Origin of the sequence: Microbacterium pygmaeum (genome assembly GCF_900100885.1) — a bacterium.
Taxonomy (GTDB): domain Bacteria; phylum Actinomycetota; class Actinomycetes; order Actinomycetales; family Microbacteriaceae; genus Microbacterium; species Microbacterium pygmaeum.
Genome location: NZ_LT629692.1, coordinates 2,332,884 through 2,389,690, shown reverse-complemented (window position 1 = coordinate 2,389,690; position 56,807 = coordinate 2,332,884). Strand labels below are relative to the sequence as shown.

The following is a 56,807-nucleotide window of genomic DNA, read 5'->3' as shown; positions in this document are numbered from 1 at the left end:
CCTCGGCCCGCGCGTCCTCGAGGGTCAGGTCGGGAAGGTTCTCGTCCACAGCGCCGGCATCGCTCACCCGGTCAGTCTAGAAGCCGGGTCCGACAGCCGTCAGGCGGGAACGGGCACCGCGGAGCGGGTGGTGTCGATCGTGAACTGGCCGAGCACCCGCGTCCCCTCGTAGAGCACCGCGGTCTGCCCGGGCGCGACGCCGTCCAGAGCGACGTCCGGCACGACGGTCACCATCTCGGACGAGACGGCCGCGCGCGCAGGCACCGGATCCGCGTGCGCGCGGATCTGCACATGGCAGGTGAAGACGGACTCCTGCGGTGCTCTTCCGGCCCAGGTGAAGCGGGATCCGGCGATCTCGGCGATCGCCAGGGCGTCCTTCGGGCCGACCACGACGGTGTTGGTGATCGGTCGCACCTCGAGGACGAATCGCGGCTTGCCGTCGGCAGCGGGAACACCCAGTGACAGCCCTCGCCGCTGTCCGACGGTGAACGCGTGCGCACCCTCGTGGGATCCGACGACGGCTCCGGCGCGGTCCACGATCTCGCCGGTCCGCGTGCCCACTCGATCGGCGAGCCAACCGCGGGTGTCGCCGTCCGGGATGAAGCAGATGTCGTGGCTGTCCGGCTTCTGGGCGACGGTGAGTCCGCGGGCCTCGGCCTCGGCGCGCACGAGCGCCTTGGTGGGGGTGTTCCCGAGCGGGAACATCGTATGCGCGAGCTGGGCCTCGGTGAGCACCCCGAGCACGTACGACTGATCCTTCGCCGCATCGCTGGCCCGGTGCAGCTCGAGGCCCCCCGATGCCCCGTCCCGCACGACCGCGTAGTGACCTGTGCAGACCGCATCGAAGCCGAGGTCGAGTGCCTTCTCCAGGACCGCCGCGAACTTGATCTTCTCGTTGCATCGCATACACGGGTTCGGTGTGCGGCCGGCGGAGTACTCGGCGATGAAGTCCTCGATGACGTCGTCGCGGAAACGCTCGGAGAAGTCCCAGACGTAGAACGGGATCCCGAGGCGGTCCGCCGCGCGCCGGGCGTCCATCGCATCCTCGATCGTGCAGCACCCGCGGCTGCCGGCACGCAGCGTGCCGCCGGCACGGGACAGCGCGAGGTGCACGCCCGTCACGTCGTGCCCGGCATCCACCGCGCGTGCCGCGGCGACGGCGGAGTCCACTCCCCCGCTCATGGCTGCAAGAACACGCATGATCCGATTCTACGAGCGGATGCCGGGGGCGAGCCTGGGAGGGCGGTGACCGACCTTGCGCGAAGACATGCCCGCGGTCCGAGCGCGCTCGTATGCTGCCGGGAGCGCGCGGAGCACCGCATCGACGTCCTCGTCGGTCGTGGTCGCCCCGAGGGTGAGGCGCAGCGCGCTTCGCGCCGCCTCGTCCCCGAGCCCCATCGCCGCGACGACATGGGACGGTTCGGGAACGCCCGCCTGGCAGGCCGAGCCCGTGGAGACCGCGATGCCCGCCATGTCCAGCAGCAGCAGGAGCGAGTCGCCCTGGGCGCCGGGGAAGATGAGGTGCAGGTGACCCGGCAGGCGCTCGGCGTCTCCCGCAGAGACGCGCACGTCGGGGATCAGCCGGCGTACGCCTGCTTCGAGCCGCCCGCGGAGTGCCGCCAGTCGTGCGGACTCGGCGTTCAGTTCGTCGAACGCGAGTTCGGCAGCCACGGCGAAGGCCGCCGCGCCCGCGGCGTCCTGCGTTCCGGAGCGCAGCCCGCGCTGCTGACCCCCGCCGTGCAGCAGCGGCTGCATCGTCGCCGACCGCGCGACGATCAGCGCGCCGACCCCGGCCGGCCCGCCGAGCTTGTGCGCGGCGATGCTCATCGCGACCAGGCCCGCCGACGAGGATCCCGACCTCTCCCGGAGCCGCCGGAACGAGAGCGGCACGTGACCGAACGCGCCCACAGCGTCCAGGTGCATCGGCACTGCAGCGGTCGCAGAGGCGGCCGCGGCGTCACGGACCGGCTGCACGGTGCCAACTTCATTGTTCGCGGCCAGGAGCGTCGCGACCGCGGCATCCGGATCCGCCAGCGCCGCGCGCCAGGTGTCCAGGTCCAGGCGCGCCGTCGCGTCCACGCCCACGGAACCGACTCTGGCACCCTCGTGCGCCGCCAGCCACCCCACCGTGTCCAGCGTGGCGTGGTGCTCGGCGCGGGGCAGGACGATCGTGGTGCGATCGTCGGCCTCGCGTCGGGAGCGGTACAGGCCGGTGATCGCGAGGTTCACCGATTCGGTACCCCCTGAGGTGAAGACCACTTCGACCGGGTCGCAGTCCACGACGGCGGCGAGGCGCTCACGCGATTCCTCGAGCAGCCGACGTGCGGACTGACCCGCGCTGTGGATGGATGAGGCGTTCCCCGAGGTCGCGCTGGCCCGCAGCCACGCTTCGCGAGCCTCGACGCGCAGCGGAGTCGTCGCGGCGTGATCGAGGTAGATGACCACTCGCGCCCTTCCCGTGTGATGGTACCGACTCCCAGCCTTACTACTGTAGATCGCATGATTCCGACCGAGACCCTCGCCGATCTCGCGTCCGCGCCGGGGCTGCTCAGCCGCGACCTGGACGACCTCGGCATCCGACTGCACGACGACGGCGGCACACTCCGCGTGTGGTCGGGAGAGGCGACCACGGTCGAGCTGGTCGTGTTCGACGACACCGATCTGGACTGGATCACCCACACGCTCCCTCTCGAACCGGTCGCGGGAGGCGTGTGGAGCGTGAGCACACCGCTTCTGCGTCCCGGCACCCGATACGCCGTGCGCGTCGACGGACCCCATGCTGAGCGCAACACCTTCAACCCCGGCACGCTGCTGGTCGAGCCGTACTCGCGCGGACTGATCAGCCGCGGGTTCGACGACTGGCGATCAGTGGTGGTCGAGGACGCATTCGACTGGGGCGGTGTGGCCAAGCCCGGGATCCGGATGGATCGGACCGTGATCTACGAGGGACACCTCAAAGGCCTCTCCAAACGGCACCCGCAGGTTCCGCCGGCACTGCACGGGACGTATGCCGGCCTCGCGCATCCGGCGATGATCGAGCACTTCCTGAGCCTGGGCGTCACCAGCATCCAGCTGCTTCCCATCCATGCCTTCGCGAGCGAGCCCCGGCTCCTCCAGCACGGTCTGGCGAACTACTGGGGCTACAACTCGGTGAACTTCTTCACCCCCCACGCGCCCTATGCGACCGAGGAGAGCAGGCGTCAGGGGCCTGAGGCGATCCTGCGCGAGTTCAAGGGCATGGTGAAGCTGCTGCACGCGGCTGGGCTGGAGGTGATCCTCGACGTCGTCTACAACCACACGGCCGAAGAGGGCATCGGCGGCCCCCGCACGAGCCTGCGCGGGATCGACAACGGCGCGTACTACCGGCAGCAGGACGACGGGGTCTACATCGACGTGACGGGGTGCGGCAACTCGGTGAACACGGCGCACGATGCCGCCGCCCGACTCGTGCTGGATTCGCTGCGGTACTGGTCGCAGGAGATGCAGATCGACGGCTTCCGATTCGACCTGGCAGCGACGCTCGGTCGCGATGCGGCGCACACCTTCGACCCGGATCACCCGCTGCTGCGTGCGATCGTGGACGATCCGGCGCTTGCGGACGTGAAGAAGATCGCCGAGCCGTGGGACGTCGGCATGGGCGGGTGGCAGACCGGCAACTTCGGCCCGGGGTGGCAGGAGTGGAACGATCGCTACCGCGACCGCGTCCGCAACTTCTGGCTCAGCGACGTCGACTACGCCAGGCGCGCGTCGGCCCCGCCCGTCGGCATCGGCGGGTTCGCGACGCGGCTGGCCGGCTCCGCCAACACCTTCAGCGCCGAGCGCGGGCCGCTGGCGAGCGTCAACTTCGTCACCGCGCACGACGGGTTCACCCTGCGCGATCTGGTCTCCTACGACGTCAAGCACAACATGGGCAACGCAGAGCAGAACCGCGACGGGGCGGATACGAACCGGTCCTTCAATCACGGCGCCGAGGGCCCGACCAGCGACGAGGGGATCCTCGCGACGCGCCGAAAGGCGATGCGGAACATCCTGGGCACCCTGCTGCTGTCGGCGGGAGTGCCGATGCTCACCGCCGGCGACGAGTTCGGTCGCACGCAGCGCGGCAACAACAACGCCTATTGCCACGATTCGCCGCTCACCTGGCTCTCCTGGGAGCATGCGCCTTGGCAGGAAGACCTGTTCGCGCATGTGCAGCGCCTGCTCTTCCTGCGCCGCGAGAACCCCGCGCTGCGGCCGAGCCACTTCGCGAAGCTGGACGAGCACACGCCCTCGGCCTCCGTCATGGAGTGGTACGACGCGCACGGCGAGACGATGTCCATCGATCGCTGGACCAACCCGGCCAACCGCACCCTGCAGTACGTGGCCACCTCGACGCCGGAGCATGAGGACGTCAACCGCGTTCTGCTGATGGTCCATGGCAACGAGCAGCCGGTCGATGTGACGCTGCCCGCCTTGGATGCGGCGACGCAGTTCGTCTCGCTGTGGTCGAGCGAGGACGAACGGCCGGGTGAGCGTGGCGACGTCTTCGATGCGGGCCAGGTCGTCCCGCTCGCCGGCACCTCGATGCGGCTGTTCGGCGTGCGATAGAGGTGGAAGCGGCAGAGTAGGTCACTTCCCGCGATCGCGCCACCGCCTGTATCGGGTTCCGCGGGAGCGGTAGGTTCAGAGCGTGGTTGAGCCGAAGACACCCCCCGCGCCCACGTCGCCTGCGTCGACGAAGAAATCCGGATCCGCCAAGACCGTGAAGACGAAGGCGGATGCCTCCGGGCCCGCGCTCTGGCGCAGTGCGGCGCCCCTCCCGGTCCGACCGATCGCCGCCTCAGCCGGAGCCCACCCGACCCGGACCGGCCGCATCCCGCTGGCGCAGCCGTTCCCATCCGTTCCGGACGGCGCGTTCCGTCCCAAGGCGGTCGTCGGCGAAGTTGTCCCGTTCCGCGTCACGGCATTCCGTGAGGGGCACGACCTGATCGGGGTGCACGTGCGCCTCACGTCTCCGTCGGGCGACGAGTCGCTGCACCGTCTGCATCCACTCCATGACGGCTTCGACCATTGGGAGGTCTCCGTCGTGCCGCTCGAGCAGGGTGTGTGGACATTCCGCTTCGAAGCGTTCGCCGACGAATTCGCCACGTGGGAGCACGCGGCCGACCTCAAGATCGAGGCGGGGGTCGACGCGCCGCTCATGCGCGAGATGGGCGCCCGGCTCTTCGAGCGCGCCGCCGCGGAGAAGGGCACGCCCGGACCCGACCGGAAGCGGCTCGAAGGCGCCGCCGCGGCCCTTCGAGACCCCCAGATCGCCGACGAGGCCGCCCTGACGATCGTGCGCGATCCCGAGCTGGCACGCTTCTTCCAGACCCGACCGCTGCGGAGCCTGGCCAGCGTGGGACCCGATCAGCAGCTGCTCGTCGAGCGCGAGCGGGCAGGTGTCGGCGCCTGGTACGAGTTCTTCCCGCGGTCCGAGGGTGCGAAGCTCCAGAAGGACGGTTCGATAAAGAGCGGGACGCTCCGAACCGCCACCAAGCGTCTGCCGGCGGTGGCGGCGATGGGCTTCGACGTCCTGTATCTGCCTCCGATCCACCCGATCGGAGCGACGAACCGCAAAGGTCGCAACAACACCCTGGACCCGGGCCCCAGCGACCCGGGCTCGCCGTGGGCGATCGGCGGCGCGGCGGGCGGACACGACGCCGTGCATCCGGACCTCGGCACGCTCGCGGACTTCCGTGCCTTCGTGCGCGCCGCCGCGGCGGAGGGCCTGGAGGTGGCGCTCGATTTCGCACTGCAGGCTGCGCCCGACCATCCCTGGGTGACGGAGCATCCGGAGTGGTTCACGACCCTCCCGGACGGTTCGATCGCCTTCGCGGAGAACCCGCCGAAGAAGTATCAGGACATCTACCCGATCAACTTCGACAACGACCCGGAGGGCATCTACGCTGAGGCGCTGCGCGTGATCCGCCACTGGATCGCGCAGGGGGTGAAGATCTTCCGCGTCGACAACCCGCATACCAAGCCCCTGGAATTCTGGGAGTGGCTGATCTCGACCGTCAACGCGCAAGAGCCCGATGTCATCTTCCTCGCCGAGGCGTTCACACGCCCCGCCGTCATGCGGGGCCTGGCCGCTGCCGGATTCCAGCAGAGCTACAGCTACTTCACCTGGCGCAACACGAAGGAGGAACTTGAGGAGTTCCTGACGTCGGTGTCATCCGAGACGGCGGACTTCATGCGGCCGAACCTTTTCGTGAACACGCCGGACATCCTGACCGAATACCTCCAGTACGGTGGTCGGCCGGGATACAAGATCCGCGCCGCGATCGCCGCAACCGGCGCGCCGACCTACGGCGTGTACGCGGGCTACGAGTTGTTCGAGAACGTCGCACGCCCCGGCTCGGAGGAGAACCTCGACAACGAGAAGTACGAGCTGAAACTGCGCGACTGGACGGCTTCAGAAGCAGCCGGCGATTCGCTGGCCCCGTACCTGACGCGCCTGAACGAGATCCGCCGCGCACACCCGGCATTGCGTCAGCTGCGGAACTTCCACGTGCAGTGGAGCGACGACGATGCGATCCTCGTGTTCGCCAAGCGCATCGATGCGGAGCTGTCCCCCACCGGGGTGGCCGACACGATCATCGTCGTCGCGAACGTCGACCCGCATTCGGTCCGTCAGAGCATGGTGCACCTCGACACGCGCCTGTGGAACGTCCCGCTCGGTGAGGCCTACCAGGTGGAGGATCTCATCACCGGGGAGCAGTGGACGTGGGCCGACCACAACTTCGTCCGACTCGACGCGTTCCACGAACCCGTCCACATCCTGCACGTGAAGGAAACACCATGACAGACCAGACCGGCACACGAATCGCCCCGGTTCCGGACGAAGTGCTGGATGCCGTCGCGGCAGGCTCGCACCATGACCCGCACTCCGTGCTCGGCATGCATCCCGGATCCGACCCGTCGGGAGCGGTGGAGTGGACCGTGCGCGCCCGTCGGCCGCTTGCCAAGAGCGTCACGGCGGTCTTCGCCGACGGCACCCGCGTCCCGCTCGAGCATGTGCGCGCGGGCATCTGGGAGGGGACGCGTTCCGGCGAGGCGGCCGGATACGAACTGGTGGCGAGCTATCCGGACGCCGCGGACTACGTCGCCGAGGACCCCTATCGCTTCACCCCGACCATCGGCGAGCTGGACCTGCATCTGATCGGCGAGGGCCGGCACGAGGAATTGTGGAACGTCCTCGGCGCCCATGTGCGCACGCACCAGGGGGTGCTGGGGACCTCGTTCACCGTCTGGGCGCCCAACGCCCGTCTGGTTCGGCTGGTCGGCGACTTCAACGGCTGGGACGGCACCGGTCACGCGATGCGCTCGATGGGCGGCACCGGCGTCTGGGAGCTGTTCGTGCCGGGCCTTGGCGCGGGAGCGATCTACAAGTTCGAGATCCTCTCCCGCCACGGGCAGTGGGTCGTCAAAGCCGACCCCATGGCGCGGTACGCGGAGATTCCGCCGGCGACCGCATCCGTGGTGACGGAATCGTCGTACGCGTGGTCGGACGACGCCTGGATGAAGGCGCGCGCCAAGTCGACGCCGGTCTCGCAGCCCATGTCGATCTACGAGGTGCACCTCGGCTCGTGGCGCACGGGACTGTCGTACCGGGAGGCGGCAGACGAGCTCATCGACTACGTGGGTGCGCAGGCCTTCACCCACATCGAGTTCCTCCCCCTCGCGGAGCATCCGTTCGGCGGATCATGGGGGTATCAGGTCACCGGCTACTATGCCCCGACCAGCCGGTTCGGCAATCCAGATGATCTGCGCTACCTGATCGACCGCCTCCACCAGGCCGGCATCGGCGTCATCATGGACTGGGTTCCCGGCCACTTCCCGAAGGATGCCTTCGCCCTGGCCCGTTTCGACGGCGATCCGCTCTACGAGCACCCGGATCCCCGGCGCGGTGAGCACCGCGACTGGGGCACGTACATCTTCGATTACGGCCGCAACGAGGTGCGCAACTTCCTGGTCGCCAACGCGCTCTACTGGTACCAGGAGTTCCACGTCGACGGGCTCCGCGTGGATGCGGTCGCCTCGATGCTCTACCTGGACTATTCCCGGGAAGCCGGCGACTGGCTGCCGAACATCCACGGCGGGCGGGAGAACCTGGAGGCGATCCGGTTCCTCCAGGAGGTCACCGCGACCGCCTACAAGCGCTACCCCGGCATCGCGATGATCGCCGAGGAATCGACGAGCTTCCCCGGTGTGACCGCGCCCACGAGCCAGGCGGGTCTGGGCTTCGGGTTCAAGTGGAACATGGGATGGATGAACGACACGCTGCAGTACATCGCGCGTGACCCGATGTACCGCTCGCACCACGAAGGAGAGCTCTCGTTCTCGTTCGTCTACGCGTTCAGCGAGAACTTCATCCTTCCGATCAGCCACGACGAGGTCGTGCACGGCAAAGGCAGCCTGTTCACCAGGATGCCCGGTGATCACTGGCAGAAGCTGGCCAACATGCGTGCCTTCCTCGCCTACATGTGGGGCCATCCCGGCAAGCAGCTGCTGTTCATGGGTCAGGAGTTCGGCCAGCTCTCGGAATGGGCCGAAGGCCGCGGCCTGGACTGGTGGATCCTCGACCAGCCCTCGCATGCACAGCTCCAGGAGTTCGTCGGAAACCTCAACCGCACCTACCGCGATCACTCCGCCCTGTGGGCGCGCGACTCCGACGGGGCGGCGTTCTCGCGTCTGGGTGCGCCCTCGTGGAATCCGAACGTCATCGCCTTCTCGCGTCGTGACTGGCACGGCAACACCGTGGTGGTCATCTGCAACTTCTCGGGCGAGCCCGTGCACAACTTCGCGATCGACCTTCCCGAGCCGGGAGTCTGGCACGAGATCCTCAACAGCGACGCCGAGGCCTACGGCGGGTCAGGCGTGGGCAACATGGGCGTCGTCCACGCGGATGACTCCGGGCGTACGACGATGGTTCTGCCGCCGCTGGGCGTGCTGTGGCTGCGTCACGACCCGCAGGCGCACATCCCCTCGCCCACCAGGGGCTAGAACAGCAGCGACGTCAGACGGCCGCGCGCGCGCAGGACGCGCGGGTCGGAGTCGCCGATCAGCGCGAACAGTTCGAGGAGCCTGGTCCGCACCGCGCCGCGCTCGTCGCCGGGCAGGACCGAGAACAGATCCAGGAGGCGGCCGAACGCGTCTTCGACGTGTCCTCCCGCCAGGTCCAGGTCGGCGACGGCGAACTGCGCCTCGACACCGGTGGGGTCGGCGGCGGCCGCTGCGCGAGCCTCCTGCGGATCGAGCCCCTGAACGCGCTGGAGCAGGCGCACCTGGCCGAGGCCGGCGTGCGCGTCGGCGTCCCGCGGGTTCTCCGCGATCGCCCGCTCGTACGCCGAGATGGCCCGCGCGTAGTCGCCGGCTTCGATCGCATCGAATGCTTCGGCGTGCAGCGGGGGGATCTCGGGCTCGGCGGGCACCGAGGCATCCTCACCCTCGTCGCCCGCCTCCAGCGCCAGCGTCCCGGTGACGCCGTTCTGCGCCGCCAGCTGCAGCAGCTGCGCGAACACCTCTCGCACCTGCTGCTCGGGAACGGCACCGGTGAACAGCGGCACGGGCTGACCGCCCAACAGGGCGAGGACCATGGGGATCGACTGCGCGCGGAAGGCCTGCGAGAGCTGTGGGTTGGCGTCGACATCGACCTTGGCCAGCAGGACGCGGCCCCCGAGTTCCAGGACGACCCGTTCCAGGATGGGGCTCAGCTGCTTGCACGGGCCGCACCACTCGGCCCACAGGTCGATGACGACCGGGACCGTGCGCGAGAGTTCGAGCACCTGCGGGAAGGTCTCATCGGTGACGTCGATGACCAGCGAGCTCACCGGGGTGTGGGCACCTGCGGGGCCACCGGGGCCCGCCGCACCGGCGGGGTGCCCTTCGCCGGGCTGCGGACGATTTCGCAGCGCGGAAAGGTCGACAGCGCCGCGGAGGGCGGCACCGGGGAGGGCATCGGTCACGGGATCACCTTCGCGTCGAGGATGTTGGAACTGTAGCCGAGGAGACGGATCTTCTCCGTCGAGCCCTGACCCGGCACATAGAAGAAGAGCTGGTCGCTGAACGTCGTCGTGAAGCCGGTCGCGGATTGCTCGACACCCGCCAGCGTCTTGACGGTCTGATTGGTCTCGAGCTTGATCACGGCATCGGCGTTGGTCGGCTTGACGGTGTCGACCTCGTCGACGCTGACGGCCACGATCGCGCCGCTTTCCAGCGTGGCAAGTGCCAGAGGATCGTACGCCCCCGCGACCGAGTCGAACGACAGGCTGCCGGTGGAGGCCGCGGTGGTGTTGAACTGGTCCAGGCGTTTCTGCCGGTCGGCGGCGATGCCCACGCGGAACTGGTCGCCCTCGGTGTCGAACTGACCGAAGTACGCGCTGTTCTCGCCGTTGTTGAGGATGTCGGCGTATGCGGTCGCGACCTGGTCCGGCGCCATGACGAGGAACGACGAATCGGGCGGCACCTGGGTCGCCCCGACGTAGGCGGGCGCAAGGTCGGGCATCTCGGTGGATGCCTCCAGGCTCGACAGGTACGAGAGCTTGTAGGGCGACCACGCGTCCTGCTGCGTGAGCAGCATGATGCTGGCGGTCTTGTCGGCCGTGTCATTGACGACCGCCATGACCGACCGCGGCCAGCCGTCGTACGCCTGGGGCAGCACGATCTCGATCGGCTGCGTCGGGATCTCCAACGGAGCCTTGTAGTCGGCGATCGTGCCGCGCAGCGTGTAGTTCGTGGTGCGCTCGGCCAGGACTGCGCCGTCCAGCCGGGAACCTGCCAGAGCGGGATCCAGCGCGGCATCGGCATCGGCGGCCGTGCTCGCGATCCGATCGATGATGCGCTCGGCCTGGGCCTCGGTGACTGCGGGCGCCTGCTGCCCCTCCGGCACGATCACGCTCGCCGAGGGGCTCGGCGTCGCGGTGGGTGCCAGCTGCGGCCATGCGTCGGCGGAGCATCCGGTGAACAGGAGTGCGGAGACGGCCACGGCGGGCACCACCGCGAATGCCCGTCGGCCGCCGGTCACGGACCGCCTGGTCGGGGCGCCTGAGCTGATCACGCCCTTGTCCGCGCTCTCGACGGACAGATCGATCGGCTCGGTCACCGGCAGCGGCAGCCCCTTTCGGCGCGGCCCCTTCGAGCGGCGCACGTGGCGGATGCCGAGGACGTAGAGCAGGAGGCCGATGGCCATGAGGATGCTGCCGCCGACGATCAGCGGTCCGGCCCACGGGGTCGAGTTGGCGATCGGCCAGGAGACCGTCACATCGCTCGGCGCGGCAGCGACGCCGTCGGTGGCGACCAGGACGCTCATCTCCTCGGGCAACTGGAGCGGGGCGATCAGCAGGTCCGTCTGCTGGAACTCGTCGAGCCACAGGTCCGAGCCGATCGGGCTGCGTGCCGCCTCGGCGTCGGTCGTCGCGGGGTCGGCCTCGGCAGCCGGCGAGTCGGCCGTCGCATCGTCTGCCGTCGCATCGGTGCCTTCGGTCTCCGGTTCCGCGGTGGGCTCAACGGATGCCGAGTCGATCTGACCGTCGGAGCCGAGGGAGATCTCGTTATAGGTCGTGTCTGAGAGCCATGCCCTCATGTCGGCGGTGCGTCCGTAGGCGGCGAAGATCTCGCCCTCTGCCTGCGCGCGCAGCGTCTGGGCTCCGGCGACGCTGTTGAGGACCGCGCCGTCGATCAGCAGGTAGGGCGCGTCCTCGGAGACCGACAGATCCGCCGTCTCGGTCGTGGGCCCCTGGAAGACGGTGCGCTGGGCGATCCCGGCTCCGATCATCAGCGCGGCGAGCACGAATGCCGCTACAGCCCATACGAAACGCACGAATACACCTCTCCTGGACCCGCGAATGTGGACTGCGGGCCGTCGACTCGACATTTCAGACTAGCGAAACCTGCCTGAATGTCGCCCGGGAGGTGCGCTTGCACGATCTGGAGGCCACCTATGCGTATCCTGACGAAGCAGCCGTACTCGCCCTCGCCGGGACAGTCAGGAGACACCGTGAAGGTGCACAACCCATTCCGCGTCGCCCTCGTGGCGACGCTCGGCGTCGGCGTCGGCCTGCTGCTGATCGGCAGCGTGCAGACGCTGTCCACCATCCTGCTGTACGTGGGGACGGCGCTGTTCCTGTCCCTGGGCCTTGAGCCCGTCGTCTCCTTCCTGGAGCGCCGGAAGCTCAAGCGATGGCTGGCCGTGCTGATCACGATCGTCGCGGTCCTGGCGATCTTTGCAGGCATCATCCTCCTGGTGCTGCCGATCATCACCTCGCAGATCGGTCAGCTCGTCGGTCAGATCGAGAAGCTGATCACCAGCGGCACGTCGATCGACGATGTCAAGGCGTGGTTGCAGGGCGTCTTCCCCAACCTCGACGTCGAAGCCGTCTTCACCTACATCGAGACCTGGCTCGGCACCCTCGATTTCGCCTCGATCGGCGGCGGTGTGATCGCGGTCGGCGCGACCGTCCTGTCCGGCATCGGCGGCGCCTTCATCATCCTGATCCTGACGATCTATTTCACGGCGTCCACCCCTAACCTGAAGAAGGCCGTCTACCAGCTCGTTCCGGCATCCAAGCGCACCCGCTTCATCGACCTCTCCGAGCAGATCACCGACTCCGTCGGCTACTACGTGATGGGCCAGGTGAGCATGGGCGTGATCAACGGCGTCCTCAGTGCGATCTTCCTCTCGATCATCGGGGCGCCGTTCCCCGCGGTGCTCGCCGTCGTCGCATTCTTCTTCTCGCTGATCCCGCTGGTGGGAACCCTGACCGGGTCGGCGATCATCGTCCTGACGTGTCTGATCCCGGGCCTCGGGTCGCCCACCACCGCGATCATCGCCGCCATCTACTACCTGATCTACATGCAGATCGAGGCGTACGTGATCTCGCCCAGGATCATGAACCGCGCTGTGTCCGTCCCTGGTGCAGTCGTGGTCATCGCCGCCCTCGCCGGCGGCTCGCTCCTCGGCCTGCTGGGTGCGCTGATCGCCATCCCCGTGGCAGCGTCGGTCCTCATCATCTACCGCCAGGTCGTGATCCCGCGCCAGAACGAGCGGTGACCCTCAGCCGGGCAGCGTCCCGTTCCACTCGACGGGGAGCGGGAGGGCGTCCGGGTTGACGGCTGCCACGATCTCGGTCAGCACACGGCGCGTCTGCGTCTCACCCACCCACAGGTGCTTGCCGCCTTCGACCGGGATCAGCACGGCTCCTGGCACACTCGAGAAGCGCTCGACCGCAGCATCCGGCCGGAGATAGTCGTCGAATTCGGGGATGAGGGCGATCAACGATCGGCCGTCGCCGGCCCACGCGGCGACCTCCTCGGGTGTCGCGCGGTGCAGGGGCGGAGACAGGAGGATCACCCCCTCCACGTCGTGATCCCGTCCGTACTTGAGGGCGATCTCGGTGCCGAAGGACCATCCCACCAGCCACGGGCGCGGAAGCTGTCGCTCGTGCACGAAATCCATCGCGGCCGCCAGATCGAAGGCCTCGTTGCGACCGCCGTCGAAGGCCCCCTCGCTCGTCCCGCGCTGCGACGAGGTGCCCCGCGTGTTGAACCGCAGGACGGCCAGGTCAGCCAGAGCCGGCAGTCGGGCGGCGGCCTTGCGGAGGATGTGCGAGTCCATGAAGCCGCCGGCGGTGGGAAGCGGATGCAGCGTCACGAGCGTCGCGACCGGGTCGCGGTCCTCGGGGGTCGCCAGCTCGCCCACGAGCGTCAGGTCATCGAGCGTGGTGAGCTCGATGTCCTCACGATGAGCCGGCAGCAGCAGGGGTCCGCGAATCTCCATGTCAGCCGATCCTCCAGCAGTGCGTGTGCCAATGTCGCCGCGCCGCCAGGTCGGCGTGGTCTCCGAGCACGCCGTCGGCGCGCCAGGCGACCAGGTGCGCGACGCCGGGCTCGACCGCGCGGCCGCAGCCGGGGCAGAGATAGGACTTGGTGGCCTGCGCCACGCCCACCGGCTGCACGATCCACTCCCCGCCACGCCGGGTCTCGGTGCGCTTCCAACCGGCGATCAGCCGCTCGAGCGAGCCGTCGTCCGCATCCTCGGACCGGCGGCGATTGGACCGCGGCATCTGCTCAGTACCAGCCGACGCTCTCGGAATGCCCCCACGCGCCGCACGGGCTGCCGTAGCGACCGCCGATGTAGCCCAGGCCCCAGGAGATCTGGGTCGCCGGGTTGGTCTCCCAGTCGCCCCCGGCCGACGCCATCTTGTTTCCGGGGAGAGCCTGGGGGATGCCGTACGCGCCGCTGCCGGCGTTGTACGCGTTCACGCGCCAGCCGGACTCGCGGTTCCAGAGCGCAACGAGGCACGCGAACTCGCCGTCTCCCCACCCGCGCGCGAGGACCATCTCGTAGGCGATCGCCTGCGCGGTGCCCGGATCGGGTGTGATGAACGGCGGAGCCCAGGACGAGGATTCGGAACCCGACTCCTCCGTCTGGGCGAGCGTCGGAGTCGGCGTGGGGGTCGGAGTCGGGGTGACGTACACCTCGTAGGTGCCGCGATCCAGCTGGAGGGCGGCGACCTCGCCCGCTGTCTCGGCCGAGACGAAGCTCTGCGTGTCCCTGAGCGTGCTCGTGTACAGCGAGATCGCCGGCCGCTCCTGAGCCTGCGCTTGGGAGAGCGCGACGCCGGTCGGTCCGATGTAGGCCGCAACGAACCCCACGGCCGCAACGGCCGCGAAGACGCCGAGCACGTGGCGCCGGCGCGACCAACGAGGGGCGGGTGCGACCGGGCGGGGGGCGGTCTTCGCCGGGATCGCGAGATCCGTCCGTGGTGTCCACGGGGCGGGTGTCATCTCGTTGCCGGAAGTCACAGTGAGGCGAGTCTACCCAGGCTCGCGCAGAGCCGCCATCCGCGCGACGACCGGCACCGGTCGATCACTTGACTGCGAGCATGACCTCGATCACGGCGTCCAGCACTGCGTCGACCTGGGACTCGCGATAGCCGCCGCGCTGCATCCGGAACGCGACCGAGCGCACCTGCTCCACCGAGATGGACTCGCCCGTCTCGAGGTAGCGCGCCAGCTTGTCCGAGACCATGTCGACCTCGTCGATGCGATAGCCGTAGCGCAGTGCGCTGACCACGTCGAACCGCTGGCCTTTGGGGCGCGACAGCCGATCCAGCACGGCCTGTGCCGTCTCACGGGTCTGTCCGACCCACGCGTGCACGCCGCCCGAGGTCACCGCGAGTTCCCGCTCGCGCGCTGCGAAGGCATCCTCGATGCGCCCCAGCGCAGCATCCACTGCACCGATGCTGTATCCGCGTCGGACCAGCGGGAAGGCCACTTGGCGCACCTCCGCGGAGGTCATCGGCTCTCCCCCGTACTCGAAGGCGCCGCGCGCACGGGCCAGGAAGGCGTCCACCGCCTTCTTCTCGTATCCCTTCACGGCGCCGCGGGTCTCGGCGAAGGTGATCGCGGGGGTATCGGGGGTGTGCGTCGTGTCCGTCGTCATCATGCCGCCAGAGGGTGGAAGAGGTAGTACAGCGCGAGCGCCGCCATTGCAGAGGGGAGGATGGAATCGAGGCGGTCCAGCACGCCGCCGTGTCCAGGCAGCCACGAGCTCATGTCCTTGATGCCGAGGTCGCGCTTGATCATGGATTCACCCAGATCGCCCGCGGTGGCCGTGCCGAGGATCACCGCGCCGAGGACCAGTCCGGTCCACCAGGGCAGCTCCAGCATGAACAGCGCCAGCAGGACACCGGCGGTGAGGGCGGCCAGCGCTGCGCCGGCGAAACCCTCCCAGGTCTTCTTGGGACTGATGCGAGGCGCCATCGGGTGCTTGCCGAAGGTGAGCCCAGCCGCGTACGCACCCGTGTCGGCGGCGACGACGATCACGATGAACGCGAGGACCCACCATTCGCCGCCGTCCTGACGCAGCAGGATCACGCACAGGCTGGCCAGGAACGGGACGTAGAGCTGGATGAGGCCCCCGATGAGCACATCGCCCAGCACGGCGCCGTACGTCCGGCCGTCCTTCGCGAACATCTGGCCGATCAGTCGCCAGACCACCACCACCGCAACCGCGACGAACACGGCGACCCAGTGCAGCCACAGTTCGACGAAGTAGCCGGAGAGCACGAGCGCCGAGCCGACCACGAGCTGCGGGACGACATCGACCTTGCGGCCCGCGCTGATCAGCGCGCGACTGAACTCGAACGTCCCCAGCACTGTGGCGGCGAGGGCGAAGACGAGGAACAGCCACTTCAGGAAGATCAGCGACACGATCAGCACCGCCCCGAGCGCAAGGCCGAGCAGGGTCGCGACGATCAGGTCGCGACCGGTGCGCTCCTTGATCCGCTCGTTGGCCTCCTCGAACTCGGCGCGCGCGTGCGCCACCTGGTTCTCGAACTCACTGCGCGCAGCACGGACGTGGGACCGCCGGGTCAGCGGCGGGTCCGACGGTGCGTCGTGTGCCGGCTGTTCGCCGGAGGAGTCGGTCATCGGCGGATCAGACCTCGAGGAGTTCTGCCTCTTTGCGCTTGAGCGCGTCGTCGATCGCGTCGACGTGAGCCCGCGTGATCGCGTCCAGCTCTTTCTCCGCGCGAGTCAGCTCGTCCTCGCCGAACTCGCTCTTGAGCTCATCGAGATCGTCCTTCGACTTGCGGCGGATTCCGCGCACGTGCACTTTCGCGTCCTCGCCCTTGGACCGCACGAGTTTGACGAACTCGCGCCGGCGCTCCTCGGTGAGATCTGGCAGGGTCACGCGGACGACGTTCCCGTCGTTCGTCGGGTTGGCACCGAGGTTCGGCATGTCGCGGACGGCCTGCTCGATCGCCTTCAGCGCCGACTTGTCGTACGGCGTGATCAGAAGCGTCCGCGCCTCGAGGTTGGCCAGCGACGCGAGCTGCGCGAGCGGCGTCGGAGTCCCGTAGTAGTCCACGAGCGTCTTCTGGAACAGCTGCGGGTTGGCGCGACCCGTGCGAACGGTGGCGAAGTCGTCCTTGGCCGCCTCCACAGCTCGATCCATGCGCGTTCCGGCCTCGGCCAAGACGTCCGCGATCATTGGAGCTCCCATCGGTAAGTGCAAGATCTCAGTCTATTGGGCGCGAGCCCGTTCCCACGCGGTTCCGCGCGGCGCCGCGCTCAGGCGGTGACGAGCGTGCCGATGGGCTCGCCCAACAGTGCGCGCGTGACGTTGCCGGCCGGCTCCATGCCGAACACGCGCATGTCCATGGCGTTGTCCATGCACAGGCTGAACGCCGTCGAGTCGACGACTTTGAGTCCGCGCTGGAGGGCGTCGAGATACGTGATGCGGTCGATCTTGGTCGCCGTCGGATCCTTGTGCGGGTCGGCCGTGTACACGCCGTCCACTCCGTTCTTGGCGACGAGCACCTCCTGCGCGCCGATCTCGAGGGCACGCTGTGCGGCGACCGTGTCGGTGGAGAAGTACGGGAGCCCCGCGCCGGCCCCGAAGATGACCACGCGACCTTTCTCCATGTGCCGCTCGGCCCGCCGCGGGATGTACGGCTCGGCGACCTGCGTCATCGAGATCGCGGACTGCACTCGCGTGGCCGCACCGGCCTGCTCGAGGAAGTCCTGGAGTGCGAGGGCGTTCATCACGGTGCCGAGCATGCCCATGTAATCGGCGCGGCCGCGGTCCATGCCCCGCTGGCTCAGTTCCGCACCGCGGAAGAAGTTGCCGCCGCCGACCACCACGGCGATCTCGACCCGGTCGACCGCCTCGGCGATCTCCCGGGCGATCTGGCTGACGATGTCGGGGTTCACTCCGAGCTGACCGCCTCCGAATGCTTCGCCGGAGAGCTTCAGGAGCACCCGTCTGGTACCTGTCGCCTCATCGATCACGTGTCATCCTCTCGTCGTTTCCAAAGTTATCGAAGGCATGAGAAAAGGCCCGCATCGAGATGATGCGGGCCTTTCCCGAGTATTACGCGCCGACCTTGAACCGGGCGAAACCGGTCAGAGTGAGTCCGGCGTTCTTGGCCACCTGCGCCACCGAAAGCTTGTTGTCGCGCGCGTAGTCCTGATCGAGCAGGGCGACCTGCTTGAAGAACGCGTTGACGCGGCCTTCGACGATCTTCGGCAGTGCGGCCTCGGGCTTGCCCTCGCCGCGGGAGATCTCCGTGACGATCTCACGCTCCTTGTCGACCTCGGCCTCGGGCACCTCGTCGCGCGACAGGTACGTCGGGTTCGCGAACGAGATGTGCTGGGCGAGCGAGCGCGCCGTTTCGGCGTCGTCTCCGGTGTAGGCCAGAACCACGCCGACCTGCGGGGGCAGGTCTTTGCTGGTCTTGTGCAGGTACACCTCGAACTTGTCGCCGGTCAGCGTGCGCACGCGGCGCAGTTCGACCTTTTCGCCGATGATGGCCGCCTCGTCGGAGATCAGCTGGTCGACCGTCTGGTCGCCGGCCGGAGCGGCCAGTGCGGCCTCCGCCGAGTCGGAGCCGGCCGCGCTCGCAGCGTCGGCGACCTTATCGGCCAGCGCGATGAAGCGGTCGTTCTTGGCGACGAAGTCGGTCTCGCACGCCAGCTCGATCAGCGTGACCTTGCCCTCGCCCTCGCGGGCGGTGACCAGTCCCTCGCTGGTGGAGCGGTCGGCGCGCTTGGCGTTGCCCTTCGCGCCCTTCAGGCGCAGGATCTCGACGGCCTTCTCGACGTCTCCGTCAGCCTCTTCGAGTGCCTTCTTGGTGTCGACCATGCCGGTGCCCAGCTGCTCGCGCAGCGCCTTGATGTCGGCGATCGTGAAGTTTGCCATTGTGCGGTGAATCCTTCGGGTGTGTCTGGTGGACGGATTACTTTGCGTCAGCGGCCTCGGCGGCCTCAACTGCCTCGACGCCCTGGCCCGCGGCATCCGCGATGGCCTCGTCGTGCAGTTCGGCGCCCGCGGCATCCGCCGCAGTCTCGGTGGCGGACTCGCCCTCGACGGCCTGCTCCGCCTCGACGGCCTCGGCCAGGTCGGTCGCGGCGATCGCCTCGTCGGCGACCTTCTCGGTCTCGGCGGAGGACTGAGCCGGCGCACCCGACTCCAGAAGCTCGCGCTCCCAGTCGGCCAGCGGCTCGGCTGCCTCAGCCGACTCGTCGGTCGGGTTGTGACGCTGGATGAGGCCCTCGGCGGCCGCGTCGGCGATGATGCGCGTCAGCAGGCCGACGGAGCGGATCGCGTCGTCATTGCCGGGGATCGGGTACTGGAACTCGTCCGGGTCGGCGTTCGTGTCGAGGATGCCGATGACCGGGATGCCGAGCTTCGTGGCCTCGTTGACGGCCAGGTGCTCGCGCTTGGCGTCGACGACCCAGATCGCCGACGGCGTCTTGGTCATGTTGCGGATGCCGCCGAGCGACTTGTGCAGCTTGTCGAGCTCGCGCTTCTTGAGCAGGAGCTCCTTCTTGGTGAAGCCGCTGTTCGCGGGGACCTCGTAGTCGAGCTCCTCGAGCTCCTTCATCCGGGCGAGGCGCTTGGAGATGGTCTGGAAGTTGGTCAGCAGACCACCGAGCCAGCGCTGGTTGACGTAGGGCTGGCCGACGCGCGTGGCCTGCTCCGCGAGGATCTCCTGCGCCTGCTTCTTGGTGCCGACGAAGAGGATCGTGCCGCCGTGGGCGACGGTCTCCTTGACGAACTCGTACGCCTTGTCGATGTACGTCAGCGACTGCTGCAGGTCGATGATATGGATGCCGCTGCGCTCGGTGAGGATGAAGCGCTTGACTTTCGGGTTCCACCGGCGGGTCTGGTGTCCGAAGTGCACGCCGCTGTCCAGCAGCTGGCGAATGGTGACGACGGCCATGGCCGTACTCCTGTTCTCGACGCACGAGTGCGTCGCTTGCGGTTGTGTATCGCCTGACCGTGTGGCCGGCGAGCCTGGTGCCCGGCTCACGCCCGCTGACAGAGTTGTGCCCTGAAAGACCGGTGGGAGTGGATGCCGCACGTTCGAGGACCTGGGGTCCTCGGTGTGCTGTGGGCACGCGGATTCACCTCGACGAGCGAGATGTCCTCCCAGTGTATCAGGTGGGCCCTCCTCCCCAGGCGCCTGCGCGACGGCAGCAGTCCGCCGATCAGCACGTTCTCGGGCAGGCGGATCGTGCGAGCGGGACACTGACCGGATGATGTTCGATCATCCGATTCCGGCGCGGGCCGCACTGGTCGCGCTGCTGGTCGCGCTGCTGGCGGCACTCGCGCCTGCTGGACCGCCCGCACGCGCCGACGACTCCGTCGCGCTGACCGACCTCGGCTGGGTGTGGCCGCTGGATCGGATGCGGATCGTCGCCCCCTTCGTCGCGCCCGCTCACCAGTACGAACCCGGTCACCGGGGCATCGACATCCGGCCGTTGGATGACGGCGAGGTCAGTCTTCGATCACCCGCGGATGGCATCATCGCGTTCGCAGGTCGGGTCGCCGATCGCAGCGTGGTCACGATCGATCACGGCGGGGGCCTGGTGACGACGCTGGAACCCGCGGAGGCGATCGCGGCCGTCGGGTCGGAGGTGCGCCGCGGTGACCTCGTGGCCACGGGCTCGATCGGCGGGCACGCCGCCCCAGGGGCCGTGCACTTCGGCGTCCGTTCGGACGGCCGGTACATCAACCCGATGCTGCTGCTGGGCGGTGTGCCTCGAGCCGTCCTCCTGCCGTGCTGCGAGGCCCTTCAGTCCTGACCGACCTCGTTGCCCCCGCCGCTGACCTCGACGGAACCGACCAGTTGCGCGTCGACGTCGTTGTCGTTGCCACTGATCATCACCGAGCCGATCTGGCCGGTGGCCGAGACCTCGTTGCGGTCGCCGCGGATCGACACGCCGCCGATCGTGCTCGCCGTGACCTCGTTGTCCTGTCCGCCGATCTCGAGCGTGCCCAGCACGCCGGCGTCGACCTCGATCCGATCCCCGCGGAGGATGAGTTCGCCGACCGCGGCGCCCGACAGGTCGACGTGCCGGTCGGCGCCGTTCACGGTGACGGACGGGCAGTCGCCGGTCAGGTCGGCCGCCCCTGCTTCGGCCGCGATCGTGACCGGCTGCCCGGCGCAGTCCTGCGTCGCGTCATCGGGCAGCCGGGTGCGACCATCGTCGGTGAGGGACGGGAAGGGCACCGGCGAGATCGCCTCATCGGCAGGCCCGGATGCCGGGATGTTGACGGTCAGGCATCCCGCCAGTGCCAGGGCGGTGGCGGTCAACGAGGCCGTCGCGAGGACCGACCTGGCGCTGCGTCGGAAGCTGCTCATCCAATCACGATAGGACGAGCGTGCCGATGGGCCCAGCGGTTGCGCACCCGCGCGCACGGCGCTAGTCCTCAGGCGCGCGGGTGCGCGAGCCGATAGGAAGCGGCGAGTCGTTCCGAGGAGACGTGGGTGTAGATCTGCGTGGTGCCCAGGCTCGCGTGGCCGAGCAACTCCTGCACGGCGCGGAGGTCTGCTCCCCCGTCGAGGAGATGCGTCGCCGCGGAGTGCCGGAGCGCGTGCGGGCCGACGGCGGCTGTTCCCATCGTCGGGCCCAGTGCTCGCACGACGACGTCGTACACCGCACGCGGGACGATGCGCGCGCCGCGCGCGCCGCAGAACAGTGCCCGTCCCGCGCTGTCGGGGGCGCTCGTGCGGGCGACGAGGGCGGGCCGCCCCCTCGTCAGGTACGCCTCGAGGGCGCGCAGGGCGGGAACGCCGAAGGGCACGACGCGCTCCTTGGACCCTTTGCCCATCACCCGGACGGTTGCGCGTTCGAGATCGAGGTCGTCCAGATCCAGGCCGCACAGCTCGGAGACGCGGATGCCTGCTCCGTAGAACGTCTCGAGCATCGCGCTGTCCCGCAGGACGATCGCGTCGCCGTCCCGTGCCCGGTCCGCCAGCGTGTCCAGCACCTCCCGGACGCCGTCCGCGGTGGCGACCTGAGGCAGCGAGCGGCCCCGTTTGGGCGCCACCAGCCTCAGACTGGGATCGGTCGGGACGAGGCCGGACTCGGTGGCCCAGGCGAAGAAGCCCCGGGCGGCAGCAGTTCGCCGAGCCAGGGTCGAGCGCGCATCACCGCGCTGGGTGGCCACCCACAGCCACTGCCGCAGCGCCTCCAGATCGATGTCCTCCAGCCTCGTGATCGGGGCCACGGCCAGAGCGAGGTCGCGGAGATCCGCCGCGTAAGCGCGGACGGTGGCGGGAGAGAGCCGGCGAACACGGGCGATCTCGTCGGCATACGCCGCGGCCGCCTCATCGATCTGCATCGTCCCAGCATGCACCGACCGTCCACCCGGCCGGTCGCTGACCCACGGCGTTCCGGTGAAACGGTCAGGGGCGTCGAGGAGCCGGAGCCCTCCGCCAACCGGCTTCGCCTCGGTGGACGACACCTTCGATCTCCAGGAGTCCCAGGATGGCGCTCGTATCGTCCGCGGACATCCCCGCACGTCGGGCGATGTCTTCCGTCCGTCGCCACGACTGCACGCTCATGGCGTCGGAGATCCTGGTGCTGTCGTCGGTGCGTCCGGTGCTGTCCGGCATGTCGAAGAGGGTCTGCGGGAGCCAGGACGTCGATCCGGTCGGGACGCCGAGCAGCTCCAGGACATCATCCGCGCTCGTGATGCACCGCGCGTCGAACTCGCGGAGAAGTCGGTGGCATCCTGCCGATGCGGCGCTGGTCACCGGACCCGGTACAGCCCCGATCGGGCGTCCGAGGGCGGCCGCGTGCCCGGCGGTGTTGAGCGAGCCGCTCCGCCAGCCCGCCTCCACGACGACGGTGGCCTCGGAGAGCGCCGCGATCAGCCTGTTCCGCTGCAGGAAGCGCCATCGCGTCGGCGCCGAGCCGGGCGGAACCTCGCTGGCGACGGCTCCCGTGGCCGCGATCCGGCCGATCAGGTCGGCGTGACCGGTCGGGTACGGGCGCTCCACGCCTCCGGCCAGCAACGCGGCGGTGACACCGCCCGCCGCCAGGGCGACGCGGTGAGCGACACCGTCGATGCCGTACGCGGCCCCCGAGACCACGATCACTCCGCGGGCCACCAGCTCCCCCGCCAGCTCCGCGGCCACGTGCTCGCCGTACGCCGTCGCCGCGCGCGCTCCGACGATGGCTGCGCGCGGTGACGGGAGCGAGAGGGCGCCAGGATCGCCGCGCACCCACAGGCACAACGGCGCATGCACGCCGAGGTCGGCCAGGGCGGCGGGCCACCGATCGTCCTCGGGTGTGAGCAGACGGATCCGGGCGATCCTGGCGACATCGAGATTGTCGAGGACGGCTCGTTGGTTCCACCGCGGCCTCCACCGGGCGACGGCGTCCTTCCACTGCTGCGCGGTCAGCTCGGCCGCGTTGCGGGCGGCTCCGTCCCGGCCACCGGTGACGACCTCGTGCAACGCCGTGGCGGGTCCGAGCGCGCCCACGATCCGACCGGCCACCCCGTCGCCCGGTTCCGCGAGGTGGCTCCAGGCGGCCGTCGCGAACACGTGCAGGGCGAGTTCGTCATTCAGAGCGTGCGCGACGAGGGGCGCCAGCGCCGTGCGGGCGATATCCGGCGCGGGGAGGATGTCGGTCATGTCGTGATTCCCTTCTTCATGAACAGCGCTCTGCCGATGTCGTGCACGGTCGGCGAGACCCGCCCGGCCAGGTCGCAGAGCGTCCACGCGACGCGCAGCACGCGGTCGTAGCCGCGGAGCGTCAGCGCACCGCGATGCAGGGCCACGTCGATCGGCCGGCGGACGACGGGGGCCAGTGCGAGCGGGCCCTCGCGCAGCCAGGGGCCGGACACCCTGGCGTTGACCGACCACTCGGTCTCCCGCAGGCGGAATGCGGCGCGAGCGCGTGCGTCCGCGACGCGCGCCGCCGCAGCATCCGTCGTCACCGCGTCCGCCCCGATCGACGCGGCGTGGGCGACCGAGACCCGCGTCAGACCGAGCTCGATGTCGACGCGGTCCAGCAGCGGCCCGGAGAGACGGCCGAGGTACCGCCGGATCGCCATGGGCGGACACACGCACGACGCCGCCCGCACGCCGTAGTTCCCGCAGGGGCAGGGATTGGTCGCGAGGATCAACTGGAAGCTGGCCGGGAAGCTGGCGGTGACACCGGCTCGGTGGATCGCGATCCGGCCCTTCTCCAGCGGCTGGCGGAGCGCATCGAGCACGCTGGGCGCGAACTCGCCGACCTCGTCGAGGAAGAGCACGCCGTGCGTGGCCCGGGCGATGGCGCCTGGGCGGACCACCCGGGATCCGCCGCCGACCAACGCGGCGATGCTCGCGCTGTGATGAGGCGATTCCAGCGGCGGGCGCCGGGTGAGGGTGTCGACCGGATCTCCGCACAGCGACCGGATCGAGGCGACCTCGAGCGCCGCCGCGTCATCCAGCGGCGGGAGGATGCCCGGCAGACGCGCGGCGAGCATCGTCTTCCCGGCGCCCGGCGGGCCGCTCATGAGCAGGTGGTGACCGCCTGCGGCAGCGGCGATCAGCGCCTCGACGGCGTCGCGCTGCCCGATGACCTCGGCGAGCTCCGGTATCGGCACGACCACCTCGACACCGCGCGGGAGCGGAACCGGGTCGAGGTCTCGGTCATCGATCCGTGCGCCGTGACGGCGCGCGACATCGCCCAGAGCGACCGCCCCGATCACCTCGATGCCCTCCACGAGTCGCGCCTCCGCCTCGTTCGCGTGCGGCACCACGACCCTGCGCATGCCCATCCGCGCCGCGGCCAGAACCGCCGGGAGCACGCCGGGTACCGGTCGCAGACGACCGTCGAGTCCGAGTTCGCCGATGTGCACCGTCTCGGCGATCGAGACCAGGTCGAGTGCGTTCTGAGTCGCGAGGGCTGCGATCGCGATCGCGACGTCGAACGACGAGCCGTGCTTGGGCAGGCTGGCGGGCGAGAGGTTCACGGTCAGACGTCTGCGCGGCAGTTCCAGCCCGCAGTTCGCGCTCGCATTGTGGATCCGCTGCACCGCCTCGCCCAGCGACTTGTCCGGCAGTCCGATGATGTGGAAGTCCGGCGTCTGATTCGACAGGTCCGCCTCGACCTCCACGAGGTCGCCCTCCAGGCCGGTGAGGGCGACCGCCCACGTCCGCGCCAGCGTCATCGGATGTCCTGGATGTGCTCGAGGCGGGCTCGTTCCGGCTGCGGGCCCGTGATGGCGATCACGTCCAGGCGCAGGCGTCGCCCCTGCGCCTCGTCGGGGTGGGCGGCGATCCAGGCGAACGCCAGGCGCCAGAGCCGGCTCCGTTTGCGGGCATCGACAGCCTCGAACGGATGCCCGAAGCCGTCACCGGCTCGCGTCTTGACCTCCACGATCACCAACGTCGACCCGTCGACGGCGACGATGTCGATCTCTCCTGCATGCACGCGCCAGTTGCGGTCGAGGATCAGGTACCCGCTCGACTCGAGGTGCCGCGCGGCGCGGTCCTCTCCCGCTTTGCCCAGAACGTCCTTCGCAGCCATGCCTGAATGCTCGCCCGCGCGGCTCGCCGCCGATGTCCGGCGGACGAGAACCGTGGAGCGCGCGGGTTCCGACCCGATTGTGGAGGAAGCCCTGCCCCGTCGGTCGCGATGCGACCGGGCACCGCGCCCGTCCTAAGATGAGAGCACCATGGATGACGAAGTCTTCGAGGACTACGACCGCGAGCTCGAGCTCGCCCTCTACCGCGAGTACCGCGACGTCGTTTCTCAGTTCCAGTACGTGATCGAGACCGAGCGCCGCTTCTACCTCGCGAACGAGGTCAACGTGGTGCGCCGCGACACCGAGCACGACTTCTACTTCGAACTGACGATGACCGATGTCTGGGTGTGGGACATCTATCGCGCGGATCGCTTCGTGAAGTCCGTCCGCGTGCTGACCTTCAAGGACGTCAACGTGGAGGAACTGTCACGCCGGGACTTCCACCTGCCCGAGGAACTGTCGCTCGACTCCTGATCGGTGCGCGCCGTTCAGAACAGCGTCGACGGTCCGGTGAGCGACCACGATGCCCGGTGGTGCGGGCTGATCCCGTGCTCGCGGATGGCGTCGCGATGCTCCGGACTCGCGTAGCCCTTGTTCCTGGCCCATTGGTATGCGGGCAGTTCGTCGTGAAGATCCGTCATCAGCGCGTCACGCGCGACTTTCGCGATGACCGATGCCGCGGCGGCGCTCGCGCAATCGCGATCGGCCTTGATCACGGGGCGGACCGTGAGTCCGGTCGCGCCGGCGGGCGTGATGTAGTCGTAGTTCCCGTCGAGGACCACGATCGCCTCTTCCGGCACGACGCCGTGGGCGCGCAGGTCCGCGAGCGCCCGGATGGTGGCAAGGCCCAGCGCCCGCATGATGCCGATCTCGTCGATCTCCACGGAGCTCGCCCACCCGACCGCACTGGCGGCGACCCACGAGACCGCGCGCGCCGCGACATCCGCTCTGCGCATCTCGGGGACCAGCTTGGAATCGCGCAGGCCCTGCGGAACCCGCTTGCGCGAACGCGGGGCATCGATCATCACCGCGCCGACGGCGACGGGTCCGGCCAACGAACCCCGCCCCACCTCGTCGCAGGCGATGAGGGTCGTGTGCTCGCGCAGCAGCCGCCGCTCGAGCGTCAGACGCGGCTCGGCGACCGTCATCTCGGAGCCGGCTCCACGTCGGGCACGCCCCCGAACGCCTCGTGATGGAAATCGAGCATCCCGAACCTGCTGAACGGCCACGTGATCAGGAATGCGCGGCCCACGACGTTGTCGATCGGGACGAACCCCTTCCCGGGCTGCTCCTGGTTGTACCGGGAGTCCTTCGAGTGGTAGCGGTTGTCGCCGAGCACCCAGAGACTGCCCTCCGGGACGACGACATCGAAGGCGTCGGCGGAGGCGGGGCTTCCCGGCGCGGGCAGTGCGAGGTAGTCGCTCTCGTCGATCGCCACGTCGTTGACGGTGATCTGGCCGAGGTCGTTGCAGCAGACGACATGATCGCCCGGCATCCCGATGAGGCGCTTGACGAGATGATCGTCGCTGTCCGGTGCAGACAGCCCGACCAGTGACAGCAGCCAGTCCACCCCCTCCACCAGCGGGGAGCGGGCGGGCGCGGTGCTGGGCGGCAGCCATCCGCCGGGATCGCGGAAGACGACGATGTCGCCTCGTCCGTATCCGCCGAAGCGCGGCGTGATCTCGTCCACGAGGATGCGGTCGTCGATGTGCAGAGTGTTCTGCATCGACCCCGACGGGATGTAGAACGAGCGCACCAGGAAGGTCTTGACCAGGAACGACACCAGCACCGCGATGAGGATGATCACGAGCACGTCGCGCAGGAAGCTCAGCCAGCCGCGGCGCCGCTCGCGCGGCCGCTCCGCCCTGGACCGCGGTGTGGGCACCGGCTCAGCGGAGGCCGTCTGCTCGGTCGTCATGGGGGTCCTTCACCGGGCTCTCCGGAAGTCGGTGTGCCGTCGCATCAAGGTTCGCACATCCCTTCCTGCGAAAACGACGAAACCCCGGACCATTCGGTCCGGGGTTCGACGCAGAAGCGCGTCAGTTGTCGCGCTTCTCCTTGATCTTGGCCTTCTTGCCGCGGAGGTTGCGCAGGTAGTAGAGCTTGGCGCGACGGACGTCACCGCGCGTGACGACCTCGATGTGGTCGATCACCGGGCTGTGAACGGGGAACGTGCGCTCCACGCCCACCTGGAAGCTGATCTTGCGGACCGTGAAGGTCTCGCGCACGCCGTCGCCGGAGCGACCGATGACGACGCCCTGGAACACCTGGATACGCGAGCGGTTGCCCTCGGTGATGTTCACGTGCACCTTGACGGTGTCACCGGGGTGGAAGACGGGGATGTCCGAACGCAGCGATGCCGCGTCGACGGAGTCGAGGATCTGCATGATCATGCTCTCTGCGGCCGCCACAGGTCGACCGCGGGTTGAGGAAGGAAAGTGATGTGCGCCCGAGGCCGCGGCCGGAACGTCCGACGGCGGGCTCCCCTGAGGCAGAGCCTTTCAGGGCACAAACATCCATTCTGCCATGGATGCCGCGCCCGCCCAAACCGGGCTCAGCCGGCCGGCGGTCGCTCGGTGATGACGATGACGTCGCGCTCGGACTGCGCCGCCTCGGGCGCCGGACCCTCAGCGGGCGCGGGAATGTAGCCCAGCCCCTGGGTGGTGCGCAGGAGGAGAGCCGACGGTCGCGCCTCACGCCACAGCTGCCACAGCTCCAGCCAGAACAGGGCGAGTCCGACGATCACCGTGACGACCATCGCCGGTGCCCACCACGCCTGGTTGAAGAAGCCGAGCGAGATGGTCAGCAGGTGCCAGACCGAGAAGCCCAGGACATCCCACCACGAGACCGCGCGCTCGGCACGGACTGTCCCCCGTGCGCGAACGAGGAGGGTGAGTACGAGCTGTCCGATGAACACGGACGGGATGGCGATCAACAGCACCCACAGGAACGCCCAGCCGCCAGCGTTGAAGACGCCCCAGCCCACCAGCAGCCACAACGGCAGCAGGAAGGCGGCCGGAATCAGCCAGACGAAGAACGCACGACGCACCCACATGCCTCGATGGTACGCCGGTCAGCTTGGCGTTAGGCGAGAATGGAGGGCGACGAAAGGACCCCCATGATCGAGTTGCGCACGCCCGCCGAGCTTGAGGCGATGCGGCCCGCCGGACGCTTCGTGGCCGAGACCCTGGCGACCCTGCGCGACGAGACGAAGGTCGGGACGAACCTGCTCGCGATCGACCGTCGGGCACACGATCTGATCCGTCGGGCCGGAGCGGAATCGTGCTACATCGACTATCACCCGTCGTTCGGGGCGAGCCCGTTCGGCAAGGTCATCTGCATCTCCGTGAACGACGCCGTCCTGCACGGCCTCCCCTTCGACTACGCCCTGCGGGACGGCGACCTGGTCACCCTCGACTTCGCCGTCTCGGTCGACGGATGGGTCGCCGACTCCGCGGTCTCCTTCGTCGTGGGCACCGCCCGCGATGAGGACCTGGCCCTGATCGACACGACCGAGCGGGCGCTGGATGCCGCGATCGCGGCCTCGACGGTGGGATCGAGGATCGGCGACATCTCCGCCGCCATCGCCGAGATCGCTCACGGAGACGGATACGACATCAACACCGACTTCGGCGGACACGGTGTCGGACGCACGATGCACGGCGACCCCCATGTCCCCAACGACGGCAAGCCCAATCGCGGCTACCCGCTGAAGGCTGGACTCGTGCTCGCCCTGGAGCCCTGGCTGCTGGAGACCACGGACGAACTGATCACCGACCCGGACGGGTGGACCCTGCGCAGCGCCGACGGCTCGCGCGGTGCGCATTCCGAGCACACCATCGCCATCACCGAGGACGGACCGATCGTCTTGACCGACCGGTCCTTCCTCGGCGTGCGCTGACCAGACCTATCGCACGGCGTCAGGGGCGCGCAGGACGACGGCCGAGCGGCCGGGTAGGAGCGCCGTCCGCTCGTCGACCCGCGCCGACACGTCCGTCGTGAGCAGCGCGACTGCACCGGCGGGAACCGGCAGCTGCACATGTGCCTCGGCGAAGTTCACCAGAACCTGGACGTCACCCCGCTGCATCCGGAACCACCGCGCGTCCTCGTCCGCCTCGGCGCTCACCGATCCGAAGCGCGGATCGGTGAACTCGGGGGTCGTGCGCCGTAGCCGCACCAGCCGGCGATAGAGCTCCAGCATCCGTCCGTGACGGTCGTCATGGATCTCCTCCCAGCGCAGCTTGGAGCGCAGGAACGTCTCCGGATCCTGCGGGTCCGGCACCACGGATTCGTCCCAGCCCATGGCTGTGAATTCGGCCAGGCGCCCTTCCGCCGTGGCACGACCCAGCTCGGGCTCCGGATGCGAGGTGAAGAACTGCCAGGGGGTGGATGCCGCCCACTCCTCGCCCATGAACAGCATCGGCGTGTAGGGGCTGAGCAGCGTCAGGACAGCCACGATCGCCAGCCCGCCCTCGTCGAGGGTTTGCGACAGGCGGTCGCCCGCGGCGCGGTTGCCGATCTGATCGTGATCCTGGCCGAAGGTGACCAGGCGCGAGGTGGGGATGCGCGGATCGATCGGATGCCCGTGCACAGCGCCCCGGAACGAGGACCAGGTCCCGTCGTGGAAGAAGCCCTTCGTCGCCACCTTCACCAGTGCAGAGAGCGGGGCGAAGTCGGCGTAGTAGCCGGTCGTCTCCCCCGTCGCGGCGACGTGCAGCGCGTGGTGGTAGTCATCGCTCCACTGCGCGGTCAGGCCGTAGCCGTCCGCCTCGCGTGCTGAGATCAGCTTCGCGTCGTTGAGGTCCGACTCGGCGATCAAGGTCAGCGGGCGGCCCACGTGCGCCGCGAGGCTGTCCGTTTCCTCCGCGATCTCCTGCAGGATGTGCACCGGCGCGGAGTCCTTCAGGGCGTGCACGGCATCGAGGCGGAGCCCGTCGACGTGATAGTCGTTCATCCACATCAGGGCGTTGTCGATGATGTACCGCCGCACGGCGGCTTCGTCCAGGTTCACCGAGGAGCCCCAGGTGTTGCGCTCGGCATCCCGCAGGTACGGACCGAACTCGGGCAGGTAGTTGCCGCTGGGGCCGAGGTGGTTGTAGACGACGTCCTGGATGACGGCGAGCCCTCGCGCATGGCAGGCGTCGACGAACCGCTGATAGGCCGCCGGCCCGCCGTACACCTCGTGTACCGCGTACCAGAGGACGCCGTCGTACCCCCAGTTGTGGACGCCGTTGAAGTCGTTGACCGGCAGCACCTCCACGAACGAGACGCCGAGGTCGACGAGGTGATCGAGACGCTCGATCGCGGAATCGAGCGTGCCTCCCGGAGTGAAGGTTCCGATGTGGAGCTCGTAGACGACCCCTCCCGCCAGGGGACGACCGGTCCACGAGTCATCGCTCCACGAGAAGCTCTGCGGGTCGAACCACGCCGAGGCCTCGTGCACGCCGCGCGGCTGCCGCCTGGACCGCGGGTCGGGCCGCAGGTCGTCGCCGTCGCCGAGGACGAACCCGTATTCATCGCCGTCGCCGAGGACGATGTTGCTCGTCCACCAGCCGTCGGCCGTCGCTGTCAGTTCGACGTCGGGCACGTCGGGACGACGCATCCGGACCCGTGACGTCCTCGGCGCCCACACCTCGATGCTCATGAGTCTGCTCCTGCCTCGCTGTCGGGTTCGTCGGATACCAGCAGCGCCACCGGGTAGGTCCCCAGCAGCTCGGTCAGCGGGATCATCGAGTCGGTGAATCGACGGCCGGTCAGTGCGTCGCGCGTCGGACCGCCGTGCCGCAGCAGGACCGTCTCACCCCATCCGCCGCGCGAGGCAAGACCGACCGGGAGGCGCGTGGCGACGGTGAGCGTGCCGCCGCGGTCGAAGGCCACCGCATGCGCGGACGCCTCTCCCACGACGCTCATCGGCGTGTAGCGGGTGAACAGGTCGGGGCGATCGCGACGCAGACGCAGGGCACGGGAGGTCACAAGCAGCTTCGCTGCTCCGCTCGCATCGATCGACGGGAGCTGTTCGCCCGCCGGAGCCGAATCGATGGCGGAGAGCATGCGCCGGCGCAGATCGAAGTCGACTTCCCTGCGATTGTCCGGGTCGACCAGCGACGTCTCCCACAGCTCGGATCCCTGATAGACGTCTGGAACACCCGGGCCCGTCAGTTGGAGGAGCTTGGCGGACAGCGCATTGGACCAGCCTGCGAGCGCGATCTCGTTGACGAACGCGGTGAGCCGCCGGTTCAGCTGCGCATCGTCGAAGATCGCGTCGATCGTCGCGTGCATCCGCTCCTCGAACGCGGCGTCGGGATCCCACCATCCCGTCGCCTCCGCCGCTTCCCGGGAGGCCTTCTCCGCGTAGGCGTGCAGTCGTTCGCGTGTGATCGGCCAGGCCCCGATGGCGGCCTGGTAGAGCAGGTCGTCGAAGCCGGCGTGCCCGCTGGTGGACCCTGCACGCAGGTCGGCGAGGAGGTCGGCCCAGCGCTCGGGGATCTCGGAGAGGACGTCCAGCCGCGCACGCACGTCCTCGCCGCGCTTGGTGTCATGGGTGGACAGCGTCGTCATCGCCGCCGGCCACTGCGCCTGCCGGCGCGACTGGGCGAGATGGAAATCGTCCACGGTCAGGGCGAAGACCGACGGGTCGCCTCCCACCTCGGTGAGCGAGCCCAACCGGTTGTAGCGGTAGAAGGCGGTGTCCTCGACGCCCTTGGCCATCACCGGCCCCGTCGTCTGCTGGAACCGCCGCGCGACGGCGTGGGCGGGGTCGGCCAGCACCGGTACGAGTGACGCGATGGCCGCGGCGAGGTCGGGGCGACGATCGGATGCCTCGGCCGCGGCGCGGTCGAGCTGTTCGCGCCCTGCGGGCAGGTAGGAGCGGTACACGGGGAAGCATGTGAGCAGCTCGGCCAGTGCGTCGCGCGCGACCGCGGGGTCGAGCCGCGTGAACCCCGCCCCGCCGGCCTCGGATTCCGGTGCGGCGCCGAGGTCCGGCAGCTCACGCACGAGCCGGGCGATCTCGGCGCCCTGGATGGTGTCGGCGATCATCCGCTTCGTGTCGTGGATGACGTCGGAGTAGTCGCGGGGGCCCGAAGGCCGCACGACGGCATCCAGCTCGTTCAGCACGCCCTCCCCCGCAGGGTCGATCAGCAGTCGGTCGAATTCGGCGAGCGCGTCGTAGCCGGTCGTGCCGTCGGTCTCCCACCACGCCGGCAGGTCCTCACCGTGCTCGAGGATCTTCTCCACGAGCACATACGCCCCGCCCGTCGCATCCGCGAGCCGCGCCAGGTAGCCGCCGGGATCCAGCAGGCCGTCCGGGTGGTCCACCCGCAGGCCGTCGGCCAGCCCCTCGCGCACCCACCGCAGCACCTCGGCATGCGATTCGTCGAACACCCAGGGGGTCTCCACGCGGACACCGGCCAGCGTGGTCACGGCGAAGAACCGCCGGTAGTTCAGCTCCGCGGCCTCCCTGCGCCAGAAGAGCAGCTCCCAGTGCTGCCCGTCCAGCACGTCGCGGATCACGGCCGGATCGGTCAGATCGACACCCGAAGGAACGGACCCGGGTGCCAGGGGAAGCACGTGGTCGAAGTACTTCACGACGCCTGGACTGGGCTGTGCCTCGCCAGGACCGGTCTGCTGCGACTGCTGGAGGACCACCTCGACGTCCTCCAGAGCCTCATCCACGGTGCCGCCCAGGATCGGCAGCCGGACCTTGCCACTGCCGAAGTCCCAGTCGATGTCGAACGCCGCGGCGTATCGTGACTCGCGTCCGAATGTGAGCACGTCCCACCACCACGGGTTCTGCGCGGGCACTGCGACGCCCATGTGGTTCGGGACGATGTCGATCAGGATGCCCAGGCCGGCGGCGCGAGCTGCGGCAGCGAAGCGATCGAGGCCTTCGCGACCGCCGCGCGCCGGATCAACCAGTGTGGAGTCGACCACGTCGTAGCCGTGATCAGAACCGTCCGACGCCTTCAGCAGCGGCGACAGATACGCCCAGTCGACGCCGAGATCGCTCAGGTAGCCGGTCACTGCCGCCGCAGCATCCAGATCGAAACCCGATCGGATCTGCAGGCGGTAGGTCGAGATCGGGCGACGCGTCATGTGCGCTCTCCTACAGTTCGGGTTTGGGTGCCTTGCCGGGCAGATCGTCCGGATGCAGCGGATTGGCCTGCGACGTCAGCGACGCCGAGACGGAATGGTCGACCTCGGGCTCGGGCAGGTCGTGCTCGCACAGCACCATGAGCGATTTCGCCTCGAGGGTGATCGTCTCGCCAGGGCTGACGGGCTGGGTGTTCGCGCGGCTTCCCGCGGTGTCGATCAGGACGTCCCACTCGGGGCTGAAGTGCGGCGCCGGCAGCTGGAAGTCCGTCGATTCGTCGCCCGCGTTGAACAGGACGATGAAGTGCTGATCGAGGATCTGCTCGCCACGACGATCGCGTTCTCGGATCCCGCCGCCATTGAGGAACACGCCGATCGCGCGTCCGAAGCCGGAGTCCCAGTCCTCCGGCTGCATGACGGATCCGTCGGGGCGCAGCCACACGATGTCGGGGATCGGCGCGCCCTCCTCCATCTTGACCGGGCGACCGTCGAAGAAGCGGCTGCGCCGGAACGTCGGGTGCTCGCGGCGCAGGCGTGCCAGCGCGGCGGTGAACTCCGAGAGCGGCTGGTCGACGGAATCCCAGTCGATCCACGTGATCTCATTGTCCTGGGCGTAGCCGTTGTTGTTGCCGCCCTGGGTGCGTCCGAGCTCGTCGCCGTGCAGGAGCATCGGCACGCCCTGCGACAGCATCAGCGTGGCGATGAAGTTGCGCTGCTGCCGGGCGCGCAGTGTGTTGATCTCCGGGTCGTCCGTAGGGCCTTCGACACCGAAGTTGCTCGAGCGGTTGTGGGACTCGCCGTCGTTGTTGTCTTCGCCGTTGTCCTCGTTGTGCTTCTCGTTGTAGGAGACCAGGTCGCGAAGGGTGAAGCCGTCGTGCGCGGTGACGAAGTTGATGGATGCCACCGGCCGCCGCCCCGAATGCTCGTACAGGTCGGCCGAGCCGGTCAGGCGCGACGCGAATTCGCCGAGGGCCTGCGGCTCGCCCCGCCAGAAGTCGCGGACCGTGTCGCGGTACTTCCCGTTCCACTCGGTCCACTGCGGCGGGAAGTTCCCCACCTGGTAGCCCCCGGGTCCGACGTCCCACGGCTCGGCGATGAGCTTGACCTGCGAGACCACCGGATCCTGCTGGACGAGTTCGAAGAAGGTCGCCAGTCGGTCCACCTCGTAGAACTCGCGCGCGAGCGTCGAGGCCAGGTCGAAGCGGAAGCCGTCGACGTGCATCTCGAGCACCCAGTACCGCAGCGAGTCCATGATGAGCTGCAGGGTGTGCGGATGCCGCACGTTCATGCTGTTGCCGGTACCGGTGTAGTCGGTGTAGTACCGCTTGTCGTCGTCTTCCAGGTGGTAGTAGGCGGCGTTGTCGATGCCACGCATCGACAACGTCGGGCCCATGTGGTTCCCCTCGGCCGTGTGGTTGTAGACCACATCGAGGATGACTTCGATCCCCGCGGTGTGCAGGGCGCGCACCATGCCCTTGAACTCCTGCACCTGCTGGCCGAGCTGGCCGGTGGACGAGTACGTGTTCTGGGGTGCGAAGAAGGCGATCGTGTTGTAGCCCCAGTAGTTCGACAGTCCCTTCTCCTGCAGCGTCGAATCATCCACGAACTGGTGAACCGGCATCAGCTCGATCGCCGTGACGCCGAGTTTGACCAGGTGGTCGATCACTGCCGGATGCGCGACGCCGCTGTAGGTGCCACGGAGTTCCTCCGGCACCTCCGGATGCAGCTCGGTGAGTCCCTTCACGTGCGCTTCGTAGATGAAGGATTCCGCGTACGGCGTCTTCGGCTGCCGGTCACCGGTCCAGTCGAAGAAGGGGCTGACGACGACGCCCTTCATCATGCTCGTCGCAGAGTCTTCGTCGTTGCGTGAATCCGGGTCGCCGAAGTCGTAGCCGAACACCGGCTGTCCCCACTTGATCTGACCGTCGACGGCTTTGGCGTACGGGTCGAGCAGGAGCTTGTTCGGGTTGAACCGCTGACCCTCCGACGGATCGTTGGGCCCGTCGATCCGAAAGCCGTACCGCTGACCGGGGCGCACGTTGGGCAGATACGCGTGCCAGACGAACGCGTCGACGTCGACGAGGTCGACCCGCGTCTCCTTGCCCCGCTCTCCGAACAGGCAGAGCTGCACCCGCGTGGCTCCCTCGCTGAAGATCGCGAAGTTCGTCCCGTTTCCGTCGAACGTCGCCCCGAGCGGGTAGGTCGATCCCGGCCATGCCTCCACGAAGTGCCCCTGTCCCGGCGGATTGACGCCGGCCTCCAGGCTAGTTGCCGGAATCGACGTCCGGGGAGCCGGCAGGTTGCCGGTAGGATCCGGCGCTACTCGGGAAGGAGATCCGGTCGCCGCTCACGCGTGCGGACCACCTGCTGCTCGCGTCGCCACGCGGCGATGGCCCCGTGATTGCCGCTCAGCAGGATCGCCGGGACCTCGCGGTCGCGCCACACTGCTGGCTTCGTGTACGACGGGTACTCCAGGAGGCCGTCTTCGTGGGACTCCTCGACCAGGCTCTCCGGGTTGCCGACGACGCCCGGGATCAGGCGACCGATCGCCTCGATCATCGCCATGGCGGCCACCTCGCCGCCGTTGAGCACATAGTCGCCGAGACTGATCAGCCGGACATCGCCCAGTGTCGCGGCATAGTCGAACACCCGCTCGTCGATGCCCTCGTAGCGACCGCAGCCGAAGACGAGGTGCGGCGCGGTGGCCAGCTCCCGGGCTGTCGCCTGGGTGAACCGCGCTCCGGCGGGAGAGGGGAAGATGAAGACGGGCCGGTCAGGGATCGCCGGATTCTCCGCAGCATCCGCCGCGATCCCGTCCAGCGCCTGCCCCCACGGGTCCGCCTTCATCACCATGCCGGCGCCGCCGCCGTACGGCGTGTCATCGACGGTGCGATGACGGTCGTACGTGGCGTCGCGCAGGTCGTGGATACGGACGTCGAGGATGCCGTTGCCGCGGGCCTTCCCCAGCAGCGAGACCTCGAGCACGTCGAAGAACGCCGGGAAGATCGAGACGACGTCGATGCGCACGTCAGTCGTCCGAGGGGTCTTCGGCCTCGTCAGGCTCCGTCGTCGGCCCGGGAGCGTCGTCGTCGGCGGGAAGTTCTTCGAAGAGTCCCGGCGGCGGCGTGACCAGCACGCGCCCAGCGGCCATGTCGACCTCGGGCACGATCGCCTTGACGAACGGGACCAGCACCTCGGCGTCGGGACCGGTGCGCACGATGAGCAGATCCTGCGCCGGGAGGTGCTCGACGCGGATGACGCGGCCGACGATGTCGCCGTCGCGCACGACGTCGAGACCGACGAGCTGATGGTCGTACCAGGCGTCGTCCTCGACCGGCGCGGTCTCGTCGTCCTGGTCGACCCAGAGGATCGCGCGGATGAGCTCTTCGGCGCCGGAGCGGTCATCGACGCCGTCGAAGAAGGCGACCGGGTGGGAGTTCATCCACCGGAACTCGCGTACGGTCAGCGTCTTGCCGTGCCATGGCGAGGACTCGGGCACCTGGAGCGTGAAAGCGGCACCAGGCGTGAAACGACCCTCGGGGTCATCGGTGTACAACTCCAGCTTCAGAGCGCCTTTGAGGCCGTGGGCCTTCACAAGGCGCCCGACTCGAAGCTGGGTCTTGGCGGACTTCTGCGGGCGGGGCGAGGTGCTCTCGTCGCTCACGTCAGTCGTCCGCGACGTCGACGCGCACGCGCCGGCCGTCGGCAAGCGCAGAGATCAGCGTTCGCAGGGCTTTCGCCGTGCGGCCGCCGCGCCCGATCACGCGACCCCGGTCGTCCGGGTGGACGTGCACCTCGAGGACGTCACCGCGGGGTGACGTCGACGAGTGGATGGACACGTCATCGGGGTGATCGACGATCCCCTTGACGACGTGTTCGAGCGCGGCGGCCAGCACCACGATTATTCGGCGTCGGTCGCGGCGTCGGCGTCAGCCTCTGCCGGCGCCTCAGCTGCGGGCTCTTCGGTCTTCTTCTCAGCCTTCGGCTTGATGACGACCTTCTTGGTCGTGTCGGCCTCGAAGGGGGCCTTGGGCTCTTTGACCTTGACGGTCGAGACGGCGTTCGCGTCGCCCTTGAACTTGCCCCAGTCACCGGTGAGCTTCAGCAGCGCGGCGACCTGCTCGGTCGGCTGAGCGCCGACGGAGAGCCAGTACTGGGCCCGCTCGGAGTCGACCTCGATGAACGAGGGCTCCTCGGTCGGGTGGTACTTGCCGATCTCTTCGATGACACGACCGTCGCGCTTGGTGCGCGAATCGGCCACGACGATGCGGTAGTAGGGCGCACGGATCTTGCCCAGGCGCTTGAGACGAATCTTGACAGCCACGATTTCTCCAGAAATGTGTGAAGTGAACGAACCGATCGCCTGGAGAGTGGGGTGCACACCCGGCGGAAGCTCAAAAGGAGGACCTGAACGCTGGATAGAGGGTCGAGCGAGTGGTCCGACCCACAATTCTCGCACATCGGACTCGTCGTTGCGAACCATGACGAATCACCGGCGTTGCGCCGTCCGCGTGCGAAACTGACCCCATGACGGTGCCCTTCGCGACATCCGCCCGCTCATCCGTGGGTCTGGAGTGGGAACTCATGCTCGCCGACGGGATCACTGGAGACCTGGTGCCGCGCGCACCCGAGGTGATCGACGTCCTCGAGGACGCGACGGCTCTCGAGCGGTACACCGTCACCGGTGAGCTGCTGACCAATACGGTCGAGGTGACAAGCGGCATCGGCGACACGGTCGCCGCGGCCGTGGATGACATCGCCGACGCGATCGCCGCGGTGCGCACGGTCACCAATCCGATGGATGTCGAGCTGCTCTGCGCCGGCAGCCACCCCTTCGCCCAGTGGTACGAGCAGTCCGTCACCGACAAGACGCGGTACCACAAGCTCATCGAGCGCACCCAGTGGTGGGGTCGCAACATGATGATCTGGGGAATCCACATCCACGTCGGCGTGGAGGACGTGAACAAGGTCTTCCCGATCATCAACGCCCTGTCCGTCTACCTGCCGCATCTGCAGGCGCTCTCGGCATCCAGTCCCTTCTGGGCGGGTGAGCGGACCGGCTACGCCTCCAATCGATCGCTCGTGTTCCAGCAGCTGCCGACGGCGGGGCTCCCATGGCCGCTGCAGGATTGGTCCGAGTTCGAGGGCTACCTCGACGACATGGTGCGCACCGGCGTGATGGCGGACGCGTCGGAGGTGCGCTGGGACATCCGCCCCGCCCCCCGCTGGGGCACCATCGAGGTGCGCGCCTGCGACGGGATGTCGACACTCCCCGAGCTCGCGGCGGTCGCATCGCTCGTGCAGGCGCTCGTGGAGCACTTCTCTCGGCTGCTCGACGAAGGCCGCGAGCTGACTGTCGTCCAGCCGTGGTTCGTCCGGGAGAACAAGTGGCGAGCGGCGCGGTACGGCCTCGATGCCCGCGTCATCGTCGACAGTGACGGCACCCAGCGCCCCGTACGGGAGCACCTGCGCGAGACGATGGCCGAGCTCGCGGACGTCGCGGTCGACCTCAAGTGCGCGCGGGAGTTCGCCGGTCTGGACACCATCCTCGAGCAGGGCGCCAGCTATGCGCGCCAGACGCTGGTGGCCGATGCCGCGGAGGGCGATCTGCGCGAGGTCGTGCAGCACCTCATCCGCGAGTTCCGCGCCGGCCCCACACTGCGCGAGCATCTCGCGGCGCTGGGCCACTGACGCGAGATCCGTGCCACCGGATCAGGATCTCACCGGCACAGGACGCAGCGCGCCGAATCGTCCTGCCCCGGCGAGATCGCCTGATCTGGCCGCCGTGGAAGGACGGCTCCGCGAGGTCAGCCCTTGCCGAGGAGCTTCTGCAGCTCCGCCAGGTCGGCGGCACTCGGCGCGCCTGCGCCGCCGGCGCCCGCGCTGCCGAGTCCGAACCCGGACCCGGTCGGCTGCGCCGGAGCGGATGCCGCGATGCCGGCGTTCTCCTGGGCGCGCTTGGCCGGGTTGCCCGACCGGGAGCCCTTCGCCTTGACCTGCTTGCCGCGCTTGGACGAGGCACCGGGGCGTCCCGCACCCGGCACCGGCCCCATGCCGGGGATGTTGGGAACCCCGCCGCGCGCGACGGTCTTCATCATCTTCGCCGCCTGCTCGAAGCGGTTCACGAGCGCGTTGACGTCGGTCACCGTCATTCCCGAACCGCGGGCGATTCGCAGGCGCCGCGAGCCGTTGAGGATCTTGGGGTTGCGCCGCTCCCCCAGCGTCATCGAGCGGATGATCGCCTCGGTGCGGTCGATCTCCTTCTCGTCGAAATCCTCGAGCTGCTGCTTCATCGAGCCCATGCCCGGCAGCATGCCGAGCATCTTCTTCATCGAGCCCATCTTCTTCATCTGCTGCATCTGCTCGAGGAAATCCTCGAGGGTGAAGCTCTCCGTCGCGAGCTTCTCGGCCATCTTCATGGCTTCTTCCTCGTCGAAGGCCTGCTGGGCCTGCTCGATGAGGGTCAGGATGTCGCCGAGGTCGAGGATGCGCGAAGCCATGCGATCCGGGTGGAACGGCTCGAGGTCATCGAGGCCTTCGCCCGTGGACGCGAAGATGATCGGACGACCGGTGACCGAGGCGACGGACAGTGCGGCGCCACCGCGCGCGTCGCCGTCCAGCTTGGACAGCACGACGCCGGTGAAATCGACGCCGTCCTGGAACGCCTTCGCGGTGTTGACGGCGTCCTGACCGATCATCGCGTCGATGACGAAGAGCACTTCGTCCGGGTCCGTCGCCTTGCGGATGTCCGAGGCCTGCTTCATCAGCTCGGCATCGACGCCGAGTCGGCCGGCCGTGTCGATGATGACGACGTCATGCTGCTGGCGGCGCGCGACCTCCACGCCGTCGCGTGCGACCTGGACCGGGTCACCGGTCCCGTTGCCCGGCTGGGGGGCGTAGATCGCGGCACCGGCTTGCCCCGCGACGACCTGGAGCTGGTTGACGGCATTCGGCCGCTGCAGGTCGGCGGCGACCAGCAGCGGTGTGTGACCGTCCTTCTCCAGCATCTTCGCGAGCTTGCCCGCGAAGGTCGTCTTCCCCGAACCCTGGAGCCCGGCGAGCATGATGACCGTGGGCGGGTTCTTCGCGAACTGCAGGCGACGCTGCTGGCCGCCGAGGATCGCGATCAGCTCTTCATTGACGATCTGGACGACCTGCTGGGCGGGGTTGAGCGCTTTGCTGACCTCATCCCCGAGCGCGCGTTCGCGCACCTTCGCGGTGAAGTCCTTGACGACCGGGAGCGCGACGTCGGCGTCGAGGAGCGCGCGCCGGATCTCGCGGACGGTCCCATCCACGTCCGCCGGCGTGAGCTTGCCCTTGGTGCGGAGGTTGCGGAAGGTCTCGGTGAGCCGATCGGAAAGGGTGCCGAAGGTAGCCATGATCCGCCAAGTTTACGCGTCCTGAGGCGAGGCTCCGGATCGCCGGCGACCTGATCAGTCGTCGCCGAGCTCTTGGAAGACGGTCAGCTGCAGATCGGCCGGCGCGCGCAGTCGCGCGTTCATCGACCGCCACGGCGTGAGACGAGCGGATGCCTCGACCTGCGCGCCCGCGGCGGCCAGACGCTCGACCACACCGGCGGTGTCGTCGACTTCGAGCGCGATCCTGATGCGTTCGCTCGTGCCGCCGTCGGTCTCCACCCCGTCGATGAAGGCGACCTGCGCCGTGTTCGCGAGCTCGAGCGTCGCTCTCCCGGCATCGAGGATCACGACATGAGCGCCGCCGTCTGCCTCGAAGGCGGCCTGCTGCGGCATCCCGACGACGTCGCGGTAGAAGGTGAGCGCACCCTCGAACTGCGCCGCATGCACGACGACACGGAGCTGACGGACATCGCCGCGTTGCACCTCCGGCACCCCCGTGCGCTCCGCGATCGCCAGTGCGCGCGGCAGGAATCCACTGAGCGAAGTGCGCCCCGCGCCCTCGCGTGCCCAGGCATCGACGGCAGCCAGGACCGCTCCGGCGTACGCCGCGGCGGCGACCTCGGCGTGCAGACGGTCGGCGCCGTCGGCGGTCAGGCGATCCGCCACCGCGCGGGCGATACGCGCCCTCCGCAGCGACGCCTCGCGCTCGAGCTCCTCCTCGATCCCCATCGCCCGGGTGTTCCCCAGTGCCAGCGCCAGCGTGTCCGGGGCGAAGTCCGTGCCCAGGGCGATCAACCCCGCGCGCACGGCTGCCGTGGCATCCGCTCCACCTGCGCGGCCGAGCTGGGACTCGAAGCGTGCGATCCGCTCGTCAAGCCCCGACCAGAGGATCTCGCCCTTGGACGCGAAGTAGTTGAAGAAGCTCGAGCGGCTCACACCCGCACGCCGCGTGATGTCGGCGATCGAGGTCTGCTCGTAGCCCTGCTCGAGGAACAGCTCGCAGGCCGCCTCGGCCAGGGTCTCGCGTGACGATGCCTTGGGCCTGCCTGCGCGCGACTCTGACGACATGCCCTCAGCGTACGAGCAGGTGCGACGAAGGCGTATTGTTGGACGCATTCCATAAATGTCCACGGCTGAACCGGCTCCCCGGAGGTCTGCATGCTCGATGTCGTTCTGGCGGGATTGGCTCCCGATCTCGTCGCCTATCAGGACGGGTGGGACCTGCAGCGACGGGTCCATGCCGATGTCGTGTCGGGAATCCGGCCCGACACGCTGCTGCTGCTCGAGCACGAAGCCGTCTACACGGCGGGCAAGCGCACCGAGGCGCACGAGCGCCCTGCCGACGGGACGCCCGTGATCGACGTCGACCGCGGCGGCAAGATCACCTGGCACGGGCCGGGGCAGCTCGTGGGCTATCCCATCGTCCGTCTACGCCAGCCCGTGGACGTCGTCGAGCATGTCCGACGCATGGAGCGGATCCTGATCGGCGCGCTGCGCGAGTACGGCGTCGAGGGCTATCAGGTGGAGGGTCGCAGCGGTGTCTGGGTGCGCAGACCGCTCTCGGAAGACAAGGTGGCCGCGATCGGCGTGCGCGTCCAGCAGGGCGTCACCATGCACGGCTTCGCGGTCAATTGCGACAACTCGCTGTCGGGATTCGACGGGATCATCCCGTGCGGGATCACGGATGCCGGGGTCACGACGATCAGCGAGGTCGTCGGCGACGACATCTCCCCCGCGGACATCATGGAGACGGTCGCCGCCGCCTTCGTCGCCGAATACGCCGACTCCCTCTCGGGGGTGGCAGCGTGAGCTCGTGCGCGGCGCCGGCTGCGGCATCCGGATCCCCGGCAACAGCTCCGCAGGGTCGCAAGCTCCTGCGCCTGGAGGTGCGCAACGCGCAGACGCCCATCGAGCGCAAGCCCGAATGGATCAAGACGCGCGCGAAGATGGGCCCGGAATACACCGAACTGCATGCGCTCGTGAAGGACGAGGGTCTGCACACGGTGTGCCAGGAGGCGGGATGCCCGAACATCTTCGAGTGCTGGGAGGACCGTGAGGCGACCTTCCTGATCGGCGGGTCGCAGTGCACCCGCCGCTGCGATTTCTGCCAGATCGACACCGGCAAGCCCGCCGATTACGACATCGACGAGCCGCGGCGCGTCGCCGAGAGCGTGACGCGGATGCGACTGCGGTACGCCACGGTGACCGGTGTCGCTCGTGACGATCTGCCCGACGAGGGCGCGTGGCTGCACGCCGAGACGGTGCGCCGCATCCACGCCGAGAACCCCGGAACGGGCGTGGAGATCCTCGCGACCGACTTCTCCGGCAACCCCGACCTGCTGCGCGAGGTCTTCGATTCCGGGCCGGAGGTCTTCGCCCACAACGTCGAGACGGTGCCGCGCATCTTCAAGCGCATCCGCCCGGCGTTCCGGTATGAACGATCCCTCGACGTGCTGACCCAGGCGCGCGAGCACGGGCTGATCACCAAGTCGAACCTGATCCTCGGAATGGGTGAGACCCCGGATGAGGTGGTCCGGGCCCTGCAGGATCTGCACGATGCCGGTACCGACATCATCACCATCACGCAGTATCTGCGCCCGACGCCGCGGCACCTCCCTGTCGACCGATGGGTGAAGCCGCAGGAGTTCGTCGAGTTCAAGGAAGCGGCCGAGCGGATCGGCTTCCTCGGAGTGCTGGCCGGGCCGCTCGTGCGCTCCTCCTACCGTGCAGGACGCCTGTGGGCGCAGTCGATGGTCTCGAAGGGACGCGAGATCCCCCCGCACCTCGCGCACATCGCCGACGGCGCCGAACTCGGGTTCGCGCAGGCTGTCTGAGTCAGGGCAGCGGCCAGACGTACGGGAGGTCGTCGGGGATGTCCCCGAACCGGGGGCGGTAGAACTCGGGATCCTTGCGCACGAGGTTGGACCGATGCGAAAGGTGGAAGGCTTCGTCGCCGAGCCAGCCGGGCAGGTCGAGGTCGTCCTGCGGGACGCCGTCGACCTCCGGGGCGAAGGTGAGGAGTTTCGCGCGAACCGTGTCGGCGTGGCCGGCCGCGGTCCAGGCATCCGTCATCGCGAGTCCGTACGCGACGAGCGCCGGCACGTGTCCCGCCCACATCTTCGCCGCCGGATGATGGCGCCATCCGTAGTCCGGGACGGTGTTCGCCCGCAGGAGCTGGAACGTCTCGACGCGCTGTTTGCCCAGTCGGGGCTGATCCAGGACCGCCGCTGACTCGACGAACGAGGGATAGGGCAGGAACGTCTGCACGAGCGGGACGTCCGGGGTGCCGGGTCAGTCCGCGCTCGTCACCGAGAGCACGTCGCCATCGGAGTCGAGGTTCACCAGGATGACATCGTCGGTCGCATCCGGGTCCAGGGCGTATTCCAGCACGGCGAACGGGTCGGCACCGCCGTGCTCATCGGCGAGGATCGTCATGCTCATCAACTGGAGCGAGCGGATGACGTCGATGTGCACGTCTCCGGAGACATCGACCATCATGCCTTCGAGCTCATCGCCCAGCGTGGCCTGCTGCTGGAGGATGTACTCGATGACCTCGCTCGTGCGGTCATCCAGCTCGGAGACCATGGCGTTGCGGGCAGTCCGGTCGATGGCTTCGATCGACGAGATGAGCGCCGCGGCCATGTCGAGCGCGGCCTCGGACACATCGTCCTGATCGGGCGCGGTCAGATCCACCGTGACCGTCTGGTCGCCGAGTTCGACGTTCTCCGACCAGAAGATCGACCCGTCGGGGCCGGACTCCAGGAGTCCGAAGTAGTCATGCTCGATCGCCATGTCCCCATGAAACCAGGGTGAGGGCATCGACGGTAGCCCGTGGCGGCGCGCCGTCGGATTCCGCCAAGGTCAATCCACCAGAGAGGCGGCGAAGACGTGCGGGGTGAACCCGGTGAGGTCGCCGATGCCCTCACCCTGGCCGAGGAGTTTGACCGGGATGCCGGTGCGCTCCTGGACCGCGAGGACGAAACCGCCTCGCGCCGAACCGTCGAGTTTGGTCAGGACGAGCCCCGTGACGCCGGCATGTTCGAGGAACGCCTGTGCCTGCAGCACGCCGTTCTGGCCGGTGGTCGCATCCAGCACGAGCAGCACTTCGCTGATCGGCGCCTGCTTCTCGATCACGCGACGGATCTTGGTCAGCTCGTCCATCAGTCCGCCCTTGGTGTGCAGGCGACCGGCGGTGTCCACCAGCACGATCTCCGTGCCGGTTCGCTTGGCGTACTCGATCGTCTGGAAGGCGACGGATGCCGGATCCTGGCCCTCCTGCTGGGGGCGCACGATCGCCGCGCCGCCGCGCTCGGCCCACGTCGCCAGCTGATCGACGGCAGCGGCGCGGAACGTGTCGGCCGCGCCGACCACGACGGAGCGCCCGTAGCGCTGCAGGAACTTCGCGAATTTGCCGATCGTGGTGGTCTTGCCGACGCCGTTCACGCCGACGACGAGGACGACTGCGGGACGCTCGGTCAGGCGCAGCGTCGTGTCGAACTTCGCGAAGTGCTCCTCGAGAGTCTCCTTCAGCATCCGCTGAAGGTCCCGCGGGTCCGTCGTCCGGTAGCGGTCCACCTTGGCGTGGAGCTCGTCGACGATCTTCTCGGTGATGTCCGGCCCGAAGTCGGCGGTCAGCAGGGCCGTCTCCAGGTCGTCCCACGTCGTCTCGTCGATGGTCGGCTTGATGAACACGCCGCGCAGCGCGCGACCGAGCGACCAGGAGCTCTCTGCCATTGGACCAGCCTACGGCGCGAGGCGTGTCAAGCCGTCGCGGCGACGCGGCCGCGGTCGCGGTCGCGGTCCCCCACCCGCTGGCCGACGACGGCCGAGACCCCGTCCTGGCGCATCGAGACGCCGTACAGCGCGTCCGCGATCTCCATCGTGCGCTTCTGATGGGTGATCACGATCAACTGGCTGCTCTCGCGCAGCCGCTCGAAGACGCCCAGGAGCCGGCCGAGATTGGCATCGTCCAGCGCCGCCTCCACCTCGTCGAGGATGTAGAACGGGCTCGGGCGCGCCATGAAGATCGCCGTGAGCAGCGCCACAGCAGCCAGCGACCGTTCACCGCCGGACAGGAGCGAAAGTCGCTCGATCTTCTTTCCCACCGGGCGCACCGACACCTCGATCCCGGTCGTGAGGGGAGAATCCGGGTCGGTGAGCGAGATGCTGCCGGTGCCGCCTGGGAACAGGACGGGGAATACCTCGCCGAACGCCACGCGCGTGTCCTCGAATGCGGCGACGAAGATGGTCTGCATCCGGTCGTCGAGCTCCTCGATGATCGTCAGCAGGTCCTTGCGCGTCTGGGCGAGGTCGGTCAGCTGTTCGGTCAGGAACTTGTGGCGCTGCTCGAGGGTCGCGAACTCCTCGAGCGCCAGTGGATTCACGCGACCGAGCTGGCCGAGCTTGCGCTCGGCCTCCTGCAGGCGCCGTTTCTGAGCCGACCGATCGAACGGTGTCCCTTCGGATTCGTCCTCGACGGGGATCAACTGTTCGGGACCGTATTCCGAAATGAGAATGTTCTCGTCCAGCCCCAGCTCGGAAGCCACTCGATCGAGCAGGCTGGAGACGTGCAGTCGCTTCTCGTGGATCTGCAGTTCGAGGCCGTGCACGCTCTCGGTCAGGCCGGCGAGACGGTCGCGCAGCGCCACCTCCTGGCGTCGCAGTTCGGCCAGTTCGGCGGTGACGGCCGTCCGGGCGGATTCGGCGGTGGCCAGCTCCACCCGCGCCTGGCTCACCGAGCGATCGACGGAATCCAGCACCGCCGGCAGGGCGGCGGCGACCCGCGCGGCGACCTCCCGCTGGGCCCGGCGCAGCACCGCCCGCCGCGCGGCTTCCGCCGCAGCAGCACGCTCTCGCTCGCGCTGACGCTCGAGCTGCTGCACGCGCGCTTCGCCGGCCCGCACGCGCTCTCGAAGTGTCTCGACTTCCAGACGCGCGCGCATCTCGACGTCGCGTGAGCTCTCCAGCGCGGCGAGCAGTCCCTCCCGAGCCGAGGCGTCGAGGATCGGCCGGGGCGCTTCGCGGGCTGCGGTGAGCTTCTCGTCCGCTGCGCGCGCCGCCGTCTCCGCATCGGCGACGGCCGCCGCGACCTGTGCGAGACCGGCCTCGAGGCGTTCGCATTCGGCGACGGCGGCCTCATGCCGGACCGTCGCACGGTTGACCTGCTCGGTGTGGGCTGCCAGCGCCGCGTCGTGTGCGCGGAGGGTCGACAGCGCAGTCTTCGTGCGCTCGCGCGAGGACGACAAGGCGGCGGTCGCGTCGGCCAGTGCCTCGCGGAGCGACTCTGCGACGACGGCCAGCTCGGCCCGTCGCTCGGCTGCGGCGTCCCGTTCGGCGGCCAGCTCGAGTCGGGACCGCGAGGCTCCCGCCCCTGCGCGCAGCGAGTGCTGCGTGTAGACCTCGCCCGCGCGGGTCACGACGGTCCGCGACGCCGACGGATCAGCCGCCGCGTCCAGAGCGGAGACGGCCGCCTCGAGGTCATCGGCGATGACGATGTGGGCCAGCAGCCCGAGTACGCCATCGGGTGCGCGCACGACGTCGAGCGCAGCCACAGTGCCCGGCAGCGCGGGCACCGTGGAGTCCAGCGCGGCGGCGTCGGCGATCACGATGTCCACGACTCCGCGTTCCCCGCCGCGAACGCGTGCGGCGACCTCCAGGGCACGTTGACGGTCATCGACGAGCACGCCCTCGGCGAGCGGTCCGAGCACGGCCGCGATCGCCGCCTCGTATCCCGGCGTCACCTGCAGGGCGTCGCCGACGAGACCGCGGATGCCCGCTCCGCTCTCCGCGATCAGCTCCGATGCCGCGTTCTTGACATCCAATGCGCGACCCAGCGCGGTCGTCTGCGCGGTGAGCGCCTCCACCTCCCGCTCCGTGGCGTGCAGTCGTTCCCGCAGGGTGGACAGCGCCGTCTCGGCCTCGGTCGCCTCACGCTGCGCGCGGTCGTACGCCGCCGCGTACTCCGCGGCGGAACTCTCCGGTACGAGCAGAGGATCGACGCCGGCGAGCTCCTGTTCCGCCTCGCCGCGCCGCGCGAGAGCAGCGTCCAAGGCCCGCTGCTGTCGTTCGACACCGCTGTGCACCGCCGACAGAGCGGATGCTGCGGCATCCGCCGACCCCCGCAGCGCGGTGATCCGCATGTCGTGTTCGGAGACGAGGGCGCTCTGCGCTGCGATGTCGGCATCCAGAGCGTCCAGTTCGGCTCGGGAGCGGATCACGTTCCGGGCGGCCGCGGCCGCGGCATCCTGCGCATCATCCAGGCCGGAGCCGATCTCGTCGATCTCCGTCCGGGTTTCGTCGATCATCGCCTGCGAGACGGTCGTCAGCTCGAGCGGATCACCGTCGGAGTCCTCCGCCAGGAGCGCGAGCCGCTGTCCGGTCAGCGCATAGAGGCTCCGTATCCGCTCCTGCACCCGCTCCAGACCGTGCGCGACGCGTCGCGCCTCGTCGACCTCCTCGGAGCGCTGCTGGGCCTCCAGCTGTGCGATGCGCGACTGCAGGTTCTCGGACTGATCCTGCAGCACCAGGCGCTCGGTGTGGCGCTCCTGCTCGCTGCGGGCATGGGCCGCCAGCTCGCTCCGGAGCGCGGCGAGCTCGTCGGCGAGCAGCCGCGCTTTCGCATCGCGCACGACGGCCGCGATCGTCGCGGCCTCCCGTGCGATCTCCGCCTGCCGCCCCAGCGGCTTCAGCTGCCTCCGCAGTTCGCCGGCGAGGTCGCTGAGTCGCGTGAGATTCGCCTCCATCGCCTCCAGCTTGCGGAGTGTCTTCTCCTTGCGCCGGCGGTGCTTCAGGATCCCCGCAGCCTCCTCGATGAACCCACGCCGCTCCTCGGCCGATGCCTGGAGCACATTGTCCAGGCGCCCCTGGCCCACGATCACGTGCATCTCCCGGCCGAGGCCGGAATCGCTCAGCAGCTCCTGCACATCCAGCAGGCGACAGACGCTGCCGTTGATCGCGTACTCGCTCGAACCGTTGCGGAACAGCGTGCGGCTGATCGTCACCTCGGAGTACTCGATCGGCAGCACGCCGTCGCTGTTGTCGATCGTCAGCTGCACCTCGGCGCGGCCGAGCGGCCCGCGCGTGGCGGTGCCGGCGAAAATGACATCCTCCATCTTGCCGCCGCGCAGCGTCTTGGCACCCTGCTCGCCCATGACCCAGGCCAGCGCGTCGACAACGTTCGACTTGCCCGAGCCGTTCGGACCGACGATGCAGGTGACGCCCTGCTCGAACGCGAACGTCGTGGGTTGCGCGAAGGACTTGAACCCCTTGAGCGTCACGCTTTTCAGGTGCATCGCCGCGCGTCCCGTTCCGCTGTGTCCACTGTTTCACGCTACCCGAGGCCTTCCCGGGTTCCGCGGAGGCGCGACACGCCCGTCGACCATGGAATCTGAGAATCCGCTTGACGCGCGTATGTGAACAGCGATAGCGTCACTCTTCGCGTCCAGACACGAGAGGAGGTCACCGATGATGCACATGATCACACCAGGTTTCGAGCCGAACCAGCGTTCGCCGTTCCGTGGAATCGCTCCGGTGACCCCGTCGTTCGGCGCCACCGCTCCCACGGCCGGCTGACCGCCGCTCAGGAGAACTCCGCCCAGCGGGCGGGATTGCGCACCTGCGTACCGCGGGATGCGCTCGAACCTCTTCTCGGCGGTCGCCTCTCCGTGCGTCTCCCCCGCCGCGCCCCATCGGGCCGCCCGCCTTTGCGTCCACACCTTTTCGAATGAGAGCACCATGAACACCTCACTGGCGCCCGTCCGGTCTCTCGACTCGGACACGCTTCATCTCCCTGCCGCCGCCGATCGCGCGCGGCTGTCCTTCACCGACCGACTCGAACTGCGCGTAGGGCTCTGGCTGCTGCTGCGCAGCGCACGGCGGTACGACGTGGCCGGCGACCATCGCGACCACGCCCGTCGAGAGCGGAATTCCCGTGCTCGCGCAGCCCGCGACCACGCCGCCCTTCGCGCGCACTCGCTCGGCACGGTGCGCACCTGAGCTCCGGGGCCGCCCGTGGCGGCCCCGGAGCCACTCGGCTCGACCCATCCCGAAAGGACCCTTCATGATCACCGCACCGGCAGGCGTCGAGCTGCGACCCACCGCCATCCCGACATCGATCCACGACGGCGACGCCACCGACTTCATCGAGATGGTGCGCGTCAGAAATCAGATCTACCGCGAGATCTCCGGTCATGATGACCATCGCATCGCAGCCGACGAGCTGCTTCCGCTCTACCAGCGGGACGAGCACGAGAAGCGGATGCTGTGGTCCGTCGTCCTGGATGGGCGCACGGTCGGGCGGGTCGGCCTCGACCTTCCGCTGGAGGGCGACTCTCGCGTCGCGTTCTGGCTCATCGAGCTCGTCCGCGATGTCTGGGGCCGGGGTATCGGATCGCAGGCGCACCAGCTCGTCGAGCAGGCCGCCCGCGACCACGGGCGCACCGTCCTGCAGTCCTGGGCCGAGCACCCCGACGCTCCGGGCGCGCGCCTGGCCGCTCCGACCGGCTTCGGTGACATCCCGAAGGATCACGTCGCCCGCTTCTATCTGCGGCACGGCTACACGCTCGAGCAGATCGAACGCAACAGCGCGCTGGACCTCCGGGGTGACCTCGAGGGCGTGCGTCGCCTCCTCGGCGAGGCCGAAGCGGCGTCAGGCGACTACCGCGTGATCCAGTGGTTCGCACCCACCCCGGCGGAATTCGTCGACGGGTACGCGTGGATGAAATCGCGAATGGTCACCGACGCGCCCTCGGCGAATCTCGAGTTCGACGAGGAGGTCTGGGACCCCGCCCGGATCGCGCGCCACGACGCGATGTACGTGGATGCGGGCAGGCCTCTGCAGGTGACCGCCGCTCAGCACATCGCCACCGGAGAGCTCTGCGCGTTCAACGAGCTGGTCATCGGGAAGGACCGCACCGAGGCGTCGCACCAGGAGGACACCCTCGTCCTCAAGGGTCACCGCGGTCACCGCCTGGGAACGCTGGTCAAGTGCGCCGGCCTGCTGTCCTGGCGCGACTTCGCCCCCGACTCCCCTCGCGTGATGACATACAACGCGGAGGAGAATCGCCCCATGCTCGACATCAACGAGGCGATCGGGTTCGTACCGATCGCATACGAGGGCGCCTGGAAGAAGGTGCTCGATGACTGAGGGAAGCGCGTCCGCTCCGCTGCAGATCTCGAGGCTCGTCGTCCCCGATGATCTCGAGGCCACGAATGCCCCACCGTTCCTGGAGATGGTGCGCATCGCGAACGCCGTCTGCTTTGCCGACACCGGCCACGACCACCTCGACGAACTGCCCCAGGAGGTGCTCGGCTTCTGGCAGGATCAGGCGGACTGGACGCAGATCGGTTTCGTCGCGGAGCGCTCCGACGTCATCGTGGGTGTCGGCAAGGTCATGGTCGCCACGGAACCCGGAGCAACGTCGTTGGAGATCGATCTCATGGTGGATCCCGCGAACCGTGGCAGTGGCGTCGAGGAGGTCCTGCTCGACGTCGTCGAGCAGGAGGCGTCGGCACGGGGAATCCGGACCATCCAGACCTGGACCCTCCACCGCGCAGGCGGAACCGGTAGGCAGCTCAGCGCCCCGACCGGGTTCGGACGCATCCCGGCGGGGGATCCGCAGACAGTGTTCATGCTCGAGCACGGCTTCACGCTCGAGCAGGTGGAGCGCACCAGCGTCTTCGATCTGACCGGCTCCTTCGACCTCGTTCAGCAGCACCTCGATGCAGCGCGGTCGTTCGCGGGCGAGGAGTACCGTCTGCTCACGTGGACCTCGCCGACCCCGGAGGAGCACGTGGACGGCTTCGCCTACGTGATCTCGCGGATGTCGACCGACGCTCCCGCGGCCGGGTTGGTCATCGACGAACAGCACTGGGATGCCGCGCGCGTGAGGCGTCGCGACGCGCGCCTGCAGGCACAGGGGATGACCGTCTCGGTCGCAGCCATCGAGCACATCCCCACCGGCGCGATCGCCGCGTACAACGAGCTGGTGATCGCGGAGGATCACTCCGCAGCGACCCAGCAGTACGGGACCCTCGTCACGCAGGAGCACCGTGGTCATCGACTGGGAACGATCGTCAAATGCGCGAACCTCCTCCGATGGCGGGACCTGGTTCCAGAATCTCCGCGCGTTTCCACCTTCAACGCGGAGGAGAACCGGCACATGCTCGACATCAACGAGGCCATCGGCTTCGTCCCCGCCTCGTACGCTGCGGCATGGAAGAAGGAACTCAGCGCGCCCGGGGCCGCTGGCAGTGCGGACAGTAGTGACTCGACCGGTTCATGAACGACACCCGCACGATCGGGCGGCCGCATCGTGGGCACGGCTGTCCGGTGCGCCCGTAGGCGTTGAGCGAGTGGGCGAAGTAGCCCGCCTGGCCGTTCACGTTCACGTACTGCGCGTCGAAGCTGGTGCCGCCCTCGGCCAGCGCCTTCTCCAGCACCACCCCGACCTCGTTCAGGAGCCGGGTCACCGCCCGGGTCGGCAGATCTGATGCGAGGGCCTCAGGATGGATCCGCGCAGCCCAGAGCGACTCGTCGGCGTAGATGTTGCCGACTCCGCTGATCACCGACTGATCCAGCAGCACGCGCTTGATCGCGGATCGCCTCGTGGCCAGCGTCTCCCGGAATCGCCGATCATCGAACGCCGGGTCGAGGGGATCCCGCGCGATGTGCGCGACCTGGCTCGGAATGCTCGGCTCGAACGCCCCCCGCCCGCCGGGTGCAGCGTCCGCAGTCGCGACCATGGCGGCGATCGCCAGTGAGCCGAAGGTGCGCTGGTCGGCGAAGACGACCGCGAGTTCGCCGTGGTCGGGATGCTCGATGTCCAGCCGCACGCGCTCATGCCGCTCCGCCGGCGCGCCGGGCGATCGCAGCAGGATCTGGCCGCTCATGCCCAGGTGCGCGACGAGGGCCTCGTCGCCGAGGCTGTGCTCCCCCGGGGACAACGGCAGCCAGAGGAATTTGCCGCGCCGTGCCGCCGCACGCAGCGTCCGCCCGGTGAGGACGGCTTCGAAGTGCGGACCGGAGCCCGGATGCCTCGTCAGCGCGCGCTCGTCCAGGACCGTGACCGCACGCACGACGGCGCCGGTGACGGCGGGCTCCAAGCCGGCCCGCACCACCTCGACTTCCGGCAGTTCAGGCACGAACGGACAGCTGCTGCCACGCGCGCAGCGCCGCGGCCATCTCGGCCTGCTTCTTGCTGGTGCCGGTGCCTTCCATCGAGGCCCCGCCCACGGTGACGGTCGCCGTGAACACCCGGCTGTGGTCCGGACCGGTCGAGGTCACGGCGTAGAGCGGCGGCGCCGCGCCCATCCGCGAGGCGAGTTCCTGCAGGCTGGTCTTCGGATCCACCGCGGCACCGTAGCGGTCCGGATCCTGCAGCAGCGGGTCGATGAGGCGCAGCACGAGTGCGGTCGCGGCATCCGGCCCGGCCGACAGGTAGGTGGCGCCGATGACGGCCTCCATCGTGTCGGCCAGGATCGAGTCCTTATCGCGGCCGCCGGTCTGCTCCTCGCCCCGACCCAGCAGCACGTGATCGCCGAGGCCGATGCCGCGCGCGATCTCGGCGAGCGCGACGGTCGACACGACGCTCGCGCGGCGTTTGGCAAGCGCGCCCTCATCGAGATCGGGATTGGCGGTGAACAGGCGCACTGTCACCGCCTGCCCGAGCACTGAGTCACCGAGGAACTCGAGACGCTCGTTGTGCGGTGCCTGCCCGTGCTCGTAGGCCCAGGAGCGGTGCGTCAGCGCAAGCGACAGAAGCTCGGCGCCGATGACGACGCCGAGCTTGTCGGAGAGAACGTCCAAATCAGACGTCTGCGACCTTGCGGCCCTTGTACTCGAGGAACAGCTCGGTACCCTGCGAGTCGGTGACGACCTTCGCCTGGTGGGGACGGCTGTAGACGACCTTGCCGTTCTCGACCGTGGTGGTCAGCGTGATGGGCGCCGCCTTCCACTGGGCGCGACGCGAACGGGTGTTGGAGCGGGAGACCTTCCGCTTCGGGGGGTTACCTGCCATGGCTGACTCTTCTCTGTTCTCGGCGCCGACCGCAGCGTTATGCGCGCTGCTCGTCGTCGTGGTCTGGGGTGTATTCCTGGAGCGCGGCCCAGCGGGTGTCGACGGGCATGCGCTGCTCTGGTTCGGTGCTCACGGCCAGTCGCTCACCCGTGGCCGGATCGAGACCGGGGCAATCCGGCTGACACACCGGCTGAAACGGAAGCGCCAATACGGTCGCATCCCTGACCAGAGTTTCAAGATCCACGTGGTCGTCTTGAACCTCGAAGTCAGTTGCTTCCTCTCCAGGATACGCGAAAAGCTCCTGAAACTCGACTTCGACAGGCTCGGTGATCTCCGTCAGGCATCGTCCGCACACTCCGGAGTAGTCGGTCTCCACCACCCCCGAGACCAGGATGCCCTCGTGAACCGACTCCAGACGTCCCTCCACGAGAACGGACTCGCCCTCCGGAATGCTGACCAGCCCCTCTCCCCATTTCTCGGGCGCGGGGACGTCGACGCGGAACTCGCGCATCTCGCCGGGGTGCAGCACGATGTCTCGCGCATTGAGCACGAACGGGCCGGAATGGTGTCTCTTCACGCACGAAATCCTACCGCCGCTGCCGAAGGCGGCGGCTGTGCGCGCGCACGGTTCAGATGTCGCGGGCGCCGGTGTCGAGGAACCGCGCCACCGCCGGCGGAACGAACGGAGAGACGTCCCCACCAAGCGATGCGACCTGACGCACCAACGAGCTCGACACCAGCGCGTGGGCAGGATCGGGCAGCAGGAACACCGTCTCCACGTGGGCGAGGTGACGATTCACGATCGCCATCGGCGTCTCGTACGCCACATCCACCTGCGAGCGGATGCCTTTGACCAGCACACCCGCGCCGACGTCGGTGGCGTAGTCGACGAGAAGTCCCATGCTCCAGGCGGCGACGATCACGTCTCCTTCGACACCGCCCTCGGCGATCGACTGCTCCAACAGCGTCTGCCGCTGGGCGATCGGGAGCATCGCCTCCTTGCCGGGATTGTGCACCACCAGCACGTGCAGCTGATCGTAGAGCGCTGCCGCCCGACGGATGACGTCGAGGTGCCCGAGGGTCGGCGGGTCGAAGGATCCGGGGACGACGGCGATCCGGCTGCTCATGCGTTCAGCCTACCGATGCCGGGCGTCAGCTCTTGCTGAGCGCTGCGCGCTCCTGCATGCTCACACGGCGCTCGATCGCCGCGGCGAGACCAGGGTGGCGGACGAGGGCCGGATCCTGCTCGAGCACCGCCTCGGCGGCGACGCGGGCCTCGGCGATCAGGTCAGCGTCGTGCACGACCCGGAGAAGGCGGAGCGAGGACCGTGCGCCGGACTGGGCATCCCCCAGCACGTCGCCCTCGCCGCGCAGCTCGAGGTCCACCTCGGCCAGGGCGAACCCGTCGAGGGTGGCCGCCACCGCATCCACCCGCTCGCGCGCCGGCGTTCCCCGAGGGGCCTCGGTAACGAGCAGACACAGCCCGGGTACGCCGCCACGACCGACCCGGCCCCGCAGCTGGTGCAGCTGCGAGACCCCGAAGCGGTCGGCCTCGAGGATCGCCATCGTGGAGGCGTTCGCGACGTCGACGCCGACCTCGACGACGGTGGTGGCCACCAGCACGTCGATGTCGCCGCGGGCGAAGGCCTGCATGATGGCATCCTTCTCGTCCGATGGCATCTTCCCGTGCAGGGGCATGACGCGCAGCGAGGCGAAGGCAGGATGCCGCGACAGGAGATCGACGACCTGGGCCACACCCCATCGCGTGCGGGCTCCCTCTTCAGCGACGTCTTCGACGGGTTCGTCGGCGGTGTCATCGACGCGATCGGCCTTCTTGGTCGCCTCGCTGTCGATCGCCGCGCACACCACGAAGGCCTGATGACCCTTTCCGACCTCCTCGGCGATGCGATCCCACACGCGTGAGAACCAGGCCGGTTTCTCGGCGAGCGGAGCCACGAACGTCTCGATCCCGGCGCGTCCGGCCGGCATGGTGCGGATCGTGGAGACGTCCAGGTCGCCGAAGACGGTCATCGCGACCGTCCGCGGAATCGGCGTCGCAGTCAGCACGAGCGCGTGTGGCGCCGCGCCTTTCGCGCGCAGCGATTCACGCTGCTCCACGCCGAAGCGGTGCTGCTCATCGACCACCACGAGCCCGAGATCGGCGAAGGTGGTGGTGTCGCTGAGCAGCGCATGCGTGCCCACCACGATGCGGGACTGCCCGGATGCGGTCCGCAGCGCCGCCTTCCTGCGCTCCGCCGCCGCCATCTGACCGGTCAGGAGGGTGGGGATCAGCTCCGGAGCAAGCTGGGGGCCCAGCATCCGCGCGATGGAGCGCAGGTGCTGGCCGGCGAGCACCTCGGTGGGCGCGATCAGTGCGGACTGTCCCCCGCTCTGGGCGACCTGCAGCATGGCCCGGAGCGCCACGAGCGTCTTGCCGGAGCCGACCTCGCCCTGCACCAGTCGATTCATCGGCCAGTCGCCCTCGAGATCATGAGCGATCCGCTCGCCCACCGAGACCTGATCCGGCGTCCGTTCGAACGGCAGCGACGCGTCGAACCGCTCGAGCAGGCTGCCGGCGGATCGGCTCGTCGCCGACATCGCGCGCACCGCCTGTCGCTGCTGGAGCAGCGCCACCTGCAGGACGAAAGCCTCGTGCATGCGCAGCGTCTCGCGGGCGGGCTCGACCTGTTCGGGGACATCCGGACGGTGGATGCGCTCGAGCGCCGTACGCGCATCGAGCAGCCCGAATCGCTGCCGCAGCTCGTCCGGCAGGGGGTCGGGGACAGGTCCCAGCCCGCCCAGCACCAGTTCGATGATCTTGCTCAACTGCCAGCTGGCGACCGTGCTGGTGGCCGGATAGATCGCGATCGGGAGGTTCGCCTGCGCCTCGGCCGTCATGCGCGCGGTCTGCTCATCCTCGAAGAGCTCGTAGTCCGGGTGCGTGAGCTGCTTGGACCCGCGGTACTCCCCCACTTTGCCCGCGAAGATCCCCCGGCGTCC

General features: G+C 68.8%; 54 protein-coding genes (1 of these 54 only partly in view). 13 read left to right on the top strand and 41 right to left on the bottom strand.

Annotation, left to right across the window (positions count from 1 at the left end; all coding sequences use genetic code 11):
- Positions 1-99: 99 nt before the first annotated feature.
- Positions 100-1,200, bottom strand: a complete 1,101-nt coding sequence (gene mnmA, locus BLT19_RS11405) for a tRNA 2-thiouridine(34) synthase MnmA (protein ID WP_091490147.1) — start codon at positions 1,198-1,200, stop codon at positions 100-102.
- 9 nt (positions 1,201-1,209) lie between these two features.
- On the bottom strand, positions 1,210-2,445 hold the full coding sequence (locus BLT19_RS11400) for a cysteine desulfurase family protein (RefSeq protein WP_091490144.1): 1,236 nt from the start codon (positions 2,443-2,445) through the stop codon (positions 1,210-1,212).
- A gap of 54 nt (positions 2,446-2,499) precedes the next feature.
- Between BLT19_RS11400 and glgX (BLT19_RS11395) the strand changes: the two genes are divergently transcribed.
- The 3 genes from glgX (BLT19_RS11395) (at position 2,500) to glgB (ending at position 9,027) form a co-directional block, all read left to right on the top strand.
- Positions 2,500-4,587: a glycogen debranching protein GlgX gene (gene glgX / locus BLT19_RS11395; RefSeq protein ID WP_091490140.1), complete on the top strand. Its 2,088-nt coding sequence runs from the start codon at positions 2,500-2,502 to the stop codon at positions 4,585-4,587.
- A gap of 271 nt (positions 4,588-4,858) precedes the next feature.
- Positions 4,859-6,826 (top strand): alpha-1,4-glucan--maltose-1-phosphate maltosyltransferase, encoded by a 1,968-nt coding sequence (locus BLT19_RS11390; protein ID WP_091493883.1) that lies wholly within the window; start codon positions 4,859-4,861, stop codon positions 6,824-6,826.
- Positions 6,823-9,027, top strand: coding sequence for a 1,4-alpha-glucan branching protein GlgB (gene glgB, locus BLT19_RS11385; protein WP_172825623.1), 2,205 nt, complete (start codon positions 6,823-6,825; stop codon positions 9,025-9,027). The genes BLT19_RS11390 and glgB overlap by 4 nt, the downstream gene beginning before the upstream one ends.
- On the opposite strand, the gene BLT19_RS11380 is transcribed toward glgB, so the two are convergent.
- Together BLT19_RS11380 and BLT19_RS11375 are read right to left on the bottom strand one after the other, a co-directional pair.
- A complete protein-coding gene (locus BLT19_RS11380; protein WP_091490135.1) occupies positions 9,024-9,989 on the bottom strand; it encodes a tetratricopeptide repeat protein in 966 nt (321 codons plus the stop codon). The two genes, glgB and BLT19_RS11380, sit on opposite strands and share 4 nt — an antisense overlap.
- Positions 9,986-11,842, bottom strand: coding sequence for a glycosyl transferase (locus tag BLT19_RS11375; RefSeq protein ID WP_172825622.1), 1,857 nt, complete (start codon positions 11,840-11,842; stop codon positions 9,986-9,988). The genes BLT19_RS11380 and BLT19_RS11375 overlap by 4 nt, the downstream gene beginning before the upstream one ends.
- A 177-nt stretch (positions 11,843-12,019) precedes the next feature.
- Between BLT19_RS11375 and BLT19_RS11370 the strand changes: the two genes are divergently transcribed.
- On the top strand, positions 12,020-13,072 hold the full coding sequence (locus BLT19_RS11370) for an AI-2E family transporter (RefSeq protein WP_091493875.1): 1,053 nt from the start codon (positions 12,020-12,022) through the stop codon (positions 13,070-13,072).
- Between the two features lie 3 nt (positions 13,073-13,075).
- Here the strand turns inward: BLT19_RS11370 and BLT19_RS11365 are convergent, their stop codons facing one another.
- The 9 genes from BLT19_RS11365 to rpsB all read right to left on the bottom strand — a co-directional run bounded on the left by BLT19_RS11365 (position 13,076) and on the right by rpsB (position 19,751).
- Positions 13,076-13,798 (bottom strand): alpha/beta hydrolase, encoded by a 723-nt coding sequence (locus tag BLT19_RS11365; RefSeq protein WP_091490124.1) that lies wholly within the window; start codon positions 13,796-13,798, stop codon positions 13,076-13,078.
- Between the two features lies 1 nt (position 13,799).
- Complete coding sequence (locus BLT19_RS11360; protein WP_091490120.1) at positions 13,800-14,084, bottom strand: hypothetical protein; 285 nt, start codon at positions 14,082-14,084, stop codon at positions 13,800-13,802.
- A gap of 4 nt (positions 14,085-14,088) precedes the next feature.
- Positions 14,089-14,826 (bottom strand): aggregation-promoting factor C-terminal-like domain-containing protein, encoded by a 738-nt coding sequence (locus BLT19_RS11355; RefSeq protein ID WP_091490115.1) that lies wholly within the window; start codon positions 14,824-14,826, stop codon positions 14,089-14,091.
- Between the two features lie 64 nt (positions 14,827-14,890).
- Positions 14,891-15,466: a DivIVA domain-containing protein gene (locus BLT19_RS11350; protein ID WP_091490111.1), complete on the bottom strand. Its 576-nt coding sequence runs from the start codon at positions 15,464-15,466 to the stop codon at positions 14,891-14,893.
- The gene (locus tag BLT19_RS11345) at positions 15,466-16,455 is read right to left on the bottom strand and encodes a phosphatidate cytidylyltransferase (protein WP_091490106.1); all 990 of its coding nucleotides are present in this window, start codon (positions 16,453-16,455) and stop codon (positions 15,466-15,468) included. The genes BLT19_RS11350 and BLT19_RS11345 overlap by 1 nt, the downstream gene beginning before the upstream one ends.
- A gap of 7 nt (positions 16,456-16,462) precedes the next feature.
- Complete coding sequence (frr, locus tag BLT19_RS11340) at positions 16,463-17,017, bottom strand: ribosome recycling factor (protein WP_091490103.1); 555 nt, start codon at positions 17,015-17,017, stop codon at positions 16,463-16,465.
- 80 nt (positions 17,018-17,097) lie between these two features.
- On the bottom strand, positions 17,098-17,817 hold the full coding sequence (gene pyrH, locus BLT19_RS11335) for a UMP kinase (protein ID WP_091490099.1): 720 nt from the start codon (positions 17,815-17,817) through the stop codon (positions 17,098-17,100).
- Positions 17,818-17,899: 82 nt separating this feature from the next.
- A complete protein-coding gene (gene tsf / locus BLT19_RS11330; RefSeq protein ID WP_091490095.1) occupies positions 17,900-18,727 on the bottom strand; it encodes a translation elongation factor Ts in 828 nt (275 codons plus the stop codon).
- A 37-nt stretch (positions 18,728-18,764) separates the two neighbouring features.
- Positions 18,765-19,751: a 30S ribosomal protein S2 gene (gene rpsB / locus BLT19_RS11325; RefSeq protein ID WP_091490090.1), complete on the bottom strand. Its 987-nt coding sequence runs from the start codon at positions 19,749-19,751 to the stop codon at positions 18,765-18,767.
- Positions 19,752-20,067: 316 nt separating this feature from the next.
- On the opposite strand from rpsB, the gene BLT19_RS11320 reads away from it, so the two are divergent.
- Entirely contained in the window at positions 20,068-20,616 is a 549-nt protein-coding gene (locus tag BLT19_RS11320; protein WP_231917628.1) for a murein hydrolase activator EnvC family protein, read from the top strand.
- Here BLT19_RS11320 and BLT19_RS11315 read toward each other — a convergent pair.
- From BLT19_RS11315 to BLT19_RS11295, 5 genes are all read right to left on the bottom strand, one after another.
- A complete protein-coding gene (locus BLT19_RS11315; RefSeq protein ID WP_091490081.1) occupies positions 20,607-21,176 on the bottom strand; it encodes a DUF3060 domain-containing protein in 570 nt (189 codons plus the stop codon). The genes BLT19_RS11320 and BLT19_RS11315 overlap by 10 nt on opposite strands.
- A 68-nt stretch (positions 21,177-21,244) precedes the next feature.
- On the bottom strand, positions 21,245-22,159 hold the full coding sequence (locus tag BLT19_RS11310) for a tyrosine recombinase XerC (protein ID WP_091493867.1): 915 nt from the start codon (positions 22,157-22,159) through the stop codon (positions 21,245-21,247).
- Positions 22,160-22,223: 64 nt separating this feature from the next.
- The gene (gene dprA, locus BLT19_RS11305) at positions 22,224-23,459 is read right to left on the bottom strand and encodes a DNA-processing protein DprA (protein WP_091490077.1); all 1,236 of its coding nucleotides are present in this window, start codon (positions 23,457-23,459) and stop codon (positions 22,224-22,226) included.
- A complete protein-coding gene (locus BLT19_RS11300; RefSeq protein WP_091490073.1) occupies positions 23,456-24,985 on the bottom strand; it encodes a YifB family Mg chelatase-like AAA ATPase in 1,530 nt (509 codons plus the stop codon). Before BLT19_RS11300 ends, dprA begins: the two co-directional genes overlap by 4 nt.
- Positions 24,982-25,344, bottom strand: a complete 363-nt coding sequence (locus BLT19_RS11295; RefSeq protein WP_091490068.1) for a YraN family protein — start codon at positions 25,342-25,344, stop codon at positions 24,982-24,984. The genes BLT19_RS11300 and BLT19_RS11295 overlap by 4 nt, the downstream gene beginning before the upstream one ends.
- A 148-nt stretch (positions 25,345-25,492) precedes the next feature.
- Between BLT19_RS11295 and BLT19_RS11290 the strand changes: the two genes are divergently transcribed.
- Positions 25,493-25,816 carry a DUF2469 family protein gene (locus BLT19_RS11290; protein WP_091490065.1) on the top strand — a complete coding sequence of 108 codons (324 nt, stop codon included), beginning with the start codon at positions 25,493-25,495 and terminating at the stop codon, positions 25,814-25,816.
- A gap of 14 nt (positions 25,817-25,830) precedes the next feature.
- Here BLT19_RS11290 and BLT19_RS11285 read toward each other — a convergent pair whose 3' ends face one another.
- From BLT19_RS11285 to BLT19_RS11270, 4 genes are all read right to left on the bottom strand, one after another.
- Positions 25,831-26,490 carry a ribonuclease HII gene (locus BLT19_RS11285; RefSeq protein WP_091490061.1) on the bottom strand — a complete coding sequence of 220 codons (660 nt, stop codon included), beginning with the start codon at positions 26,488-26,490 and terminating at the stop codon, positions 25,831-25,833.
- Positions 26,487-27,260 (bottom strand): signal peptidase I, encoded by a 774-nt coding sequence (lepB, locus tag BLT19_RS11280; RefSeq protein ID WP_091490057.1) that lies wholly within the window; start codon positions 27,258-27,260, stop codon positions 26,487-26,489. The genes BLT19_RS11285 and lepB overlap by 4 nt, the downstream gene beginning before the upstream one ends.
- Positions 27,261-27,381: 121 nt before the next feature.
- A complete protein-coding gene (rplS, locus tag BLT19_RS11275) occupies positions 27,382-27,729 on the bottom strand; it encodes a 50S ribosomal protein L19 (protein ID WP_091493862.1) in 348 nt (115 codons plus the stop codon).
- 167 nt (positions 27,730-27,896) lie between these two features.
- Entirely contained in the window at positions 27,897-28,397 is a 501-nt protein-coding gene (locus BLT19_RS11270; RefSeq protein WP_091490053.1) for an MFS transporter permease, read from the bottom strand.
- 63 nt (positions 28,398-28,460) lie between these two features.
- On the opposite strand from BLT19_RS11270, the gene map reads away from it, so the two are divergent.
- On the top strand, positions 28,461-29,243 hold the full coding sequence (gene map, locus BLT19_RS11265; protein WP_091490049.1) for a type I methionyl aminopeptidase: 783 nt from the start codon (positions 28,461-28,463) through the stop codon (positions 29,241-29,243).
- Between the two features lie 6 nt (positions 29,244-29,249).
- Here map and treZ read toward each other — a convergent pair whose 3' ends face one another.
- The 7 genes from treZ to rpsP all read right to left on the bottom strand — a co-directional run bounded on the left by treZ (position 29,250) and on the right by rpsP (position 37,757).
- Positions 29,250-30,986: a malto-oligosyltrehalose trehalohydrolase gene (gene treZ, locus BLT19_RS11260; protein ID WP_091490046.1), complete on the bottom strand. Its 1,737-nt coding sequence runs from the start codon at positions 30,984-30,986 to the stop codon at positions 29,250-29,252.
- Positions 30,983-33,436, bottom strand: coding sequence for a malto-oligosyltrehalose synthase (gene treY, locus BLT19_RS11255; RefSeq protein WP_091490043.1), 2,454 nt, complete (start codon positions 33,434-33,436; stop codon positions 30,983-30,985). The genes treZ and treY overlap by 4 nt, the downstream gene beginning before the upstream one ends.
- A gap of 10 nt (positions 33,437-33,446) precedes the next feature.
- Positions 33,447-35,657: a glycogen debranching protein GlgX gene (gene glgX, locus BLT19_RS11250; RefSeq protein WP_091490040.1), complete on the bottom strand. Its 2,211-nt coding sequence runs from the start codon at positions 35,655-35,657 to the stop codon at positions 33,447-33,449.
- A 95-nt stretch (positions 35,658-35,752) separates the two neighbouring features.
- Positions 35,753-36,460 (bottom strand): tRNA (guanosine(37)-N1)-methyltransferase TrmD, encoded by a 708-nt coding sequence (trmD, locus tag BLT19_RS11245; protein ID WP_091490036.1) that lies wholly within the window; start codon positions 36,458-36,460, stop codon positions 35,753-35,755.
- A gap of 1 nt (position 36,461) precedes the next feature.
- Positions 36,462-37,097: a ribosome maturation factor RimM gene (rimM, locus tag BLT19_RS11240; protein ID WP_091490031.1), complete on the bottom strand. Its 636-nt coding sequence runs from the start codon at positions 37,095-37,097 to the stop codon at positions 36,462-36,464.
- A 1-nt stretch (position 37,098) separates the two neighbouring features.
- On the bottom strand, positions 37,099-37,329 hold the full coding sequence (locus BLT19_RS11235) for an RNA-binding protein (protein WP_091493858.1): 231 nt from the start codon (positions 37,327-37,329) through the stop codon (positions 37,099-37,101).
- Positions 37,330-37,334: 5 nt separating this feature from the next.
- Positions 37,335-37,757: a 30S ribosomal protein S16 gene (rpsP, locus tag BLT19_RS11230; protein ID WP_091490027.1), complete on the bottom strand. Its 423-nt coding sequence runs from the start codon at positions 37,755-37,757 to the stop codon at positions 37,335-37,337.
- A gap of 203 nt (positions 37,758-37,960) precedes the next feature.
- Between rpsP and BLT19_RS11225 the strand changes: the two genes are divergently transcribed.
- The gene (locus BLT19_RS11225) at positions 37,961-39,124 is read left to right on the top strand and encodes a glutamate--cysteine ligase (protein WP_091490023.1); all 1,164 of its coding nucleotides are present in this window, start codon (positions 37,961-37,963) and stop codon (positions 39,122-39,124) included.
- A gap of 116 nt (positions 39,125-39,240) precedes the next feature.
- Here the strand turns inward: BLT19_RS11225 and ffh are convergent, their stop codons facing one another.
- On the bottom strand, positions 39,241-40,812 hold the full coding sequence (gene ffh / locus BLT19_RS11220) for a signal recognition particle protein (RefSeq protein ID WP_091490020.1): 1,572 nt from the start codon (positions 40,810-40,812) through the stop codon (positions 39,241-39,243).
- A 54-nt stretch (positions 40,813-40,866) separates the two neighbouring features.
- On the bottom strand, positions 40,867-41,859 hold the full coding sequence (locus BLT19_RS11215) for a TetR family transcriptional regulator (protein ID WP_091490016.1): 993 nt from the start codon (positions 41,857-41,859) through the stop codon (positions 40,867-40,869).
- Positions 41,860-41,949: 90 nt separating this feature from the next.
- Here BLT19_RS11215 and lipB point away from each other — a divergent pair, with 90 nt between their 5' ends.
- Positions 41,950-42,600, top strand: a complete 651-nt coding sequence (gene lipB / locus BLT19_RS11210; protein WP_091490013.1) for a lipoyl(octanoyl) transferase LipB — start codon at positions 41,950-41,952, stop codon at positions 42,598-42,600.
- A complete protein-coding gene (gene lipA / locus BLT19_RS11205; protein WP_091490010.1) occupies positions 42,597-43,625 on the top strand; it encodes a lipoyl synthase in 1,029 nt (342 codons plus the stop codon). Before lipB ends, lipA begins: the two co-directional genes overlap by 4 nt.
- 1 nt (position 43,626) lies before the next feature.
- Here lipA and BLT19_RS11200 read toward each other — a convergent pair whose 3' ends face one another.
- The 4 genes from BLT19_RS11200 to smc form a co-directional block, all read right to left on the bottom strand.
- Positions 43,627-44,058 (bottom strand): MSMEG_6728 family protein, encoded by a 432-nt coding sequence (locus BLT19_RS11200; protein WP_091490007.1) that lies wholly within the window; start codon positions 44,056-44,058, stop codon positions 43,627-43,629.
- A gap of 24 nt (positions 44,059-44,082) precedes the next feature.
- Positions 44,083-44,583 (bottom strand): DUF2004 domain-containing protein, encoded by a 501-nt coding sequence (locus BLT19_RS11195; protein WP_091490004.1) that lies wholly within the window; start codon positions 44,581-44,583, stop codon positions 44,083-44,085.
- Positions 44,584-44,652: 69 nt separating this feature from the next.
- Entirely contained in the window at positions 44,653-45,525 is an 873-nt protein-coding gene (gene ftsY, locus BLT19_RS11190; RefSeq protein ID WP_091490001.1) for a signal recognition particle-docking protein FtsY, read from the bottom strand.
- Between the two features lie 26 nt (positions 45,526-45,551).
- The gene (gene smc, locus BLT19_RS11185; RefSeq protein ID WP_091489998.1) at positions 45,552-49,082 is read right to left on the bottom strand and encodes a chromosome segregation protein SMC; all 3,531 of its coding nucleotides are present in this window, start codon (positions 49,080-49,082) and stop codon (positions 45,552-45,554) included.
- Between the two features lie 442 nt (positions 49,083-49,524).
- Between smc and BLT19_RS11180 the strand changes: the two genes are divergently transcribed.
- From BLT19_RS11180 to BLT19_RS11170, 3 genes are all read left to right on the top strand, one after another.
- Positions 49,525-49,785, top strand: a complete 261-nt coding sequence (locus BLT19_RS11180; protein ID WP_091489995.1) for a hypothetical protein — start codon at positions 49,525-49,527, stop codon at positions 49,783-49,785.
- Between the two features lie 64 nt (positions 49,786-49,849).
- Entirely contained in the window at positions 49,850-50,935 is a 1,086-nt protein-coding gene (locus tag BLT19_RS11175) for a GNAT family N-acetyltransferase (protein WP_091489992.1), read from the top strand.
- Positions 50,928-52,073 carry a GNAT family N-acetyltransferase gene (locus BLT19_RS11170; RefSeq protein ID WP_091489988.1) on the top strand — a complete coding sequence of 382 codons (1,146 nt, stop codon included), beginning with the start codon at positions 50,928-50,930 and terminating at the stop codon, positions 52,071-52,073. Before BLT19_RS11175 ends, BLT19_RS11170 begins: the two co-directional genes overlap by 8 nt.
- Here BLT19_RS11170 and mutM read toward each other — a convergent pair.
- The 6 genes from mutM to BLT19_RS11140 all read right to left on the bottom strand — a co-directional run.
- Entirely contained in the window at positions 52,018-52,932 is a 915-nt protein-coding gene (gene mutM, locus BLT19_RS11165) for a bifunctional DNA-formamidopyrimidine glycosylase/DNA-(apurinic or apyrimidinic site) lyase (protein ID WP_091489965.1), read from the bottom strand. The genes BLT19_RS11170 and mutM overlap by 56 nt on opposite strands.
- Positions 52,925-53,596 carry a ribonuclease III gene (gene rnc / locus BLT19_RS11160; protein WP_091489959.1) on the bottom strand — a complete coding sequence of 224 codons (672 nt, stop codon included), beginning with the start codon at positions 53,594-53,596 and terminating at the stop codon, positions 52,925-52,927. Before rnc ends, mutM begins: the two co-directional genes overlap by 8 nt.
- 1 nt (position 53,597) lies before the next feature.
- The gene (gene rpmF, locus BLT19_RS11155; RefSeq protein WP_028495421.1) at positions 53,598-53,807 is read right to left on the bottom strand and encodes a 50S ribosomal protein L32; all 210 of its coding nucleotides are present in this window, start codon (positions 53,805-53,807) and stop codon (positions 53,598-53,600) included.
- A gap of 37 nt (positions 53,808-53,844) precedes the next feature.
- Positions 53,845-54,318, bottom strand: coding sequence for a YceD family protein (locus BLT19_RS11150; protein ID WP_091493854.1), 474 nt, complete (start codon positions 54,316-54,318; stop codon positions 53,845-53,847).
- Between the two features lie 118 nt (positions 54,319-54,436).
- Positions 54,437-54,934, bottom strand: a complete 498-nt coding sequence (coaD, locus tag BLT19_RS11145) for a pantetheine-phosphate adenylyltransferase (protein ID WP_091489956.1) — start codon at positions 54,932-54,934, stop codon at positions 54,437-54,439.
- 25 nt (positions 54,935-54,959) lie between these two features.
- Positions 54,960-56,807, bottom strand: the 3' portion of a protein-coding gene (locus BLT19_RS11140) for an ATP-dependent DNA helicase RecG (RefSeq protein WP_091489953.1). Its footprint extends 327 nt past the window's final position; the window shows 1,848 of its 2,175 coding nt (coding positions 328-2,175); its start codon lies off the right edge, out of view; the stop codon is at positions 54,960-54,962.

Excerpts from the sequence above, each read along its gene's own strand:
- mnmA (WP_091490147.1), bottom strand. The coding sequence starts at position 1,200 with ATGCGTGTTCTTGCAGCCATGAGCGGGGGAGTGGACTCCGCCGTCGCC.
- glgX (WP_091490140.1), top strand. The coding sequence starts at position 2,500 with ATGATTCCGACCGAGACCCTCGCCGATCTCGCGTCCGCGCCGGGGCTG.
- glgB (WP_172825623.1), top strand. The coding sequence starts at position 6,823 with ATGACAGACCAGACCGGCACACGAATCGCCCCGGTTCCGGACGAAGTG.
- BLT19_RS11365 (WP_091490124.1), bottom strand. The coding sequence starts at position 13,798 with ATGGAGATTCGCGGACCCCTGCTGCTGCCGGCTCATCGTGAGGACATC.
- BLT19_RS11360 (WP_091490120.1), bottom strand. The coding sequence starts at position 14,084 with ATGCCGCGGTCCAATCGCCGCCGGTCCGAGGATGCGGACGACGGCTCG.
- BLT19_RS11350 (WP_091490111.1), bottom strand. The coding sequence starts at position 15,466 with ATGACGACGGACACGACGCACACCCCCGATACCCCCGCGATCACCTTC.
- BLT19_RS11345 (WP_091490106.1), bottom strand. The coding sequence starts at position 16,455 with ATGACCGACTCCTCCGGCGAACAGCCGGCACACGACGCACCGTCGGAC.
- frr (WP_091490103.1), bottom strand. The coding sequence starts at position 17,017 with ATGATCGCGGACGTCTTGGCCGAGGCCGGAACGCGCATGGATCGAGCT.
- tsf (WP_091490095.1), bottom strand. The coding sequence starts at position 18,727 with ATGGCAAACTTCACGATCGCCGACATCAAGGCGCTGCGCGAGCAGCTG.
- rpsB (WP_091490090.1), bottom strand. The coding sequence starts at position 19,751 with ATGGCCGTCGTCACCATTCGCCAGCTGCTGGACAGCGGCGTGCACTTC.
- BLT19_RS11320 (WP_231917628.1), top strand. The coding sequence starts at position 20,068 with ATGATGTTCGATCATCCGATTCCGGCGCGGGCCGCACTGGTCGCGCTG.
- BLT19_RS11315 (WP_091490081.1), bottom strand. The coding sequence starts at position 21,176 with ATGAGCAGCTTCCGACGCAGCGCCAGGTCGGTCCTCGCGACGGCCTCG.
- BLT19_RS11310 (WP_091493867.1), bottom strand. The coding sequence starts at position 22,159 with ATGCAGATCGATGAGGCGGCCGCGGCGTATGCCGACGAGATCGCCCGT.
- dprA (WP_091490077.1), bottom strand. The coding sequence starts at position 23,459 with ATGACCGACATCCTCCCCGCGCCGGATATCGCCCGCACGGCGCTGGCG.
- BLT19_RS11300 (WP_091490073.1), bottom strand. The coding sequence starts at position 24,985 with ATGACGCTGGCGCGGACGTGGGCGGTCGCCCTCACCGGCCTGGAGGGC.
- BLT19_RS11295 (WP_091490068.1), bottom strand. The coding sequence starts at position 25,344 with ATGGCTGCGAAGGACGTTCTGGGCAAAGCGGGAGAGGACCGCGCCGCG.
- BLT19_RS11290 (WP_091490065.1), top strand. The coding sequence starts at position 25,493 with ATGGATGACGAAGTCTTCGAGGACTACGACCGCGAGCTCGAGCTCGCC.
- BLT19_RS11285 (WP_091490061.1), bottom strand. The coding sequence starts at position 26,490 with ATGACGGTCGCCGAGCCGCGTCTGACGCTCGAGCGGCGGCTGCTGCGC.
- lepB (WP_091490057.1), bottom strand. The coding sequence starts at position 27,260 with ATGACGACCGAGCAGACGGCCTCCGCTGAGCCGGTGCCCACACCGCGG.
- rplS (WP_091493862.1), bottom strand. The coding sequence starts at position 27,729 with ATGCAGATCCTCGACTCCGTCGACGCGGCATCGCTGCGTTCGGACATC.
- BLT19_RS11270 (WP_091490053.1), bottom strand. The coding sequence starts at position 28,397 with ATGTGGGTGCGTCGTGCGTTCTTCGTCTGGCTGATTCCGGCCGCCTTC.
- map (WP_091490049.1), top strand. The coding sequence starts at position 28,461 with ATGATCGAGTTGCGCACGCCCGCCGAGCTTGAGGCGATGCGGCCCGCC.
- treZ (WP_091490046.1), bottom strand. The coding sequence starts at position 30,986 with ATGAGCATCGAGGTGTGGGCGCCGAGGACGTCACGGGTCCGGATGCGT.
- treY (WP_091490043.1), bottom strand. The coding sequence starts at position 33,436 with ATGACGCGTCGCCCGATCTCGACCTACCGCCTGCAGATCCGATCGGGT.
- BLT19_RS11225 (WP_091490023.1), top strand. The coding sequence starts at position 37,961 with ATGACGGTGCCCTTCGCGACATCCGCCCGCTCATCCGTGGGTCTGGAG.
- ffh (WP_091490020.1), bottom strand. The coding sequence starts at position 40,812 with ATGGCTACCTTCGGCACCCTTTCCGATCGGCTCACCGAGACCTTCCGC.
- BLT19_RS11215 (WP_091490016.1), bottom strand. The coding sequence starts at position 41,859 with ATGTCGTCAGAGTCGCGCGCAGGCAGGCCCAAGGCATCGTCACGCGAG.
- lipB (WP_091490013.1), top strand. The coding sequence starts at position 41,950 with ATGCTCGATGTCGTTCTGGCGGGATTGGCTCCCGATCTCGTCGCCTAT.
- BLT19_RS11195 (WP_091490004.1), bottom strand. The coding sequence starts at position 44,583 with ATGGCGATCGAGCATGACTACTTCGGACTCCTGGAGTCCGGCCCCGAC.
- ftsY (WP_091490001.1), bottom strand. The coding sequence starts at position 45,525 with ATGGCAGAGAGCTCCTGGTCGCTCGGTCGCGCGCTGCGCGGCGTGTTC.
- smc (WP_091489998.1), bottom strand. The coding sequence starts at position 49,082 with ATGCACCTGAAAAGCGTGACGCTCAAGGGGTTCAAGTCCTTCGCGCAA.
- BLT19_RS11180 (WP_091489995.1), top strand. The coding sequence starts at position 49,525 with ATGAACACCTCACTGGCGCCCGTCCGGTCTCTCGACTCGGACACGCTT.
- BLT19_RS11175 (WP_091489992.1), top strand. The coding sequence starts at position 49,850 with ATGATCACCGCACCGGCAGGCGTCGAGCTGCGACCCACCGCCATCCCG.
- BLT19_RS11170 (WP_091489988.1), top strand. The coding sequence starts at position 50,928 with ATGACTGAGGGAAGCGCGTCCGCTCCGCTGCAGATCTCGAGGCTCGTC.
- rpmF (WP_028495421.1), bottom strand. The coding sequence starts at position 53,807 with ATGGCAGGTAACCCCCCGAAGCGGAAGGTCTCCCGCTCCAACACCCGT.
- BLT19_RS11150 (WP_091493854.1), bottom strand. The coding sequence starts at position 54,318 with ATGCGCGAGTTCCGCGTCGACGTCCCCGCGCCCGAGAAATGGGGAGAG.
- coaD (WP_091489956.1), bottom strand. The coding sequence starts at position 54,934 with ATGAGCAGCCGGATCGCCGTCGTCCCCGGATCCTTCGACCCGCCGACC.